This is a genomic window from Chryseobacterium metallicongregator (genome assembly GCF_031324065.1).
Classification (GTDB): domain Bacteria; phylum Bacteroidota; class Bacteroidia; order Flavobacteriales; family Weeksellaceae; genus Chryseobacterium; species Chryseobacterium metallicongregator.
Genome location: NZ_JAVIXS010000015.1, coordinates 57672 through 115342, shown reverse-complemented (window position 1 = coordinate 115342; position 57671 = coordinate 57672). Strand labels below are relative to the sequence as shown.

Sequence of the window (57671 nt, the reverse complement as noted above, 5' to 3'; positions counted from 1 at the left end):
CCATGTCCTCTGGAATAATATATGATCATTACAGACACCTGCATTAGTAGGTGTTTTTATTTAAAACATAAATAAAACATTGATTCATAGTAAAATATTTTCACTCGTAAATGAATAATATAGAAATATTTACTATTTTAGTCTGACATTAAATCCAAACTATAACGCTATGAAAAATCTAAAAAAACTCAGCAGAGAAGCCGCCAAACAAATCAATGGCGGTATAGGACCATTCAGATGCAGCATCACAAGACCTTGCTCTGTGGGATACTGCTGTAATGGAGAATGCCTTGATCATGACTGTCCGATAGAGCCTTAATCTTACTATATTTGATTACCATGAAAAATTCAAATCTTAAGAAGCTCAACAGGCTGGAACAAAAAAACATTAAAGGAAGCGGAATAAAAAAGTGTGGTGACAACTCAGATTGCGGCCCATATCAATGCTGTACAAACGCTGTCTGCATATACATTCCTACTTCAGAATGCGAACCAATATAAAGAATATTGGAATTTAAAATTTAATTTTTATACATCCGTTTCGGCGGGTGTTTTTTTTACCCTTATACTGAAGCACTAAACTTTAATTAATCCTTAATTTTGCCACTTTATTGCTCAGTCTTAAAAATTTGAATTATTTTTGCATATCCAAAAAATTTCACGTTTTGAATTCTAGAGACGAACTTATCTTCAACCCTGCCGATATTGCCGAAACTCTCAGCGAACTTCCTGCTGACGAGAGGCTGCTCGCGTTTCTGAAGGTTCCGAAAGAATACAAAGCAGAAGTTTTTTCGCACCTTGACCCTGATTTTCAAGAGGATACCATCAGAAGTATCGGAAGCGATGAAGTTTCCGAAATTCTGAATGCCATGACTCCGGATGACAGAACTGCTCTTTTCGAGGATTTTCCGGATGAGCTGATTAAGTATTCCATCAACCACCTTAATCCGCAGGAAAGAAGAATCGCTTTAAAACTTCTTGGATACAATTCGGATTCTATTGCCCGTCTGATGACGCCTTATTATATCCAGATCCGTAAGGAATGGACGGTAAAAAGATGTCTTCAACAGATCAAAAAGGTAGGAAAAAGAGTGGAAACCATGAACTACCTGTATGTGGTGGATGAAAGAAACCGCTTAATTGATGACCTTGCCATTGGAACTTTACTGCTGGAAGAGGAAGATACTTTGGTTTCCGACATCACAGATAATCATTTCGTGGCGATTACGACAACTACGTCCAAAGAAGACGCGGTAACCTATTTCGAAAAATATGACCGTGGCGCTCTTCCTATTATTACGGAAGCCGGTGTTCTGGTAGGAATCGTAACTATTGATGATATTCTCGATCAGATTGAACAGCAGAACACGGAAGATATTCAGAAGTTCGGGGGATTGGAAGCATTAGATCTTCCTTACATCCAAACTTCATGGACAGAGATGATCAAAAAAAGGGCGACCTGGCTGATCATTCTATTTGTTTCGGAAATGCTGACAGCTTCTGCGATGGGATATTTCGATAAAGAAATTGAAAAAGCAGTTGTTCTCGCACTATTTGTTCCATTGATTATTTCCAGTGGAGGAAATTCCGGATCACAGGCAGCAACATTGATTATCCGTGCAATGGCTCTTCAGGAAATCAGTCTGAAAGATTGGTGGTATGTCATGAAAAAAGAAATTATTTCCGGATTATGTCTGGGGGCAATCTTAGGAGTCATCGGATTTATACGAATTATGCTTTGGCAGCAGATTGGTCTTTTTGATTATGGCCAATATTGGGTATATGTCGGATTAAGTGTTTCGGTCTCTTTAATTGCCATTGTATTATGGGGAACGTTATCTGGTTCTATGATTCCGTTTGTTTTAAAGAAATTAAACCTTGACCCTGCTACCTCTTCTGCTCCATTTGTAGCAACATTGGTGGATGTTACGGGACTTATTATCTATTTTACCGTAGCCGGACTTTTCTTAACCGGAAAACTTTTGTAATTTTAGGCATCATCTAACATGCCAATATGAAAATCGTTTCACTTGTCCCCTCTATTACTGAGGCTTTATTTGACCTTGGACTGACCGAAAATGAAGTCGTAGGAAGAACAAAATTCTGTATTCATCCTCAGGACAAAATAAAAAATGTAGCCATAATCGGAGGAACTAAGAATATCAATATTGAGAAGATTAAAGCATTACAGCCGGATCTTATTCTTGCCAACAAAGAAGAGAACGTAAAAGATCAGGTAGAAGCTTTGATGAATGACTTTAAAGTAACAGTAACCAATATTGATACGATTGAGGATAATTATTACCTGCTTAAAAATCTCGGAAAACTTTTCGGAAAGGAAGACAGAGCACAGCTTTTCAATCTTAAAATTTATGATGTTCTGAATCAGGCCAAACTGGAAGCACCGGTAAAAGCCGCTTATCTTATCTGGAAAAATCCTTATATGACCATTGGTTCAGACACTTTCATTCACAGGATTCTGTCAGAAATTGGTTTTGAAAATATTTTCAAGGACAAAACCCGTTATCCACAAATTATCACTGAAGATCTGGCTGATGCCGATGTCATTATGCTTTCCTCTGAACCTTTTCCGTTTAAAGAGAAACATATTGAGGAACTCCAGGTTTTCTATCCTGACAAAAAGATAATGATTGTAGATGGTGAAGCCTTTTCCTGGTATGGAACTCATATTGCCAAATGCGAGAATTATTTTAAAGAACTTCTCACAGAAATTCATTCAATGCAGCAAAGTTAGTTTTTATCATCATCTTTAAACTTTAAATATTCAATTCACATGTCTGGTACAGTTATATTATCTGAAGGAGAAGAATTCAATCACGTTATACATGAGGTGTCAAAATACATTAATCTGTATGTAATGGCGTTTGAAAAAGATGAAAGAACCATTACACGTGTAGACAAACGCGAAAATATGTATGGTGGAAACGGAAAAGTATACATGATACAGATGTTTGAGCAGGAAGAGCTTGCCAATAACCGTCTGGCCGCGTATATGGTTTTACTGAATAAAGGCGACGAATCCGGCTTTCATACGCACAATCTGAGAAATGAGCAGGAACTGTATGTTGTTGTACATGGGACCGGAGAATATAGAGAAAGAACCGGAACAGAAGGAACAATACGTAAGAAAACACTTCAAAAAGGAGATATTACAGCCATCAACTCTATAGGGTATCATTCTGTTGAAAATACCGGAAACGAACCTTTAATTATGTTTGTTATTACCACAAATAACCCATAAAAAACTCCGGCTGAAATGTCCGGAGTTTTTATTTTTTTATAGTAAGTTTCGATTACAAAATCTTAGAAACTTCATTACAAAGCCATTCTAATAATTCACGATCTTCCTTCGTGAAAGGATCGATAGTGTGAGAATCAATATCGATCTGGCCAATGTTTTTTCCTTCTTTAAAAATCGGAACTACAATTTCTGCTTTTGTATCAATGGAACAGCTTAAATAATTGCTTTCTTCATGTACATCAGGAACTACAAATGTTTCATTGGAAACGGCAACCTGTCCGCAAATCCCTTTACCGTAAGGAATAATGGTATGATCTGTTGGTGCTCCTACATAAGGGCCTAAAATCAATTCTTCCTTATCTCCGTTTTTGAAATAGAAGCCAGTCCAGTTGAAGTAAGGGATTTCCTGATCCAACAGGTGGCAAACTTTTTCAAGTTTTTCTTCTGTATTATGTTTAGGACTTTCAAGAATTGAGGAAAGTCTTTTCTTTAATTCTGACATTGTATTTATATTTTAAGAGAATTGTTTTAGGGAAAGTTCTTCTTTATATCCGAACATTCCACGCTCTTTAATCATTTCTGCTACGCCTTCCGGAACCTGAGTTTCCCAGCCTTTCACACAACATGCAATTTTTCTCAATATTTCTCTGGAATAAATTTCCAAAAACTCCGGATTATAATTGGTAATATCAACAATACGGTTGTTGTGTTTGAAATATTTATATAATTCTTTCAGGTTTTCCTCTACTTTCAGGTTGGAAGAATCCAACAGCTGATGAGTTTCCGGATCTTTATAAGGATACAGATATACTCTCATTCCGTTTCTGAAAAACTTACCGAAGGCTTCTAGAATTCCTCCTGAAAGATTTTTATAATATTTCTCATCGAATACCATCAACATATTATTTACTCCCATTGCTACCCCGATGTCTCCACTTGTGTAAGATGCAAAGTAATCAATCAGTCTGTAATATTCAGAGAAGTTTGAAATAATAACGGTATACCCCAGTTTTCCAAGAATGTCTACTCTATCCAGGAAATCTCTTTCATCGATATCTCCGTCTGCTCTCAGATTGGAAATGGTGATTTCAATAAGAACTTCTGTTTCTTCGTGAGTACAGGTGGCATCTTTGAAGAACATATCCATACCGTTTTTAAGCATATCAATGTTCACTTTCGTCACGGGTCTGAAACTTCCTCTTACCGCGAAAATATTTTTCTTGTACAAAACATCTGCCGGAAGCATGTTGTTTCCCTGAGAATTGAAAATCACAGCATCCGTCATTCCATTCTTGACCAATTGAAGAGACATCAGTCTGTTATCAACATAGGCAAAAGCAGGTCCGCTAAAGTCAATCATATCAATTTCCAGATTATCTTTTGCAATATCATCATAAAGAGATTCTACCAAAGTTCTTGGATTATCAAAATAATGAAAGGCCCCGAAAATAAGGTTTACTCCCAGATTCCCTAAGGTTTCCTGCTGAAGTGTAGCATCATTTTCTTTGAATTTTACGTGGATAACGATCTCATTATAATCTTCATTTTCTTTGGTTTGAAAACGAATTCCTACCCAGCCGTGGCCTTTTACAGTTTTGTCAAAATTGATAGTAGTTACCGTATTGGCGTAAGAAAAGAATTTTCTATCAGGATTATTATCTCTTGAAATTCTCTCTTCAATCAAAGCTACTTCATATCGAAGCATTTTGCGAAGCCTGTTTTGGGTAACGTACCTGTTTTTTACTTCCTTTCCGTAGATGGCATCACTAAAATCTTTGTCATAAGCAGACATTGCCTTAGCAATCGTACCGGAAGCTCCCCCTGCTCTAAAAAAGTGGCGAACAGTCTCCTGCCCTGCTCCAATTTCTGCGAAAGTACCATAAATAGTAGGATCTAGATTAATTGTTAATGCTTTTTGTTTAGGAGTTAGTTTCTGATACATTAGGACATGAAATTTTTTGTAAATTTACCAAAATTAAACCAACCTCAAAACAAAATGAAGTTGAAATTTTTAGGAACTGGTACTTCTCAAGGTGTACCCGTTATAGGCTGTACATGTGAAGTGTGTACTTCAGAAAATCCAAAAGACAAACGTTTACGTTCTTCCGTGATGATCACTACGGAGGAAAATAAAAAAATACTGATCGACTGTGGTCCGGATTTCAGGCAGCAAATGCTTACCAATCATGAACATAATGTAGACATTGCGCTGATTACCCATGAACATAATGACCATGTGATTGGGTTGGATGATATGCGTCCTTTGATTTTTAAAAATGGAAAAGATGTTCCGTTGTACTGCTACTCAAGAGTGGCTCATGAAATAAAAAACAGATTCCCTTACGCTTTTGCAGATGTAAGATATCCCGGTGCACCCGCTTTTGAACTTCACGAAATTGAAAATAAACCTTTTCAGGTACTGGATACGGAAATCACTCCTGTGGAAGTGATTCACTATAAAATTACTGTGTTCGGATATAAGTTTAAAAAACTGGCTTACATTACAGATGCAGGATTTATTTCTGAAACGGAGAAAGAAAAATTGAAGGATCTGGACATTCTGATCTTAAACTGTATCAGAAAATTTGATCCCCATCCTGCCCATTTTATCCTTCCCGATGTCATTAAGTTGTTTGAAGAGCTAAAACCTAAGCAATTATTTTTAACACACATCAGCCATCACTTAGGCCTGCATGATATTGAAGATAAGGAGCTTCCATCCGGAATACACCTTGCCTACGATGGTTTGGAACTTAATTTTTAAAAAAAATTATTCAAAAAGCTTTTGAACATTGAAAAAAGTTCCTATATTTGCACACCAATTTGAAACAAACATCACGTTTGAAATCAACATCAAGCCCAGGTGGCGGAATTGGTAGACGCGCTGGTCTCAAACACCAGTTCTTAGGAGTACCGGTTCGATCCCGGTCCTGGGTACAAGACCGGAAAGAGGTGATAATTCACTTTCTTTCCGGTTTTTTTTCGTGCCTAACTCATTGTTTATCTGGTATATATAAGAGATCAAAACATTGGATCGGGTGGTTCGATAATGATTTTCTGAAAATTGCAATTTTTCAGGAAATATCGAACCAATTATTCTACGTTTTACCTCGATATCCCCATCAGTATAGACTTTCGCAAGGTCTACTAGGTTCGATAATGCTTGGTCTAGTAGTTTTTGAAAATCTATTTTCTTATTATCCTTTCCTTTAGTTAATTTAGCTTCGAGCTTTTCAATTTGTGCTTTACAGTCGGTCTTAATTTCAAGATAATCCTCATCATCAATGACTTCCTCCATCAGTTTATTTCTTGCCTGTTTCAATTTAATGTTTAAACGATCTATTTCTAATAGAATTGCTTTCCTTTCTCTTTGGGGATTATTGATTAATTTTTCAAAATTTTGCCTCAGTACTTTTTTCAAATAATTTTTTATAGATATGCGCATTTCCAATGACTGCAATATCTCTAAAAATTTAGAATTAATAATCTCAGATTTGTAACGGTATGAACACGGGGACTGGCAATGATAGTAATAATATTTATTTCCAGAACGTCCCGTAGAGGCACTGCCTGTAATCAAATGACCACATTCCGGACACACAAGGAAACCTCTTAATGGCAAATTATCGTCAGACAGTACTTTTACATTAGGTCTGGCTGGATTCACATTTCCATCCATTATACATTGAACTTTTTCGAATAGTTCTTCACTGATCAAAGGTTCATGAATACTTTTAACAAAATGAGCCTTCTCTTCATTGAATTGCTCCACGTAAATTTTCCCACAATATGCGGTATTCCGTAAACTTGCAAGAAAGGCACTTATCTTAACTGACTTTCCTTCTTTTCTGTTCATCATATCCATGATTTGGCTCGCTGAATAAACGCCTTTGGACATTTCATTAAATGCCCATTTCATATTGGAAGCTTCCGGTTCCTTCGGAATTACATACTTTTTCCCGTTTTCCGTTATTCTGTTAGCGTAGCCATAAGGTGCCCTTCCCATTAATCTGCCTTCTTTTTTAGCACGGCGCATTCCATAATAAGTATTCAGAGCGCGCCTGTCGTTTTCAACTTCCGGTGCAGCAAGATATATAGCCAGCATCATTTTATTTTCAGGAATTGAAAGATCTAAAGGTTGCTCAATGGCCTGCGGTTCAACGTTAATTTTCCTAAGTATGTTAATCATTTGATACGCATCGCCAGCGTTCCTGCTGAAGCGATCCCATTTTGTAAAAAGCAGCAGATCCGTTTTTGAGCTTTTTTTCTTTAGCGTATCCAGTAATTTAATCCACTCTGGCCTGATAAAAGTCTTGGCTGAGTAATCTTCATAAATGATTTGACCTACTTTAATGTTATTGTTTTCACAATAACGTTTTAATCGTTCCTCCTGATCTCTTTGCGAGTATCCCTTATCTGCCTGCTCATCAGTTGACACACGGATATATAAATCGGCTTTTTTCATATATAAATCTTAGAAAATATTATTGTTCTAAAAAACTCTTAATGGTAATTTTTAAGAGCATCGTCAGAAAGCTTAAAATATTTTTCGCCTCCTCAATGCTCAATTCAATTCCCTCCTCTTCTTTAAAAATCTTGATAATCTCCTCTATGGTAATGTTACTAATTTCAACTTTCTTCTCCATACCAATACATTTTTAATAAAAGTATTGGACAACTGTTCTGAAATTAAACCCAGACACTTATGCGATGTATTTGGCTTTTAAATATAAATGTCTAACGCTTGAAACATGTAAAATCAAACGAAACACTTAACTTCAACCATCAGGCGGAAAAAATTTTTATTTATAAAAGATGTGATTACGTTTAAATTTATTTTTTAGGTGCAACAAGAGAAAATTGATGCAAAGAAATTCATCATTCTTAGATTCAACTAAAATACAAATAAAATCAACATTGTTAATTTAAACATTCATTTCATATACAAAAACAGGTTATTGACTGTTATTACACGAAACATTTCCCAAAATAAACCGGTAAAAAGGCAGCTAAGGTATTGTTGCCAGCCGTCATGCTAATCCAACCAAAAGACTACGGCATAAACGGTTTCCTCCCTAAAGGTACCCTCCAATTAATCCGTTTCCTTTTGTTTTTTTTCATTGTCAACACTTCATATCTGCTTTCTTTTTTCCGGTTTTCTTTTGAAAAATATTCAGCGAAGCCTGAAAGGCTTTTAAGAAATAGAACGGAGAAGAGATTGAAAAGGCTTTTGATCCAGAAAAGATACATAACATTTCAAAGATGTTTTAAATAGTGTTTTAAATAATGTTTTAAATAAATGCTTTTTTAACTTAAGTACGGGAAACAAAAGGCTCTGCCGTACTCAGAGCAATAACAATGAAATATAATATCGTAAATGAGATCAAATTGATCTACACAAGGAAAGGAAATACTGAAAAAAAGGTACTGAACTCTCAGGATGCTACAGATATTTTCCGGGAACATTTTGATGCAGAGCAGATCGACTACAGGGAGTCATTTTACTCGATGTATATGAATCAGGCTAACAAGGTCTTAGGAATACAAAAAATATCAGAATCTGGAATTACCTCTTCTCTTGTTGACATCAGAATTATCATGCAGGGGGCCTTATTATGTAATGCCGTATCAATTATTATAGCCCATAACCATCCTTCCGGCAACCTGACGCCTTCTCGTGAAGACATAAACATTACACAAAAAATAAAGGAGGCTGGACAATTATTAAATATTAATCTGCTTGATCATTGTATAATAACTTCAACCGACTCTTTCTCTTTCTCCGATGAAGGTATTTTATAAGGAACTTAAATTTCTAAAAATAAGAAATCCAGAGCCGGTTCCCGGTCTGGATTCTTGTGGCGTCGCGGAAAGATGCTTGTCCTTTAGGAGGCCAACCATCTTTCAGCAAATACTAAACAATTTTTCTCAAATTAGATTGTTTTATTTGAAGTGGAAATATATATTTGTAAGCTAAAGAAATAGTATTTATCCGTTTAGCTTTTTGTTGTTGAATTGAAATTCAATTTTCTCCTCATTTCCAAAACTGTCTGAGAGCCATACCGTAAATGATTGTGAAACTTCAGAGGTTGAAGTATAATACAATCTGAACTCTTTCTCATAAAGAGGATAAATATCATTAGGAAAGTAGGGTTGAGTATTATAATACTGCAGCTTTCCTGCTCCCTCAAACTGAAAATATCGAAGATAATATTTGGTGTCAGCAAAATTACCTTCAGGAAGAATTTTGACACGAATCTCCACATACTCATCTTTAGCGATATCCTTAGGAACAGGCATAACCGACACCTTAAAAGGATAATTCTGCTGAATTTCCAAATTATCTTTCTCACATGATTGTACAAATACTCCGATTACAAATAGTAGCAAGAAACACTTTAATTGTATTTTAGCTGTATTAATTATATTTTTCATTTTTCATTATTTTTAGAAATTATATCTTATTCCAACCCCCAGCAGAGAGTGAAAATTAGCCATTTGGCTATTTTTCAAAAAGCGAAGTTGTCCGTTGACCAAGAAAACTAAATGCTCGGTCAGATAGCTTTCAATAGATAGCTTACCATTTGATCCGTAAATAAAATTATCCGTTGCTGTTAACATTGAACCGTCATATAGCAATTCATTGCCTCTATTAACCTGTTCATAGCCAACAAGAACTCCAATTCCCAGATTAAGATTGACATTTCGCATGAAGTCTCCCCATAGATAAAAACTGTAACCACCACTCAGCAGGAATGTATCTATCGGAATATCGCAGCTAGTGTATTTATAATATTTTCTGCTAAATTCTGTTAGTCCAAAGAAGTAATTACCATTCTTCGAGTAAGAAACAAGCCCCGTACTAAACATATAATTTTGGTTTTCTGGAGATTTTGGAAATACCGAATAGGTAAATTCAACACCAATTTGCTTAGGAATCATCTGTTGAGCAAATATTTTGCTACCCATTATCATCATGAAGATGACCATTAAAAATATTTTGTGCATCTTACTCCGTTTTAATGGTTAAATTATTTATCAATCTTGCATGAACAAGATCTTCATTTTCAAGCTGTACTTTCAAATGCCTTCCCCCATTCTTTTCCAGAATTTCAATTTCCAAAACCTGATCTTTTAAGAGCGTAAACTGATCAAGCATATAAATCCCTTTACTGTCTGAATGATCAGCTATTATCCTTTCCGGGAAATAGGTACGAACCTTCTCTAAAATCTTATCCTGAACAACCGTTCGCTTTAAGTTCTTTTTATCGACAATTTTAAAATTGACCCATTCAATAGCATACCCTACATTACTTTGATTCTTAACCTGCAGTGTGAAATAAAATTTGCTGTCATTCACATGCAGCGCCCTGACTGAAAACTCAATTCCATAGCTTTTTGAAACAATATGTTTAATAGTCCTGTTGCTTTTATTGTAAAGACTTTCCATAATGAGCCAGGTGAGAGAAGTTGAGCTTCCTTTAAGATCTTCAAATAATACATCAGCATACTGTCGCTCCATACCTCTCTGAAGTTTTACTAAATCATAGCTGAGTATTTCCGGATAAGAACTGTAGGATGCTTCAAAACTGTAAAATTTTCCATCTTCAGTAATAACCGAAAAATTAGTTTCCTCTTCAAAATCCCTGACAGCTGACTTAACCCGAAGAACGTTTCCTATAGGCTCTGCCTTATTGGCAACCAAGAAGTCACTTCCCAGGTCAACATATCGTATTGATGTAGGAAATATCAGATGGCTGGTTTTATTGTAGGTAACTTGTATCCTGAAAGGCTCTAATTTTGCCTGTTCCAAGGAAATATAAGTTGTCACAGAATCCTGCCCAAATGCCTTGCTTACTAATAGAAGTAATAGCATAATGAGAATATAATGACTCTTTTGTGTATTCATTTTTATTTTTTTTGATTAGTTATTTTTGGGTAAGAGGAAGACTTGATGGCCTGCTTTTACAGTTACTTTCAATTGTCTGACTCGCTTCTGAAAATAACCCGACAGTCCCTGTACTACTCCCCTGCTCAGATCAGCTGCAATCTGCTGCCCTGCTGATTGAGTCATCATAATATTAGTGCCTGAAGTCTGGCTCATATTAGCTACAATATCGCTTACCGCATTCTGCTCCGCTGAATAAGGAACATACAATCCCATCTGACCGTCAGTGTCATAAACATTGATTTCTACAGGATAGATATTATCTTGAGATTGAATGGAAGATATTTTTAACTGAAGCCTCTCTCCCTGAAATTTGCTTACTGCAATCAGTAAGCTCCCCGCTGGAATTTCAGCTCGTCCGACTTTCATCGCTTCTGAAAGCCTTATAGATAATGTACTTTCGTTTACCAAAGTCTTAGTTTCATAGACCACTCCTTTTATTGCGTTTTTTGTCTGAACTGCGTTTTCTGAATCATTTTGACTGCCATAAAATCTATTATGATTCAAACCTGCAATAAAGGCACTATCCGATTGCTGTCTATATAATGAAGAAACAACATTGGAACGTACCGGTATTGCTGAAGTCAGTTTAACCTTCTTTTCCGTTGACTTTTCGATTTCTTCTTTTCCTGCTGGTTTTTCCTGCTTTGGCATCGTTGGAAGATACTTAGCAGCCATTTGATACGATTTTTCCATGAGCTCTTATTCGGACTTGCATAATCCCGGAAACAAATGTAACTATATATACTATTACGATACCTGTTGAGAAAACTTCTAAGTTGGGTTTTATTACTGGTAGGGCTTTGAAAATGCCACGCTCTGAATGAAGGCCGTCCCATTATATTCTGTCCCTTTTCTTTTGTTATAATAATTGCACATCCGTTCATTGCTCCCGTGAAAGCATAATGGGGTTCATTACTATCTGGATTAACTAATATCTCAACATTACCAATACTCTGTATATCAAGAGGCTTCGATGTCTTATATGGGAAATAATAAGAGGATCCTATTGGATTATATTTATATTTTGGTTCATGTGAAAAAAGATGTTTGCGCTTAAAATTTTTTTCAGGTAATAAACAACTGAACGGCTGGCCTTTATTTGTAATATCTATAATACAAAGCCTCCTTATTTTCTAAGCTTGATATTTGATTTTCAAGTGCCAATCTGGAACCTTCCACAAAATCCAAAGATATAGGTAAATAATGATTCCATATAACATCTTCTTTTTGGTCTAAATCTTGCAAAAGCAGGTTTCTATCCATTATTAAATAATTTATTGGTTTAAAAAAATTGTTGTGTTATAACTGAATTACTTTTCATATTTGTTTAAAAAATTCAATTTTAAGGTAAAATCATTAAAATTTACACTAATCCATTTTAACATTTCTCTTCCAAAATGATAAAATAAGATATTCTATTACATTAGTGTTGATCACAGCTGAGTAATAGGTCCGGATCCCGTAGTTCCAGTACTAATAAATTTTACAGTGGTATTAGCTGTATTAGCAATCCTAAATGAGTACTTATGAGAAGCCGTCATAGAAATGGAAGTTTACAGTGTATAGATTTGTAAATTTAAAGTTAGAGCTGTAAAGTAATCATTGACCCTTGCAACCCACTTATTGGTAATATCATCCCAAATTCCGATAACAGGACTCGTTCCATTGGTTGTTGATAACAGCGCATTCATAGTAACCTGATAGATTCCATCCGCAGCTACGGTAAAAGAGTTAGCCGTCGCATTTCCAAAATAACGACTTTCATTATCGATAATCTCATTAGACAGGTTTCCGATCGGAAATGCTGTTGCACCACCCATTGTATAATCAGCAGTTAACTGTGCAACGATTTCCTGAGCGACTATAAATTCTCCGTTCACTACAATTACAGTTCCCTTAGAATTAGGTACACCGGCAATATTCTGCCAGGTGGGGGCTTCGCCCGGTCCACTGGACGTAAGTACCTGATCCGCAATACCCGCTGAACCACCTGTAGAAGATGTTCCCCCTACATTTAATTCATTCACAACTTGTAGTGATCCATTATCATGAAAAGCTTTCTGATGGGTTCCTGTATTAATTCCCACTTGCGAGTAAACGTTTGTAAAAGTTAGCCCTATGGCTAATAATATAAGAGTTCTGATTGTTCTCATTGATTTGTGTTTTTAATTATTCACTACAAGTTGAAAAAAAAAGAGAACTTTTACCTAAAATCATGATACGTATTATATACGTAAGTTGACTTGCTTACAATAAAAAGCTGAATATTAAGACACAATAAACGACCTCCTACGTTTGTAAAAGAATACATCTTGTTTTTAAATTCGGTCAACCAAATAATTTATTAGTTGGGATGAATTCTAACGATCGCAAATTGGCATTAAATGAGATAAAATCAATTTCAGAAAATGAAAAGGTATTGGAGCATCAAGAAGGAATGGAAAACGATTCTTTCAATGAGTACGCCGCTGAAATAGAAGTCTTTGAGAACGGAGATTCACTGAAACGGCTTTTGGGACTTTTAGAAAGATCATAATAAATCATTACAGGGATATCCAGAATTATTTCGATCAAAGAAGTACCAATGCAGCAGCAGAATCTTTCAATTCAAAAATCAAAAACTTTAGGATTCAGCTCAGTGGAGTGAAAAACAGAACATCACAAACCATGTACAGACTTCCCTTCTTTTCTAAAGTATTTTTAAAATTTATAATTTGAATTCCAGCTTCACATTAAAGAAACGTCCTGTAAGACGTACCGGAACAGGATACATATAATTGGTATTGTAATCTGTAATCCATTGATTGGCTACCGTATTGTTAATATTAAATGCGTTGAAAACCTGAACGCCTAATGTAAGCTCTTCAAAATTACCCCAGAAACCGGATCTCTTATTTTTTTCTTTCGGATCAATAAATACCTTTGTCAATCCTAAATCTACCCTTTTATAAGAAGGAAGAGTCTGCTGATAATTATATGCTGAACCAAAGTCCGGCTGTCCGTTGCTGTTGAACATGACAGGCGCCCCTGTAGGTAATCCCATCGCATAAACTAAGGTAAGATTCACACGCATAGACGGGAAACTTGGCATATAATCCTGATAGAACATGGCAAACCTCAACCTTTGGTCTGTAGGTCTTGGAATATCTCCTCTTTCATCAATATTTTCATACACTCTAGCATAACTTGCAGACAACCATGAATCTACACCAGGAACAAATTCTCCGAATAGTCTTGTATCAATACCATAAGCATAACCTTTGGAATTGTTCTGTCCGGAATAACGAATCCTTACGTTATCCATATAATACGGGATCAGATTATCCAGTTTCTTGTAATAAAGTTCCGTAGTCAGTTTAAATGGTCTGTCATACATCTGGAACTCATAATCATTGGCAAGAATAACCTGGATGGAACGCTGCGATTTTATGTTAGAGTTAAAATTACCGTCTAAATCCTTGATCTCTTTATAGAAAGGAGCCTGATAATAAATTCCCCCTGAAATTTTAAACAACATATCACTGTCCCAGTCAGGCTTAATCGCAAACTGAGCTCTTGGAGAGAATATTGTTTCTTTATTGAAACTCCAGTTGGCAACACGTACTCCGGCATTCACAAATACTTTACTGGCTCCCCAATAGAATTTCTGCGAATACTGTGCATATACCGAAAGTCTTGTAGGCTCAATATTGTTTTGCCCGGCAATATAATACGCAAGCTTAAGATCTCCGGTCAGTCCTGTTCTCGGATCAATAACTTCAGGTCTTGGCAGGCTGTACCCAGCAGAATCTACAACATTCCATTCATTGGTAAGATCTTTCAGGTTTTCTTTTTCATATTTAAATCCAACCTCAAAGTCGGTATTTACATTGGGCGAAAATTTGGCCCTGAACTGGGTTCCATAGGTTCTTACAAACAGGTCATTTCTTGCATGTTCTATTTGTTTTCCCCCATCAAAGGATCTCACAGGCTGCTGTGTCACAGGATCAAAGGTCTGCAATTCATATCCTGAATTGATCGTATAATATTCTCTTTCTCTGTTCTGACAGGCAAAAGCATCCAATGTAAGCTTCCATTTGTCGGCTGGCTTATAGTTCATGGAAAATGTACCCATCATGTTTTTATACTGGTCATTTTCTTTACCCGCATATCCTATATTCACAGTGATAGGCTGTTGAAGGCTTCCGAATGTAACACTTTTTGCTCTGGGAATCATCTCATAATCATTTTTGGAATAATACCCAATGAATGACATAGAAAATTTATCACTGACATGATAATTCAGATAAGACTGGAAATCCCAATAGGTCGGGTTAAAGTCCGTATCTTCCTTCAGAGTGTTAAGAACAAGATTGGTATTTCTGTATCTTCCGGAAAATAAGGCTGTAAATTTTTTATTCTTGGAAGCTAAACCTGTTGTCAGTCTTCCTCCAATTAAACTGGCCTCTCCTGAGACTTCAAATTTTTCAGGCTCACGATAATAGATATTTAAAGCAGAAGACATTTTATCTCCATATTTAGCTTCAAATCCTCCTGCAGAGAAATTCACTGTAGAAACCATATCGGGATTGATGATACTCATCCCTTCCTGTTGCGAGTTTCTGATCAGGAAAGGTCTGTAAATCTCAATATCATTAATGTAGATCAGGTTTTCATCATAGTTTCCGCCACGAACCATATATTGGGAAGACAGCTCGGTATTGGAGTTTACAGAAGGTAGTGTTTTAAGTAATCCTTCAATTCCACCGTTAATAGAAGCTACTGATTTGGCTTCTTTCGCTGAAATTCTTACGTTGGTAAGGTCATTGGTTCTTCCTGTTGCTTTTTTCCGGAAGACAACTTCCTCTATATCGGTCACTTTAGTGGTCGCTGTATCTTTTTTTCTTTGTTGGGAGAAAATCAGAAACGGGACCATAAGGCTTAGCGGTAAAACTAGTTTTTTCAAAAGAAATGTTTTAGAATTTCTTATTAATATTATTAATAAACTTTATAAAAAATAACGCTACAATATTATGATTATTTTGACTCAGCGATAATAATCATTCCTACACCCCAATTTTGATTTTAAATCAGAGTCTTATGGCTTGTATAAGATATGTTGTATTATCCTTCTTCGTTGTATAAATTAAGTTCTATAATATAAAAAAATTGCTACAGGGTTATCTGCTGACTATAGGATAAATTAATTTAGAGAATAACCTACTTAAATTTTTCCATCTTCAATCCGAAACAAATCATAAAACGAAGTTGGTCTGCCTCCAAACGACCCCTCACTAATTGTTAGTACAAAATTCCCTTCGCCTAAAATTTTATGTATTTTGTCATATTTCATAATAATACTTTGCAAAGCCATATATTCTAAAGCTTTCTCTAAACCAGATAGCCCGTCTCCAATTTGAGGGTTGTGCTGTATGTAATTGTTGTCATCAATATACCCTGAAAGTTTTTCCATTTTTCCGTTTACCACAATATCATTCACAAAATTTCCGGACAATATTTTGTTGATTTCAGTTTTGTCAAGATCTTTAACTTCAGTTTCACCGTCCGTCATTGTATGTCCGCTTGGATTGGGTCCAGAAGTTTCTTGTAAATTATCCCAGTGCTCTACAATTTTTCCATCTTCAAAAAGGAAAATATCAAACCCTATTTTTGGCCAAAAAAAATGTAATCAATATGTGAAAAAATATAGTTACCATCTTCAAAAATACGCACAGTATTTACTTTTGCAGAGTTTAGGGGAAGCATCTGTAATATTTCACAAAAGCCCGCTAATCCGTAACCAAAAGCTAAATTATGTTGTTTGTATTTATCGCCATTAATGTATGAAATTGGCTCTGCGGCATCCGCTTCGATTGATTTTAGTAATTCTGCTACTTTTTGTTTATTGTTCATTTTTTATCATTTGTTAATGATTAAATTTCCTATATCTTACCTAGTAAGGACAATGTTCCTTTTAAATTCAGAAAATTATGAAGGACTGATAGTATTACGATATAACAAGCCCATTTCAAAATTTACCAAGTGGGTTACTGTGCCCCTCGATTTTTTCTTCCAATACATCATATAGACATTTGGAAGAGTCTCAATTTTTTGCCATTTATACTGTTTCCCACACACCGAATCCTTTATTGGTTAAAGCTTTCCATGTTAATTGTCTTTCACTTTCAAAATTTAGTTCAAAGGAGGAATTTCTTACAATCCTGAGCCAAGCATTTTTATCCATATATTTTTATATACAGGATTTGCAATCCCTTCAGTATGAAATGGATTATTGCCCTTTTTTGCTTTCTGGAGGGGCTCATCCAAGGCAAAAACATTGTCTGAAGGTATATTTAATGTTTTGCATATTTCAGCCAGCTGTACAGCTGCCAATTCTTGTACATGATAAGTTGCAAAAAAATTCTCAGGAGGTGTAATCGACTTTTGAGAATACCATCCGGCGATCTTTTTCAATTTTGAATTGCTATAGTCCCACCCTCCGGAAAAGCTAAGCACTCTCGCCACTGATTCATGCTGAGCAATAAATTCAGCCATTCCACCCCCTTGCGATTGTCCTGCTATAGCTATTTTAGTCCATACCGGTTTATCTGTATTCTGATCTAAATATTGCGACCATTCCCCTTCTTTATCGTTTTTCGACAGATACTGTAGGAGCTTTATTAAACGAGGTATAATGGCATCCTGATATTGATCCGGAATAGATGAGAAAACATCATCACCATAAATTCGTTTTCTACGAAACTCAGCCGCACAGTTGACATCTTCATTCAGCTTGTTTCCCACACATACCTGTGAAACACCAGGTGTACTTATAAAAGAAAGGGCTATAATTCTATATCCCTGATCTAATGCTGTTTTAAAAAAACTTTGAGGAATACGATTCGTTGAACCATTTGTACCTGTAAGCCATAACAATATCTTATTATTTTTAATGGCTTGATCATAGTACACCACATGCACACTATCCCAATTTCGTACATTGGGATCAGCTTCGCTGGGTTTTATTCTGAGTATTTGATAAATGTCCGAATCAATTTTGCTGTTTTGTGCGGTCATTCTGATAACCGGGCTTATCATAAACATCAATAAAACCAACGGATAAATAGCGGCAAATAAAATCTTTTTCTTCATTATTATTTGAATATTAAAATTAACATAGTAAACCCTTAAAATACTATAACGTTAGTACTAAAGTCCAAGTATAAAGTCTGCTCCCATGTGAGCATGCATTAATGTTGTATTGAATATCGGAATTTCCAAATCATTTTGCTTTATAATAAGTGGAAATTCTGTACATCCGAGTATTATACCTTCTGCTCCCTTTTTTTCCAGTAGCATAATCTGGTCCAGTATATATTTTTTTGTTTCAGGGTTTATAATCCCATGAGATAATTCTTTTTGTATTATTGTATGCAGTCTTTTCCTATTCTCTTCTTTTTCGGGAACTATCACCGTAATATTATAATCATCTTTCAATATTTTTGTAATAAACGATTCTTCCATCGTAAATATCGTCCCAATTAGCCCGACCTTATACAATCCTCTTTTCTTAATGTTCATTCCTATCGCATGAGCAATATGTAGTATAGGAATGGCACTATGCTGTTGTACCTCATCATATACCTTATGGGGGGTATTGGCACGAAAAATAATCGAAGAAGCTCCCGCTTGCTGCAATTTATTACAAGCTTCAATCAGCGTTTTGGCTATTGCATTCCATCTGCCCAACCGTTGTAAAGAATGTATATCATGCTGATCAAGATTGACTAATATAAGAGGAGGGTTTGTATTATTATTAAAATAATTATTGACTATCTGATTGAGGTAACTATAATATTCTACAGTTGAATGCTACGAGATTCCCCCAATCACACCTAATTTTTTTAACGCGGTATGCCTAATGCCTGGATCATTATTTTTAGAAGAAACGAATGATTTGATCATATCAGCCATATATTTCTATTTTCTATTAAAGCTGTTTAACTATTTATTATTTTTTTCACAACTAATTGAACATTTTCCGAAATCAAGAATTACCGGTTTATTAAAAAAAATCTTCTTCCATTTACTTACCGTATTTCTACTCAGATTAAACTTTATTGCAATTTCAGTATTATTCAACCGATGTATTTTTTGATAATCCAATATTTGAAGTATTGTTATTTTATCATATGAACGTAATCTTTGATTTGATGTACTAGGTTCATTATTGACAGTACCAAAGATGATGTTATTCAATCTGATGATATCCAGCACAGACAGCTCATTCTTATTAAGGATATTGTCACATTTGGATTTTTTATCAGGATATTTTTTAGCTATAATATCCTGATAAATTAACTTATAATTAGGTTGTAAATTATTCATGTTATTTTTTATAGGTTGTTTATAACTACCAAAAAATTTCATCCCGTTACAAAAACCAACGACCCAGATGAAGTAAATGGCAGACAAATTGACTTTAATAATTTATTTTTATTCTTCTATCTCCTTTTTATTATACTTCATAATCCACTTATAAAGGGTGGTTTTAGGAATTCTATACTCATCAATGATCTGCCTTTTTGTTTTCTGGTGTGAATTGACAAGTTCTAAAATAAAATCAATAACTTCTCTAGTATAAATATTCTTTCTAAATTGAGGCAGCTGAGTGCTTTTCTTTTCTATTTCACTGTCATTTTGTTTTGCTGGTGGTGAGAATAAAATCAGGTGTTGTGAATATGGCCTAAAAAAATCATACTCTAATAATTTACTCCAACTCAACAAGATATTGGTAGGTAAATCTTCCTGCAGAAACATTGTTTCAACTTCATCAGCAGTGCACTTAAAGAAATTACAAATACGCGAAATATCCATGTCCAGCTCAATGGTCCTTTGCTTAACCATCGAACCAATATGTATATTTTTAAAATTAATACTCATACTTTAAAATTTTATCTTAAATTCTCAAATATTTAGTGATCTGTGGTCATACAAAATCAAACAGATAAATTCTAAATTTCAATTTTTTTCTGTTTTTCATTCGCATACTATTACTTACAAACAATAAAATAACAATAATTTCTTCGTTCTTAAACAGGTTACAATCTCCCAATTAAACACTAATAAAAATTACCACAAATTTTCATTTCAAACAAAACCATGATACGTATAAGGTACGTATTTACCATATTCTACGAGAATAAGTCAATGATTTATGAAACTACAGTTTTGTTATCGCCAGTGTATAGGTAGGTGCTCCGAACCCGGCTCCCAAACTTATAGCACTTACTGTTGATCCTTGTAATGTATTGGATGCTTTAGTTCTATAAAACTTAATTCTCAGCCTGTCACCGGCAGCTAATTGTACTGTTACGGAAGGAATGGTAAATACGTAGTTTCTCATTACACCTGGATCCACCCTTGTAAAAATGGGCCTCCCTCCTGATACAGATGACCATAATCCTCCTCCGGTGGAACTGACTTCAATATTAACAGCCATGTAAATAAATCCATTACCATCATTGTTGATCGTCAGCTGCGGAGTAATTGACCCTGAAAGCATATATGTTCCCGTTTGATTAATTATGATATTTCCACCCGCTGAAAGTACAGTTCCTAATGTATTCAAAGATGCATGAGAAGACTGTATAGGTACAATCTGCTCCTCCCCGGAATTATAGCTTGATTTAGGAAATGAAAATTCATCACTCGATGTATAAAAAGCTATCTGAGACTGTGGTAAAAGATTAGCTTTTCCTATAACTCCATTTTCGTCAGCATGCAACGGGTAAACTGTAGAACTTGCCAGCGTTTGCAGATTACGAATTTTCACCTTTCCATTAACATCCAAAGCTTCAGTGGGATTTGCCATATTGATACCCACCTGTCCATATACAACTGAAGGAATAATTGCTGTAACAATAGCAACCCGAATTTTTAATTTTCTCATGTCTGTGATTTATTTGACGTAAACTACGTGAAAATTACTTTAGAAGTCAAAAAAAAAAAAAAAACATACGTATAATCTACTTAAGCCGATATGAATTAAAAAATAAATCAGCGCAGTAGATATAGGGTAACCGGTATTCAATAAAACTTGTGCTGTTAATTTTTTGCCAACATTTCCTACACCACTTCAGCATAATCCTATATTTTTTGTATCAGGAGCTACAATACTATCAGAGTATTCTTTATAAGTTATTTCTTATCGGATTGATTATAACAATTTATAAGAGCGCTAATTCTATATATCCGTCAGCAGTGGAAATAAATAAGACAAGACCGACAAAACCCAGCATTATAATGTTTAGAGTTAAAGATCATCATCTATCACACCTGCTATATTCTATTCATTCGTTTCGCATTATTGATGATCTGAAAAGATAGCCGGTTGCATAAACCAATTAAAAAAGAAAATCAGCAGGGAAACTGATTTTCTTTGGATAACCACTACATAATATCTTTCTTCATCACTTGTTAAATTTTAGAATGTTTTTCTGATAATTCTTATTTCAATCGTTTTAAAGACATCTGAGTAACAGGACCTGAACCTGTGGCGCCTGAACTTAAATACTTGATTGTCACATCCCTTGTATTATACAATCTAAAAGAATAGGTATGAGAAGCCAACATGGGAATAGAAGTTATCAAAGTATAAGTTTGCAAACGAACACCATCAAATGTTACTTTTGACGAATAAACGTCATTAACACGTGCTACCCAATTACCATTTGTATCATCCCAAATTCCCAACACTGGAGCTGTAGCTGTAATTACACCATTAGTATCAGGTGGATTATCTGTTGTTATTAACTGTCCGTTCATGATTATCTGATATACTCCATCTGCAGAAACTTTAAATAAATTAGTTGACGGTGACCCCGTATACAGATTTTCATTATCTACAATTTCATTATTTAAACTTCCTATAGCAACCGGAACACCTCCATTAGAACCAGCTATAACCGTAAAATCAGAAGTCAGTTGTACAATAATTTCCTGGGCCACCAGAAATTGTCCATTTACTGCAATCACCGTTCCTGTAGAACTGGGAACTCCTGCAAGGTTTTGCCATGTGGGAGCAGCTCCCGGCCCGTTGGACTTGAGCACCTGCCCGGCAATTCCTGACGACCCAGGAGTAGAAGCATCTCCGCCAACATTCAGCTCATTGGTTACTTGTAAACTTCCGTTGACATGCAATGTCTTTTGAGGAGTTGATGTCCTAATACCAAAATTACCGGCTGAAGTAATGGTAGCTTGATTTGTATTATTAGTCACTAAATATAGATCATTTGGAGTAGTCGTACCGAAATAAGCTTTTCCTCCCCCAATATAGGATTTCAAACTAATGGTTCCATTGGTATGGCTAAACCCAAAATTATTATCAGGTGTTTGTACTGTTAGTGGGGTATCAGGTGTACTGGTGCCTATCCCTATTCTATGATTGGCAGCATCCACGGATAAGGTATTTCCATCAACGGAAAATGCGTTAACCTGATTTCCTGTAAATGCCAGGGTATTAGCTCCCTGTGATACCGTTCGGTTACTCGTAAGGCTACCGTTTGTATTATAGATATTAACACTTGCCGTACCTACAGCTCCTCCATCCGTAGACCTCCATCCTGAATTGCTGTATACAAATTCCAGGGCTTTTCCATTGGGAATGGTAACCCCGTTCAGTGTAGCTCCAAAACCACCTGTTGTATTGTTGAAGATAACAAGACGCTGCCCTGCATTGGGTGCAGCTGGCGCGGTAATCGTTACTGTGGCAGTGGCCGCTCCCGTAAGCTGTACCTGGCTTACATTAGCTGGTACTGTGACAGCATTGCTGGCGACTGCTACAGCAGTTTCTCTATTCGTAATTGCTCCGTTTACATCAAGTGTTGTCCCGGGAGTTGTGGTATTAATCCCTACATTTCCTGCCTGAGCAAAAAGACCTGTGTTTACAGAGAGTAAACCGATTATAATTACTTTTTTTGAAATCATAATAAATAAATTTTATTTTTTGTGTTATTTAAATAAATTGACATTGTTGCAGACTATTCAGCTCTTTCACATTTGGCTGAGTAAAACCTTTTTTCATATCCGAAATTCCCCTTCCCTATTTATGCTTACATGTAAAAAATAACAAGAAAAGTTATCATTACTAAAATATCATTAACTTGGATCGTTCATCAAATACTCCACAAAGAAAAGGAAATAAAAAATCAACTTTAAAAACAACGATACTTATTAAATACGTATTGTTAAAATGTTATATATCAAATAATTACGAGAAAAAAAAATCAATTGAAGTGTAAATGCAGTAGATGCCAGATAAGAAAAGAGAAACTATAAGCTTCCAAAACTTATTATTTTTGATATAGAAAAACAAAAATGACTAATATTTTTAACCGCTCAGCTTAAGATGTGACAATTAACAAAAGAAGAACTGCCTTGTATCGGAATAATTTTCCTGAGCATTTGTTATATTTTTAGAAACGTTTTTGATACAATTTTAAAGTATTTTATATTTTTATCATAGCTTTATATAAAGGCAATAATCCTTAGCATTTTCTAGTTTATTTTATAATGGCGTATAAACAATATGCATGAAAGCGGTATTTTGCCTATAACTTGGGCCACCAGCATTTGTTTGTGAATAACAATAAATTACATCCCCCGCTGCAAGCAATTTTACATAAGTCCCTGCAAAAACCATAAGACTCCCCGTTTGACGGAGACCTGCAAAAGGCCAATTAGTGGAGCCAGCTTTAATATATAGACCATAATTTGAATTAGTATCTACATTTCCAAGTTGAACACCAGCAATAATCTGATATATACCCGCCTTAGCAACAGTGTAGGTATTATTTGCTGCATTCCAGGTACCTCCTCCAGCCGCATTGATATTAACCGTTCCAAATACCACTGTATTTTCAGTCAGGTTTCCTGGTAAATTTGTTGAAATGTTTGTAGTTTGTTCGGCATTAAAAATATTGCTTGGTATTTTCAGGGATCCTACAAAATCATTGGTAGAAATCTGTGACACAGCCCCCCCTCCATCGGCAAGTAATATCCCTGAATTAGCAGCACTGGTGACAGATGCAACTGAACGGAATCTCACATTGCCATTCACATCCAAAGTGTGATCAGGAGTTGATGTCCTAATACCAAAATTACCGGCTGAAGTAATGGTAGCTTGATTTGTATTATTAGTCACTAAATATAGATCATTTGGAGTAGTCGTACCAAAAAAACCTTTTCCGCCTCCAATATAGGATTTCAAACTAATGGTTCCATTGGTATGGTTAAACCCGAAATTATTATCAGGTGTTTGTACTGTTAGTGGGGTATCAGGTGTACTGGTGCCTATCCCTATTCTATGATTGGCAGCATCTACAGATAAGGTATTTCCATCAACGGAAAATGCATTGACCTGATTTCCTGTAAAAGTAAGGGTATTAGCTCCCTGTGATACAGTTCGGTTACCGTTAAGGCTGCCATCGGTATTATAAATATTAACACCTGCTGTTCCTACAGCCCCTCCATCTGTAGCCCTCCATCCTGAATTGCTGTATACAAATTCCAGGGCTTTTCCATTGGGAATGGTAACCCCGTTCAATGTAGCTCCAAAACCACCTGTTGTATTGTTGAAGATAACAAGACGCTGCCCTGCATTGGGTGCAGCTGGCGCGGTAATCGTTACTGTGGCAGTGGCCGCTCCCGTAAGCTGCACCTGACTTACATTAGCTGGTACTGTGACAGCATTGCTGGCGACTGCTACAGCCGTTTCTCTATTCGTGATTGCTCCGTTGACATCAAGCGTTGTCCCGGGAGTTGTGGTATTAATCCCTACATTCCCTGCCTGAGCAAAAAGGCCTGTGTTTACAGAGAGTAAACCGATTATAATTACTTTTTTTGAAATCATAATAAATACATTTTATTTTTTGTGTTATTTAGAATAAATTTATATTGTTACAGTCTACACGACCAATTCAAATTTTGTTGGGGGGTCAAAGTGTTAATAAAAATTCCTTATCCCTATTTGCGATTTCATAAAAAACTAAGAATTAATAACAAGAGAAAGTTAATAACTTATCACCCGCTACTGACAGAATTAATTCAATTTTATATCATTCAGTAAATCTTTTGCAAAGAAACAATAAATAAAAAAATAAACCCTAAAATTTAAATACTTACTAAATACGTATATTTTAGAATACTAAATATCAAATGATTACAAAAAAAAATCCCTCTTGCAGTGCAAATGCAGTAGATGCTAGGTGAAAAAGCTCAGCTAATTGGTAAAAATAAGAGGCATAAGTTGATAAAAACTTATTATTTTTCTGCCTATTCTTTGCATATATAATCTACCACAGATATCCAAATTCTGTCACAAATTTTTAGTTTTTCCAAATCATAAATGCGGAACATAGCTGCACCGCATTCTTCATTCTATCTATAGCTTAAAATTTTTATTTTTAAAAAAATATCAGCAGTAAAAATAATATTCTTTAAATCCTATTCATTCTCATTATTTATCTGGTCTTTAGAATCTTTTGTTATGGTATTGGTGTATACATGACAGAAATATGACCTCCTGCTTCCCTGTAACTCCCGGCTTTAGCCATCATTGTTACCAAACGAAAGGTATCTCCGGCATTTAATTTAAGTGTTGTAGATATAAAAGTATACCCTCCTGAATCCAGCCATCTGCCTCCATTAAAGTTTATGGAAACATTTCCCGCAACTAACCCCATTCCTACACCTTTATCTGCAGATATGTAATCTGCTAATTGTTGGAACATATTTACGTAAACCTGTGATATACCTGACGAATTTACATTAATCCCTCTCTTAGGAATATCTGAAAAATTCTCCCTAACATCAAAGGTATACAAACCCGCCTTATTTACCATAAATTTACCCGGATCTACAATGGTGATATATTCATTATTGATATGATCCGTTTCTGTAAACCAGAGTGGGTTCTTTGTATTGTTTCCGGTCTTCCACGAGGTAGAAATTGATCTGGCATACAAAACGTTTGAAGGAATCTTAAGATCGTATACAATTGATTTAACATCTGTAAGCAAGCGCACCCATTTACCATTACTTACCGTTCCGGAAGCAGCAGGATTGGAAAAATAGTAAAATCCGGGAGTTACAGCTACCTGTTGTCCTTCATTTAGCACGGTATTTCCATTACCATAGTTATATAGCATCATTCCATCAAAATCTGATAATATCTGAACATTATCTATTACTGAACGGTCAAATTTAAACTTTGTAAGGTCCGCTTTGGGAAAGCCTAAACCCTTTCCTATGCTATTTCCAAAGTCGTTAAATTTACTCGCATCCATAAAAAAATTGGAGTTTGACAATGTATTCTCAACATTCTGATTGGTTCCTATTTGTGCCTGTACAAAATAACATGGAATTGTAAGTACAAGAAATGATATTAATTTTTTCATTTTAAAATTTGTTTTTTTAGTTAAAATCCTGCTAGCTGATACCATCTTACTCCGTCACTATGAAACACGATGGATCTCGTTGTCAATAATGAAATTGCTATCTGATTGGTATTATAGGATTCCTGAAAAGTAAATCCAAATGCTGCACCTGCACTATTTCTTATTGAAATGGTCCTGTCCTTATATGTATTTGCCGGAGGCATCACCAGGTTACCATTCGAAACAATGAATTCAAAAAAAGTAACCCCTTGCTGACTGTTATTGGCGGACATATTAAAAGTGCCTGAAGAAAGGTTGGTCATTGCAATAAATGGTTGCTGTGTAACACTTGTACTACTTTCTCCATTTAATTTTATCCATTTACCCAGATTTTCGTCGAAATAGTAGAACCCTACCGAATCAACATTAGAAGCCTGCCCCGTTGCAGTACCTGTACTTATATTATCAACATAAATAAGGGTAGAAGCCCTAACAGGAGACATGTTCATAGCTCTTTCCCTGTCTACTGCGGGGATTAATAATCCATCTACAGTAGCCATAGATCCGGTAGGATTCTTCGCTTTAATATCTAAAGTAGCATTGGGAGCCTCTGTATTGACCCCTACCTGAGAGTAAACGGTCGCGGAGAAAACCCCCGCAGCCATTAAAAATAATTTTTTCATTATATTTTGTTTTTTAATCCCCACAAAGAGAATAAAAAAATATTATGTATCAACTAATAATAATACGTATTATGTACGTATCATTAAAAACGTATCAAATCTGCAAATAAATATTAAAGAAAATCCTCGTAACGGAGCTACAAAATATAAAAAACACATTTTTCTCAACTTTACAAGATAAAATCTACAATAGAAAAAAACCAGTAAGTGGCTTGATAACTTCCAAGAAGCTATTCTGTTTAAATCTGAACCTTTACATACAACTTGAGACTCTACATTATCTGGCTTTTTCTATCTTATTTCTCAGGAAAATAAAAGTTTAAACAACTTTAATAATGAATTGAACCTGCAAAAATTAGTTCTGCAGGTTCTTTTGTAAATATGAAAACAATTTTATTATAGTGATTGAGTCCTAGATTCTTTTTGGCTTTTTTATACATTGTTGGTTTATCTTCATTCATCACTCAATACCATTCATCCACCTCCTCATCTGGACTCTATGAGCAGGAGTCTCTTCAACTCCTCCTGCAAGAATATCCATTACTTTGTCCCAAAGATTCTTTTTCTTAGATTGAGATGCTTTTAATTCATGGTAAGCCTCCAAATACTCCTTTTCATACTCACCAGCCTCTTCATCAGAATAATGTAGCGGAATATGTTGAATAATATCCATAGTTAAAGCATCTACTTCTCCGGGTTCTAATGTTTCCATCATTCTGAGCTTTAACCTATAGGTTTCCGCTATTGATACAATATTATCCAATGCTTTAAAAACTTCCGCCCAAGAATGATTCCATTTTTGTAAGTTTTCACCCACAAAAATTACATCTCCAGCCTTCTTTAACTGATCCATACTGGCCATAATTAAACCTTTATAATAATCGGTCATTTCCCAGTCTTCCACCAGGTTGACAGCATCTCTGTTTTTAAACTTTTCTTCAATTCTTTCTAGGATTTTAAGCTGATGATCCGAATTTTCCAATAACCGGGCTTTCTCTCTTGTCCACAAATTGATCACCATACTGTTGCCAGTGGACGCAATTAACTTTCCGCATTCGCCAATATTTGTCCTTATTTGATCATCACTGGCACGAATCTCCTGATTCGTTGATTTGATTTCAACAGCCAGCTTTCTTAAACTCTGAACTGCTTTTATTACAGGATTAAATTCCTTTTCCATCTTTTGTTTATTTTAATTATGAGATTTTTCTTTATTCTTACATACATAATATAACTATACCCCCCAACAAAAAATTAATAATTGAAAAAAAATGGAAGGTATAGTAGTATGCTTCCTTTGATTAAACTCGTCATCAATAATCTTCCAACGAGAACAATCATTTTATTTTCCGGCAAATCTCCAATAAAAACAACAAATCATCAAGGACCAGGATACGTATTATCTACGTATAAAAATTCACCGAATGAGCCTATAAAAATAGCTTAAATGTATAGAAGTATTAAAAATATGAGTCGTCTGCTTTTCTCTATCGATAAGTAATATCATTATCAAAATATAATTATACGTATCCGATACGCATATTGGTTTTATAGCACTATGATCCTTTTATTTTATCTTCACCTCGCATTCAAAAATCTAAGCAAATGTTTGGAATAGTATTATCTCTGTATTGAAAAGTAATTTCATACCATTTTAGAGGTCAAAAACAATTAATTTAAAACTTTACAATTTATAACATTAACTATTTATGGGTATTAACAGTCAAATAATTGAAGACAACAGAACTTTGTATGATAGTATTGGCAATACTTATCCTGCAGCGGAAGGTGTAACTATAACAACTGAAATAATCAACAATATTACATGCTATTGGTTTGAGCCCGAAAATTCTAAATCCAATGAATTAGTGTTTTACATTCATGGCGGCGGGTATGCTATCGGCTCATTTCAGTCGCACAAAGCAATGGTTTCCCATTTTGCTAAAGGATTAGATAGAACCATTCTTTTTATATCGTATGCTTTAGCCCCGGAAAAGCCCTATCCAAATGGATTGAATGATATTCTGAGTGTTTATGAATATGCCGTTCAAAAATTTCCAATGCATCATTTTTATCTCTTTGGCGACAGTGCGGGAGGAGGATTGGCTATTGCATCTGTCAATGAAATCAATAAGAAAAACTGGAAAACGCCAAAAGCAGTATCGGTAATTTCTCCCTGGTATAACTTGGAAAGCAATAATCCTTCTTTTGACAGCCGCCAGCACTTAGACCAGATTTTAAATAAAGAAATGGTAAAAAGCTTTGCTTATGCCTATGCAGGAACCCAGCTATCCGCTGCTGACCCGAGTCAATTGAGTTTTACAACTTTTCCGCCAGTATTTATAGGCGTTGGTACAAATGAAATAATGTTTGATGATGCTATGAATTTTTTCGACATGGTATACCAGATCCAACCCAATTCCCAATTAAAAATTTATGGCGGAGAAGGACATGTGCTGACACAGTTAAATATTTCCAGTCCTGCTGCACAGGATTTAATCATGAACATTGCTTACTTTTTTAACAATACTGATCGTGAATAGAATTTAGATTAGTATTCTATTTCTTACTTTTACTTCTTTTTACAACATTCTTTGGTAATAACAGTGGCAAATGTATTACGTCTTTTATTGTGAAAGGAAAAAGGATTATTCCTTTATATTTACTATGAAATATGGGCTGTTTTAATATTAAAACAGCCCATATTCATCCTTATAGAATTCCTGCAAACCCTACTTCACCCCATTAAAGTCCTCTTTTATGCAAAAGGTTTACTACAGTATTATGAATGAATTTCTCCTGTGGAGTGTCCACATCACTCCCTGTAATATTGACCTTAAAAGCGGCAGAATCCCAATAAAAGATAGCCCGTCCCCCATTATTACCCATGATCCAAACAGCAGGATCTGTTCCCATGGTAGAAAGAATCGTACTGTTCGGAGGTAATTGGGCCGCAGTTACTCTTCCATAAGATCCCCCGGTCCCTGAAACAGTGATATTTCTTGCATCTCCAAAAATACCATTATTAACCATGTCACTTGTAGAAGTTGTGTTTACAACACCGGAGGCTATACTTCCCGTTCCTCCCAACATATTGAATATAGTAGTGCCTACATTACTTCTTAGTGTTATTATAGCAACTCCTCCCATCTCTATATACTGCTTAATCTTTGCAGCCTCAGTAGCTGACATCTCAACAGACCCTGTAAATATCAGATCATATGTCTGAAATAATTGGGTGGCACTAAGAGTAGATAAAGCAGATGTAATATCTGTAAAGGTGAACCCTGTATTACTTACAAATGTACCATTAGGACCATAATTTACTTGATTAGTGAGCTGAGATCGTAAGGCCGTCGATAAATCACTGGTATTCCAGCTGCCAAAACGAAAATTTCTCAGAATTGGGGTAGTATGAGAACACTGTAAAGAAAGTTTGCTCCAAGTTCCTGTAAGGTACCTGTACTGACCGGAGTTCCTGTAAGAGTATAGGTAACAATCTGAGTTTGTCCTGCCGTCAATGTAACACTCGCAGGTGAAACAGAGGACACCGTTATCCCGCTGCTTATTCCTCTCAACACCAAATCGCTGGTTTGAAGCGCAAACGTTGCTGTAGAAAAGGAGTTATTGGTAAGAGTCACTGTAAACTTTGTACCGCTCAGAGCCACCCCATTTAAATATGTTCCTTCAAACCCATTTTCCGCACAATCTGCCAGTAGTGTAGGAGTTGTTGTTCCACTGCATTGATCACATAAACACTCTGACCACACTGTTCCGTTATAAAATCTCGGGCATTTCCTAGTAGAGTCATACATAATCGTCCCTTCGGCAACACTCCCTCCCTGTGGGTTAATCAGGTTTGTAGGGTTTGTATTGGCAGGAAGCACCAATCCCATATTATAAGTCTTGGTCTTGTTAATGTCCAGTGCTCCCCTGGGAGTACTTGTACCTATTCCCACCTGCCCTGAAATGCTTAGACTCATCACACCTAAAAAAAGAAAGAGCAATTGATGTAAAATTTTTTTTTCATATGTTCATTTTAAATTCCTTACAAAGGAACACCTATAATTGACAAAGTCAATAATATTACGATACATATTACCTACGCACTTAAGTAAAATATATATTATTTTTTCAAAATAACATCATATTATAACGCACATTGGGAAGCTAATTACATTTTCATAATCCTGAAAATTTGGAATGAGTTTTCTATTTTAAATCTCAATGTTGAAAATTCAATACTTATGGAAGAAAATAAATTGTGTGGCTTTATCTATATCATTCTTATCACTGATATAATTTTTAGAAATTGATAAAATTTACCACAAACCATCTGAATTCTAAAATAGAACGGACTAAAGATAATTGTACATTTCTATTAAAAATAACCAGGCATTCATGTATTAAACAAGATCACATTAACTGATAAACAGTCAAATAAAGTATTTTTTTACATTTAAAGACGAATTTCAGATAATGCAGTATAAATGCAGTGCGTTTTTTTTTCATTTACAAAGCAATTACTATATTTTTATAGTACCAAACAATAGTATCTAATATTATTGTTTGGTTGAGATCTTAATTTTATTGATTAATATACATTTAAAATGAAAAAAAATTTATTACTCACAGCAATCCTTTTATATGGATTATGTACAGCCCAAGTAGGAATAAATACTTCTACTCCTCAAAAAATGCTTCACGTCAATGGATCTTTGCAGGTCGTAAATGAGCTGAATGTAGGAGGAAATGCTACTACATCTGGGTCACCGGGCACAAATGGACAATTTTTAATCTCTAAGGGCCCTGGAATTGCTCCGCAATGGACGTCAGTCAGCATACCTGTATTGGATCCAGGTGCCTACAAATTAAAAGGGGTTTATAATTTTAATTTAAATGATGTTTTTACAAATACGAATAGTAACTTTTTAACACTGGGAAATTTTAACAATATCACCGTAGGGTCTTCTACTAATTTTATAGTCGTAGAATTTCAATCTACAGCCTCTGTTCTTACTTTATCCAGTGGAGAGGCAATGTCCTATAAATACAGATTATCCGGAAATAACGGCATTGTGACTTCTGAATCTCCTTTCTTTTATATAGCTACCAGTGGGTTCGATCCTGTGAATAATCTTATATCTTTTAAATTTTTTTTAACCAATATAACCCCCAATACCTATAATTTAATATTGGAAGCATACAGAAGTAACACAGCAGGAGCCGCCACACCTTCAAAATTTTTACATTTTAACAGAACCTATACTAACTCAACCAGCTTCATTAGTGATGGGAAAGCTATTGTTTATGTTTATGAACAGTAATTTTTTTTTGCCTATCTCTTACTTAAAGGTCATTTCCTGATAAATTCAGTTATTATCTTTTATTAATATCAGAGATTAAAGGGATAGTTCAATACATTAAAAGACGAAACTTTTCTTTTACTATTAGAACCATAACAGACATCCCGGCATCTGTGAAGTAAAAATAAGCCTTATTTCAAATAAAAGCTTCCCATCTTAAAAATATGATATAGAAACCGTTTCAACTTTTACATTGATTATTTTTAACCATGAAAAGCACAAAAGTTTAAACACCTAAGCTTTTTAGAGCCAAGCTTTATACATAATAAATGCACCTGAATTTTGCGGAAATCTTTGCCTATTGAGCGAAGTCGAAATGTTCTTCTTATGTGAACTTTTCTCCGGAATCATTTTCTAAACTTACTTAAGTGAACTCAAGTGTTTTTAAAATGAAGCTCTTATCACTTCCTCTGCATTATAAAGTTTAAACAACTTTATACTATACACAGCAGACAATATGCCCTGAAGCAAAAAAGCCGGAAATAAACTATTCCGGCAATACGCTTAACAAGCTGAATGATTATCATCTGTATCTTTTATCACGAGCCGTTACTGCCCCAGGTAAACAAAAACATTAAGGTTAAGATGTTTAGGATCAATGGATACAGGCATATTTGTTCCCCCCGTATTTACCGTAAAGGAATGGTAATGGTTTCCTGCATTGCTGGTAGTATATTTTCCGCTAGTATCATCAGCATTATCATTGCCGAGGCCTCCGGCATTGACAGAAGTATTTCCTCTATCTGTTATAAAATGGTAGTGATTACCCGCCGAAAGAGCAGTACCGTAAAAGGTCATCGCAGGCAGATTAGCCTGTACAAGGGTAACTGCAGCATTACCTCCTGTAGCTCCCAGGGCTTCCGTTCCGGTCTTTGCTTTCAAATATCTGTTCGTGGCATCCGGAATTGCAGCAGCAAAGCCAAGAGACCGCGCATTAGCCTGTGCAACTGCCGGTAAAGAAGAAACGGTTCTTCCATTCAGCAGGTACCAGCCGTTGTGATCATTTGTTACCACACTGTATTTTACATGTCCGAAAGGCATATCTTCTATGGACAAGCGAAACCATTGGATTCCGTTATTGACATAAAGTCCTTCATTTACACTGGCATTATTTACCGTATTATAGACAATCATTCCTTTAACATGCTGGGAAAGCGGAGATGCACTGGTGATATTGACCAGTGATACCCGGGGAGGTAACAATCCTTTATTGCTGGTATACATTTCCAGTATTGCATTCCGATCCGGTGCAGGCGTATTGATTCCCACTTGTCCGCTTACCCTATGATCATTACAAATAATCATCATTAAAACTATTATAAATTTTAAATTTTTCATCGCTTATTAACTTCCTAAATAAATAAAAACATTCGTCACCAAATAACTAGGGGTGATATTGATGGGTTGAGAACTCCCTCCGGAGCTGAATGACAGGCTATGGGTATGAACTCCGGCATCCGCTGTTTTATAAGTATCCGAAGTATTATCTGCTACAGGATTATTGGCTCCGCTTCCACTATTTACAGAGGCGCCTGCTCCCCTGTCTGAATAAGTATGGGTATGGGCACCATCTGTTGATGTACTCCCTGTAAAAAAAACATTTGGAAGATTAGCCTGCACAAGGGTTACTGTAGCATTTCCTGACAGAGAGCCCAGGGTTTCTGCAGCATCTTTTGTTTTAATGAATCTGTCATTTGCATTGGGCAGACTGACTGTAAATCCAAGACTCGCTGCTCTTGCCTGTACATTTGCGGGAAGCGAAGAAACAGCTCTTCCATCCAATAAATACCATCCCTTATGATCTGCTGCGGCAAAACTATTTGAAATTGTACCGTAAGGATAATCATGAGAAACAGCAGACCAGCTGCTGCCATTATTTTCATATATTCCTTCAGAAACATTGTTAGTGCTGGCAAGATTATAGGTGATCATTCCTTTTACATGGGCCGATAAAGGTATGGGAGATCCTGTATTGCTCAGGTTGTTTCTCGTAAGCAGCAGACCCTTATTGGATGATGTAACGTCTAAAACAGAATTGGAACTGGGGCTCCCCGTCCCTATCCCGATTTGTCCATGAACAATAATGTTGCCAAGAACAGGGATAATATAAAATAATTTCATTTTCATCATGTATTTTTTCACTAATAACCTAAATAAATAAAAGCATTGGCAGCCAGATTCTTGGGTTCCATATCAATCGCAGCGTTGGATCCACCTGAACTTACCTGCACCGTATGAGAATGATTCCCTGCCGACCCTGTATTCTGATTGTTCAGCTGGGTTCTGTTGGCAAGCTGAACTCTCCCGTCACCATGATGCCAGGGTTTATCACCTCTATCGATATATTGGTGACTGTGTGCCCCGCTGCTGGTAGTTGTACCGGTATAATTAATATTGGGTAAGTTCCGCTGTGCCAGGGTAACTGTTTGCGCACCGCCTGTGCTTAACAGTGCAGAAGATCCTTTTTGTTTCAAATACCGGTCTGTGGCATCAGGAAGTGATGCAGTCAGTCCGATTTTAGCTGCATTGGCCTGAGCTCCTGCGGATAATGAGGTTACATTTCTTCCGTTCAGCATATACCATCCCTGATGGTCCGCTGCTGCAAAGCTGTAATACACATCACCAATATTTGGCTGGCTGGTGTACAGTCTGTTCCATTTTGTTCCGTCATTATAATAAATACCTTCCACAACATCATTTACAACAGCCGTATTATATATTGTCATTCCTTTTTCATGAGCTGAAAGAGGAGATGCTGATGAAGTGCTTATTAAAGATATACGGGGTAGCAGCAATCCTTTTGAAGCGGAGGATAATTCTAATGCTGAATTTACGTTAGGACTCCCCGTTCCTATGCCGACTTGAGCCATGTTTGTACCCGGCATGCACAGTAAAATCACAAATAATACCATTGCATTTACATAATTTTTTTTCATTAAATAAGTGTCTTTTTGTTGTATATATTGATGTTAAATCCAATTGATTAAACCTTATATTATTATCAGATTATTTAACCCTCCAAAGATAGTGCGCCACATTTTTTCCCAGAGTTTTCCAAGCCATTGATCTCTTTACAGTGATAGATCGATGCATTATCCGGACTAATAACGTCCTTGGGTGATATGTGATTGTTCAGCAATTGCTTTATCAAATCAGCCATTATATTTCCCATATGATGACAGTGAAAAAAAAATCATTAACCTTCGCAATAATTCGCAAAAAAATAATCTTTTACGGTTTCTGTTGGAAACTCAATTCCTAATCTGCCAATACATTAATGAGAGTGCTAATAAAAACATGTTAAAACTTAATACATTTTTCCCTTTTCAAAATTTTTGCAAAAAAACTAATAAATTGATATAATCTTAAAAAACAACATACGTATAAGATGCGTATAATATATATCCTGTGGCAGTGGGCTTTTATAGAATTCGCAGTGGAAATAGAGTATGCACATTTTATTTAATTATATTATTCTAAAAAATCAAAGGGGTTGATTTTTTAGAATATTCTGTACTATTATCCTGAGAATGCCTCTAATAAGGTTTTATTCTACATGACCAATGCCACAGAATCTCATTTTAATTGGGAAGAGCATATTTGCCCTAACTGTATTCTATAAATAAAACACATGAAAGAGAGCGCCATAATACCAATATCTTTGTGCGTTGCTCTGCCCTTTCTCGCTTCAGTGGTATATTTTCAAACACTCAGGTAGCATTATTTAATAAAATAAATTGTATGACTTAAACGTTCTTAATTGCTTTATATAGTAAGCAACATGTTTGTGTCAATACACCCAATTATTCCTAAACTTTAGGTCTGATCGGAAATACAGGAATGAGAGCAGCCTCCTTTTATGGTATTTGAAAAAATATAATAATCATATCGATTATATTTACACTTCTATTTTTCTAAAACGCGGGGATTTTTCATTCAATTTTTAAATCTGTTATTGTAAGTAATCAGAAAAATGTTGAAAAAGCGTTATAGACATTTAGAAACGAAGAAAAATTGAGAAGAGAACTTCCTGCTTTTCCTCCGTAAATAAAGAAAACCTGCAGGGAAACAGGTTTTCAAATGTCAGAGAACTTATGGATGACCATTCTTTCTCATCATTTATTAATTTTTAGAGAAATCTTATTTTAGCGTGATTTGATTTTTATGATCGTACTCACTGAAATACAACACCTTCAGCATCATCAGTGATATCAAGTTGTAAATTGACTGATCCTGATAGCATATAAATCCCTGGCTGATTTATCATAATCCTTCCAGACGTTCCAATTGTTGCTCCAATAGTATTCAATACAGCATGCCCGGAAGTGATTGGTATTGTTTGGGGGGCTCCTGTATTATAGTTTGAAGCTGAAAATGGAAATGCATTGGTAGAAGTATTAAAAGCAACCTGGCTTTGAGGAGCGATTGTAGCCTTCCCCAAAACCCCATTTTCATCACTAAATAACGGAGAGACAGTAGAACTGGTAAGAGTTGGCAGATTCCTTATTCTTGCATCTCCATTGACATCAAGGGTTTTAGTGGGGGCAGTTGTATTAATTCCTACCTGTAAATAAATCACTCAGCAAGAAATACATTCAAAAGTAATACAAGTTTTTTCATTTTTTTTGTTTTTAAAATCTTCCCCAAAGAAACAGATAAATTGGGGCAATTAAGTAAAAACACAATACGTATAAAGTACATATGCTTCAATATAATAATACTATTTAGATTGCAGTGTAAATGAGGTGTATTACTTTTTTTGAAAATTTACCAACCAGGCCAATATTTTTAGAAAAACAGAAATGTATTATGGATACATTTTAAATTTTATACAACACGCCTTATTATTTTAAGGAAATTATCAATCAACAAATAAAAAAAAGAAAATCAGTAATTCTACTGGTTTTCTCCTATTAGCAACTATTTAAATTTCTATCATCATGATGATCTTAGAAACAATTTTCATGCAACTTAGAGTTATAAAGGAGCATTATGTATTGTATAGCTAAAACAGCAGATTACAATATTTTATAGAAATACGAGCCTTTTATATTTGGTACATTATTTCTCAAATAACTGGAAGGATACATCTGTTACTACTATATTTAGCAAATGATTGTTACCTGTTGCATAATAACCATTTGCTGTTCCTGCATTAATTTTTATAATAGAAAGAGTGGGTTTAATCCTGACCTGCAGTTTATTGTTAGTATTTAAAAGAGTAGTTCCTGTGAGATTTGCGGTAAATAGCTTGGATAAACTCACAATGAGGGATGCTCCTGCCGCAATATTAATTATATTATTAAAAGTCTTAATAACTGTTCCATTCAAAATAATCTCTATATCGTACCGTACATAATGGGAATTCGCTGGAACAATATCACCTATACTTGTAAACTGAAATTGATAATCGAAAGACAGTAAAAAATATTTATCCGTATTCACACTTTTCTTATCAAAGGTAATGGTATAGACCGGGTTAAAAACAGTGGTGGAAGGAGGATTACATCTAGTGTCGCCGTAGGGACAATTATTCCCTACCATCTGGTCATAAGTATAAGAACCATTAGAGGTATTTGAAGCGTCATATCCCTGCATCGCAGACAGTACATAAGTGTTAAATGTCGGGATATCATTCACACTGGCCATTCTAAACCAGCTTGGAGCGGCCGGTGTTCCGTTATTATAATAAAGTCCTAAACCTCCGGTAATGGCAGGATTGGTATTGTAAACCACCAGCCCGTTGGCAGGAGAGGGAACAGTAGTACCATCAGTAAGATTCTGCAAGCTCAATCTTGGCAATAGAAAGCCTTTCTTGGAAGAAGCGAGATCCAGTACGGCAGACGCATCAGGAGAAACCGTACCTACTCCTACACTTCCAGTTGGGGTGACTACAAAATCATTAGCCTGCTGCAATGCAGTGGGTACTCCTGTTGCAGGATTATCCTTACTTCCATCAATATGGAATATTCCCTGTGGGTTAGCGGTATTAATTCCTACCTGCGAATATAGCCATGAAACAAGAAAGACATTTAAAAGCAAGATAAGTTTTTCATTTTTTTTTGTTTTTAAAATTTACCACAAAGAAACAGATAAATTGGGGGATTACGTAGAAACAGCATACGTATAAAGTACGTATGCTTCAATACAACGACACCAATGAGATCGCAGTGTAAATAAAGTGTCTGGTTTTAATGAAAACTTACTCATCAACAATATATTCAGAAAAACAAAAATGCATTCCTTATATATTTTAAATGTATCCAGGTCATGTTAAGGAAATTATTAATCGACAATTAAAAAAGAAAATCAGTAATTCTACTAGTTTTCTCCTATTAGCAACTATTTAAATTTCTATCATCATGATGATCTTAGAAACAATTTTCATGCAACTTTTACGTGTGCCGTCAAAAATTAACTGCAGATATACCGCGCTTTATTAATACTATGCAATAAAAATGCATCCGTAATGACCTGATCCATTACTGGAGTGGATCAGCAAACCACACTCTCTGAAAAACCTCACACCAGATTCCGGCAGGCCCATCAAATGCAGCCCCTTTAGTATCGACAAACCCTCTACAAGAGAGTAAATTTAACTTCTGAGATTGCTAATGTATAAAAATTGTTAAAGGCAATACATCTTTTATGTCTGATCTACGATCTAATTATTGAATAAAGAAACAAAAAAACCAGGAGATTACCTCCAAAGATGATATGTATAAGATACGTAAATTAGCAGTAATAAAAAGCAGCAGAGCGTACTTTATTCTCTGACAATATTCTGAATCCATATATACAGATCTTCATCAGTAGGAATATTAAATTTTTTACGAATATTATATTTGCGGGTCTGAACAGTCCGGGGAGATGTAAAAGTAAATTCTGCAATATCCTTAGTAGAAAAATTAAGAAATAAATAAGCACAAAAAGTAAGTTCACTTGTTTTTGAGCGGGGAGATATTTCCAATAATTTATTCCTGAACTCAGGATATACTTCATTAAAACGGGTAAAAAATTCCGGGGAATTTTCTTTAGCCAGCTGAACAACTTCAAAAAAAGATCCATCAAGTTTTTGCTGAAGAATTGCTTTTTCTTTTTCTTTCATTAACAAAGCATTTTCTTTTTGCAACAGTGTCTGAACTTTTTCTGAAATCAACTTTTTACTTCTTCTGTACATACGAAGATAAACCAAAACTACCCCCAATAATATAACAAAGAAAAATATGGAAACCACAATTACAACTGTATAATTCTTCTCAGAAGATTTCTTAATATGATCTTTGAGGATTTCATTAGAAATGTATTCTATTGATCGCTTATTTTCTAAATTTAACCTATTTTCTAACAGCAACGCCTTTTGATTATATTCTTTTGATGCTGAATTGTTCCCGCTCTTTGAATAGGCTGATGCTATCAGAGAATATAGCTCAATTTCCTCAAACTTAAATTTATTTTTCTTTACATTGTCTAAGGCTAGAAAAAAATGTCTTAATGCAGCTTCCGGATTATTCCTGCTCATCTCCATAAGTCCCCTTCCCTTTTCGTTGGCAGCTGTATAAGGAAAATTGTACTTCTTCATCAGATGGTCCGCTTTAGCAAAAGAATATGCTGCAGAGTCATACTTACTTTTATAGGTATAATACTGTCCCAGTGCAGAATAAAAATTAATGGCATTCGCAAAAACACTTTCTTCATTGGAATTATTTAAAACATTTTCTTCCTTTTTTAAATACACATACATTGAATCAAAATTTTTAGCTTCCTCATAAGAGTCAGCTAAATTTTGAAAAGCCAGAGACAAAGCCTGATTTCGTTTATCCTCATGTTTTATTTTATCAATGTAGCCAATTCCTTCCTTGAATATTTGAATTGCTCTATTCTTAAACTGCATATTATTATATATCCTACCTTTGATCCTGCATATTTCCGAAAGCTCTACAAAATCAGATTGTGCAAATTTTTCCTTTTCTGCAATAGAAAGATATCTGAGGGCTTTTTGATAATCCCCTAATTCATACAATCCACTCGCAATAAATACACAGGAAACAGCTTTGCCTTTTGAATATCCAATTTGCTCGCTTTTAGAAAGTGCTGTTTTTGAGTTTGATATAAGTTTTACAATATTAAGATTGAATTGTTCATTATAGGCCGCCAGTAGAAGGCTGTCTATTTCTTTTTGAGTGGGAAGCTGGGCAGCAAAAAAAAGAGGAAAGAAGAAGAGTGTCAATAATTTTTTTTTAATCATAGATGAATTTTTTTTCTGTTGTATTCTTTAACAAAATGTATTCATAAATCTCAACGCAAACAATGGAACTTTACTCTGACATTTATTCTTACCAACCAATTCCTATTTGAGCGCAAATGTGAAAAAAAAATACCACACAATCCTTGAGTCTGTCACATTAGTCAATTCGCATCAATTTGCGATGAGTTATCACACATCATTGTCATCTTATAATAATTCCTCACAGTATTATTATTGCAGTAAATTTACAATTATCCTGTAAAAAAAATCTTACTGCATTTGCACTCAAAAACACAAAGCCTTGTTTTACAAAACACTGTACCCGTTCGCAGTATAAATGCAGTAAGGTAAAAATCACATCCCTTCTTTGTTAGAGCATTAAGATCCATTGGTTAAAATCAATATCACCCGCAACCCCAAGCTTTTTTCTAAGTCTGTATTTCTGAGATTCAACAGTACGGATAGATATATGGTTATACTGGGCTATTTCTTTATTTGAAAAATTAAGCCTTACTAATGCACAAAGTTTGATTTCTTTAGGAGTAATGTTAGGACATTGCAGTAACAAACTATTATAAAATTGAGGGTAGGCCTCTTCAAATTTCCCCAGGAATACAGGATTATTATGGATAGCCAGTTGAACCAATTCATCAATGGATGAAGACAATTTCTTCTTAAGAATTTCCGTTTCCCTTTCTTTTTCCTTAATGAGGATATCCTTTTGCTTCTCTCTACTTTCGCTGCTTTTGCGTAGAAATGCCAATAATATGATGCTTAGCAAAACGACACCAGCGAATATATAGTAAAAAATATATTTTTCCTGTTTTTCACTCTCAATATTTTCATTGATAATTTTCCTTATCGGAATATCTAAGATATTTCTCTCCACACTATTAAGACTATCACTTAATATAGTATATTTTTCCAAATATATATTTGCTCTTTCGATATCATTCTGTTTCTTGTAGACTTCATAAATGTGTTGGTAAATTACTCTCTCAGACTTTTTCAATCCAATTTTCCTAACTAGTTCTAAAGACTGGAAATAGTATTTCAATGCTTCCTCATATTCTTTCTTTTCAAAATAAAGTTCTCCATAAGACAACAATATTCTGGATTTGCTTTCGGCAGGTACCTGATTGAAAAAAGAATTAGCTTTATTCAGATAGTACTCTGCTGAATCTAGCTTTTTGCGCTTAAGATTTCTTTCAGCACGAGAAACGAATAATTCAGAATTCACAGGTAATTTGCGTTCCATGGCATACACAGAATCCATTATACCTTTTTCCTGGAAAGCAATCATTTTCTGATTATAAATATAATTGAGTCTTCGGTTTCTATCTTCTTTATCGGAAATTCTATAGGCAAGACGAATAGCCTTATTAAAACTTAAAAGTGACTCCTTATACAGACCTATTGCATGATAGTTTTTACCATAAATAATATTCAGTCTTGTTGTCAACACTGCATCATTGAATTTTTTCAACTTTTCATCAGCCATTGTAAGGAAGTAAAAACTTTCTTTATTCTTGTTTAATCCACATAAAAAATTGGCTAAATTAATATATGCTCGTATCTCTCCCTTAGTATAATTTAATTCCTGAGACCTCTTAAGCAATTTTTTTTCCATTGTAACAACTCCATTGTAATCTCCAATTCCCAGCAGTCTCTTAGATTCTATTGTCTGTAAACTGTCTATATCAGAAACAGAATATATCTGTCCATTTATTTTTATTATAAAAATAAAAAACAAAAAGGTCAATGTAATAACTCGGTAATAGTTTAAAATCATAACCTAAATCTAAATATTTAATACTCTCTAAAAATACTATTAAAATTTCACATTTAAGCTTTTAATTTATTAACCTAAATTTAATAAATAAGCAGAAAACAAGCATAACCCCATTGATATATATTCGTAATATAAAATAAGGTAACTATTACAAGAGTACCCCCCAACCATTCCTATATTGTAAACCCTTTATCAGCAAATGAAAAGTTGTAAGTCTTAAAACATCCATATTCTGTAAGTGCCATTGCAATGGAGAATTCTAGGATAATCAAATTGGAAAATTGGGCTTTGATTTAATGCTAAAAGATAATCCCAAAATACTGTTAAATTTATACAAATATACCTCAGAAAATATGCATTATACCTACCTGATGAAAGGATTTGCATCAGAAAGCCCGTCAGAAAAAATAACGAATCTATTCAACTACTTAAAAAAATCAAAACCTCCGACTGATTCTTATCAAGTATTTCTCATCAGACAGCAAATTGCATCGCTAACAGGATTACGAGTGGAAACTGTTATAAGAACAATTAAAAAATAGTAGTAATATATAGACTAATAAAATATTTTGCGATTGATAACCAAACAATACATAACATATTTGAGAAAACAAATCAATACAGCGCCCTCTGTCAATTTACCTTACAACAAATAGAGCAGAAACACCACCTACTTTTAAACACCTGAATAAGCTTGTCAATATCAAATAGAGGATTATCTAATTCTATTATCCTTTCTAAATTCCCACCAAATTTTTCGAGATCTCTTCGTTTATAGGTTCAAGAACGAAACAGCTAAATAAACAGTTATTATTCCAACAGTAATTAATAGTTAGCTTTCAGCAGATTAAGACTTTCATTACAAAAGTGCTGATTTCAAAGAACTCATAATTCTACGATAAAACATATAATAACTGAAAATCAATTAATTAAAATTACAAACCATAGAGATTTGAAAATTTAGGATTCGATGACCTAGCAGGATACGAACATCAAAATTTAGAGAGAAAGCAGATTTCTATTCCTTTAAATTGTATGATTTATACAAAAATAAATAAGAAGTAAGTGTATCGCAACTAGATGATGTGGGTTAAGAATCGTTTAAACGAAAACCCTTCCTGATAGAGATACAGAAAAATTTCATAAAAAAGACCGTTTTCACGAGTTGTGAGACGGCCTCTAAAATTTCTAAGAACGACGAAAAATGCCGGGTACTAAGCAAGATATTTATTAAAAAACGGAACTATCTCTTCCAATGCTCTTTTCGCAGCTTCTTCTCCATCATATAAATCATAATGGCTTGCTCCCTGAATAACCTGAATGCTCTTTTGCTTTGATGCCGACTTTTTAAACAGCTCAAAACCATCCCTGTATGAACCAAAAGCGCCTACTTTATCGCCAATCACTATGTGAAGTGGCTGTGTAAGCAATAAGTTTGCTAAATGGAAAGCATCAAAAGCCATTGCTTTGTCCAAACTATCCACACGTAAATGATTGGGAGAGTTCGGATGCTGTCCTCTTGGTGTCTGATAGTAGTCTACAGCTTCAATGATGTCAACATCGTTCATTCCTGCGGCTATTCTGTCTTCCTGTGAATTTGGTCTGTAGACTGTAATAGCAGGTTCAGCTCCTCTTGCCTGAGCGGTGCGTTGCCTTGCAATTCCCTCCAGGGTTTTGATAGCTGCATCAGCTGTAAAATCTCCCTCACGAAGCAAGCGCCCATAGTTCGCACCCACAACCGTTACTACGGCTTTAAAGCGTCTTTCCGTCATTGCAGCATTAACAGCATATCCGCCTCCGCCACAAACTCCCAAAACACCTATTTTTTTTTCATCTACATAATCCAATGTAGTCAGAAAGTCTGCAGCACAACGAAAATCTTCTACACGGGTAGCGGGGTCTTCTAAAAACCTTACTTCGCCACCGCTTTCTCCCTGGTTAGAGGCATCAAAAGCCAGCGTAATAAAACCTGCTTCTGCCAATGCTTTTCCATAAATGTTTCCGGCTGTCTGCTCTTTACAACTGCTGATAGGATGCGCACAAACAATCGCCGGATATTTTTTAGTTTCATCAAAGTCTTTAGGGAATTGCAGGATACCTGCTACATCCCAATTTCTGTTTTTGAATTTTACTGCTTTCATTAGAATTTATCTTTAATAAGTTATTGAACAGTACAAAGATATTCTGACTTAGAAGCTCCGTCCTTAAAGTAATTACGGGAAGACTTTAACTATTTACTGATTTCGGAAAACACTTGGAGAAATACCTGTTTCCTTTTTGAAAAACGTAGCGAAATAGGAAGGATATTCAAACCCTAAACTAAAAGCTATCTCGCTGATGCTTAATGAGGTTGTCCGTAATTTGTTCTTCGCAATCTGTATGAGCAGCTGATGTATATGTTCCTGTGGCGAGCGACCTGTGTAGTGCTTAATGAGGTCGCCAAAATAGTTAGAAGATAGATTAGCTATATCTGAAAAGTAGGAAACTGAGGGCATTTTCAGGGCATTCTGTTCATTGTCATAATATGCTTCGAGATTTTTGTAAAAATCAGATACAGTAGTGTTGTATAATTCCTCTCGTGTATCAAACTGCCTGCTGTAAAATTTTTGGATATAGGAAAGAATAAGCGAAGCATAAGAAATTACAATATCCTTTGAAAAATTCTCATTGCCCTCAAACTCTTTCAGTGCCTTTCCAAAAAGGTCGGTAATGGTTTTCTCTTCTTCTTTCGTGATAAAAAGTCCTTCGTGATTGCCGTAATAAGTAAAACTGTATTCTTTGGCAATCTTCCTGAATAGTCCAGCATCAATCAAAATATGATACCCTGAAATTTGATGCTCTATATCCCATTGCAAAAAATCTCCGGGTTGGTCGAGATAGACAAAGGCATCCGCCTGGTCGAATATTGTCTGACCAAAGTTCTTGTCTTTATCAAAGTTTAACTTGATTGCCAAAAAATAGAAGTCAAGCTCAATAGGAGCCGATTTTCTACGCATCTCCTTTTGCTTATGATATTCAACCAAATGGATGTGATTGTTCTTAAAACCGCTGATATTGGTATATTCAAGAAACTCTTTTATATTGTACCTTTTCTTCAAATGATTATCAATTGTAAAATACAAATTTAAAAATTAAGTGAGTTACAGACTTTAAACTTTTACTGAAATATTTTTGATTTTTACAGATACATACAAATATTCAATGTGTAATAAAACAAGACTTTTCAACGTTGGCTAAAGCACAAATGTACTTTCTGTTCTATTTTAAACTTCTTTCGGTTATATTCCGTATTACTTCCAGCCTTTTTTAACAGCCATTATTAAGAGCTTAGCGAATTGACTTTGAAAATCCCTCTTGAACGTCGCCGAGTTATAAATCAGGGACATTATGATTTTTGTAATCCTTGTTTAATTTGGCTCAGTCGAACCAAATCATCAATAAAAGTGTTTGAAGATACGCTCGTCTTGGTCACTTAAAGAGACAACTATCAAATAGTTGTCTCTCTTTTTTTACACATAAAATCTCTATATCAAACTTTTACAGCCTGATATTTTATGGTTTGAATTTTTTGATGTGAAATCCCTGGTCCATCTGAAACAGACAGTCTAAAAGTGGATTTCATCGATATTTAAGCTTGGTTTGAAATCCCATTAAGGTTCTAGCATTTCTTTCTCTTTTGGCTTATTGTAATTTTTCGATACTAAATATAGCAATTCCAATATAATTTTAGCTTCTTTCTCATTTGCCTGAATTCCATTCTTGGCAAGAAAAAGCTTTAAGGTTTTGCGAAAATAAATGGGCAATCAACGGGCCCATTATTTTGTACAATGTTTTTACATTTTTTTTGCCCTTTCGTGCCTTTCATTATAGCAGGGCGAAAATTGTACTGATCTTTGAAAGGAAGCTTCATCAAGGCGTTTTCTGTGCGGCCTTTTACCCTTGCCCACATTACTTTTCCTTTTTCGGTGCTGTCGGTGCGGTTGCCAGACACATAAATAAATGTCATTGCCGTATTGATTGATAATAGTGAAGTAGCAAACGGAACAACAAAATCATACGTTTTTTTAGTAAAACCTTCCTCGCTTTCGCCCACCAAACTTACACCTGCACAAAAGAAACAACTGTCATAGTCCTTCAATATTTCTGAATGATTTTCAATATTTACCGGGGAGTTTACACAACACACTGATGGTATTTAATAATGTATTTTGTTCGGTCTAAAAAAGAGAAAATCTTTCGGTACTTTCCTTCAACAAGCTCACTATAAGCTTAGCTCAGTGCAGGCTTTTAATGTTTACAATGAGAAAAGGATATAAGAACTATCCTTGAAACGGTATTTTTCTCTTGAAAAAACAGGTTTACAAGAAGCTGCGCGATTGCTTACCATCATAGAACTGTGGAAATGTACATTTTTCAGAGCTGTTTTTTCATCAAAAACGAAAATAGTACATATCAGCCTTCATTTTGGGAGAAATGGAAGATTTTAGGAGTATTTTAAATGATAAAACTACATCAATTTAGTTAAATATTTACTTTTTAAATTGTTTATCAAATGGCCGTATAATTTATCTTTACGTCACATAAAACTCCCAACATGGTGTTTTAATATTAAACAAATTTAAAGAAATGAAAAAACAACAAACAACAACCAAAACTTCAGATTTTAATGTTTTATTTATTAATTAAAAAAAATATTATTGATAATTTATGTTAAAATTCAAAAAACATACATATTTAATGCAATATAAAACATATTATATGAGAAAACTATCATTATTCTTTTTTTTGTTATGTGGACTCCATGGGTTTTCACAATTAATTCCAGCTCCTGTGAATTCGATTACCTCTTCGCAACCAGCACAACCAGGGACTGAAGTTACCCAGTTGATTGATGGCAATAATGCTACCATTTATCATACTAATTGGTCGGTGAACGGTATTCCGGATGAGTTGAAATTTTATTTTAATCCTAATGTCACCAATATTAAAAAACTGATTTACACCCCAAGACAAGCTTCAGGTACAAACGGGATTTGGACTAATGTAAGTATTTCCTACAGTACACAGACGGCTCCCGATACTTTCATCCCGGTAAGCAATAATTTAATTTGGGCTCTCAGTGATGCGGATAAGGAATTTATTTTCCCTACCGCTATTCAAAACCCTTATATCATTAAGATAACCGTAAATGCAGGCTCTGGAAACTTCTCCAGTGGTGCAGAAATGAAATTCTTTTCTGAACTACAGCTCGTTCCGGCTTCTGTGAATTCGGTTACCTCTTCGCAACCAGCACAACCAGGGACTGAAGTTACCAAGTTGATTGATGGCAATAATGCTACCATTTATCATACTAATTGGTCGGTGAACGGAATTCCGGATGAGTTGAAATTTTATTTTAATCCTAATGTTCCCAATATCAGAAAACTGATTTACACCCCAAGACAAGCTTCAGGTACAAACGGAATTTGGACTAATGTAAGTATTTCCTACAGTACACAGGCGGAACCCAATACTTTCATCCCGGTAAGCAATAATTTAATTTGGGCTCTCAGTGATGCGGATAAGGAATTTATTTTCCCTAGCTCTATCCAAGACCCATATATCATTAAGATAACCGTAAATGCAGGCTCTGGAAACTTCTCAAGCGGTGGAGAGGTGAGATTCTTTTCTCAACAACAACCTGCGATTGTTGACGGTATAGACTGCCCCATCAATACATCCGAATTAAGTATAAGCGGGAGCAATGATGTGAAGGCTACCATCACCGCTTCAGGAACGACTGCGTCATCTTATCAGCCTGGAGAAGATATAAATAAAACTTATGATAATGATGCGAGTACGTTGTATCACTCTGCATATGGCGGTACTGCTTTTCCGGTGGTGTTAAATTACAGATTAGATGGTGCTACCCCTATCGATTATCTAAAATATACGCCTAGGACCAGTGGAGACAACGGGCTGTTTGGAAGTGTGAGTATCAGTTATAATACGAGCACAAACAGCACATATGTTCCGTTAATGACATTTGATTTTCAGTATTCTTCTGCTCCTGTGAAGGTTTACTTTCCAAATCAGATTACTCCTTTGAATGTAAGAATTACAGTAAACAATGGGAAGAACAGTTTTGCAAGCTGTGCTGAAATGGGCTTTTATAAATCAGGCGCTTCAGTGGTTAATAATCCTTACAGCAATATTTTTACAGACAATCTTTATTCAGCATTGAAGTCTTCTGTTACTCAGGCGGATATAAATAATATGACATCGCCATTCTATAAAGGGTTAGCGCAATGTCTATTTAACGGAACTTATGTAAAAAAATACAGGGTTCAGAATTATAGTGTTTACCCTCCTGTTTCTGTTACTACAGGTAATTTAAAGGTGGGAAGTGGCTATAGCACTTTTGAGAATCCTACAGGTATTGTGTTTGCACAGGGGGAAAAAGTAGCTTTGTTTGCTCAGAATATCCCAGCAGGAGCAATTGTTTCTCTGAAGGTGAAAGATTTTTCTACCTCTTTATATGGCACTGACTCCTATTATGAGATTCATAATGGTTTAAATGTATTTCCTGTAACCAACAGTGGCTTGGGATATATCAATTATTATAATACCAATGCGGCATTACCTGATATCAAAATCAATATTGTTTCCGGTAAGGTTAATGGTCTTTATCATTATCAAAAATCTACACAAAGTGATTGGGAGGCAGATCTTACGAATTCGGCTTATAATATGATTGATGTTGTGGGACAGCATGTCCATATGGTTTATAAAAAAAGCACGCTGAAAGCATATGCTCTTCATAATCAGGTAGCGCTTGTTTCAAAACTCGATCTTATGGTAAAAAATGAGTGGCTTGTGATGGGCTTGTATAAATATAATTTAGTTCCCAAAAACCGTATGTTCGGCTATAGTAATGACGGCGGAGGCTGGCATGCAGGCGGGCTGGGTATTAATATGGATGCTAACGGAAATGATAACTATGTTGCTGATATTAATCAATTGTCTGTATGGGGATTTGCACATGAATTTGGGCATATTAATCAGATAAGCCCGGATCTTAAATGGATTGGCACTACAGAAGTTACCAATAATATATACAGTGCATGGGTGGATTATAATATGAGTACAGAACAAGATGGACTGACCAGTGTGGAAAGATTTGATGAATCACCAGCAGCAGGAATGGCCAGCGTGGCAGGAGGAAGAATAAATGGAGGTATTCTGAATACAACCGTCAATAAGCAACCTTTACAAGATAGTGTAAATTCGGATAATTTTAAAGTATTAATCCCTTTCTGGCAGCTTGAGCTGTATTATCAGCTGGCCGGAGCTTCACGAAATGCGCCGGTTCTTTCCTTTAATTATCCAACTAACTATACAGGAGTAGATTATGCGCACTGGTTTGCAACGGTTGCCAACAAGGCAAGAAACACCAATTCTTCCGGGGTCTCAAATGGTGATTTGCTTCTGAATTTTGTGAAAAATACCTGTGATGCAGTGCAGGAAGATTTAACAGAATTCTTTACAATAACCGGATTTTTAAGGCCGATAAACAGGAATATTGATGATTACGGTTTTGGTCAGCTTACCATTACGCAGGCTCAGATTGATGCTACGATTGCATCCATAAAGTCTAAGAACTATCAGAAACCGGTTTCTCCTGTAATGAATTATATTTCAGCACGTAGCGTTGCAGCTTTCCGTGACCTTCTTCCGGTGAGCGGACAAACAGGCCAGGGAGTTACTTTAAATAATAATTATCTTACTGTACAGCACAGTGTTTGGAGAAATGCAGTTGCCTATGAAACATTCGATGCCAATAATAAATTGATTTATGTATCTGTTATGGGGACTGGTGATGTTAGTAACAATACTACAAAAGTGTATTACCCTTCCAGTGCTAGAGCTGTTTATGCAGTGGGTTACAATGGACAGAAAATTTTGGTTTATCCTGTTTCAACTACTTTAGCAGGCAAAGGGAAAAAAAATAATTCAGAATTAAAAGATAATGTAGAATTAAGAAATAATTCAGAATTCATTGTGTACCCTAATCCTGTGGAGCAAAACGGATTAATTCATATTAAATTAGAAAATGCATCAGGAAATTACAGTGTAAATATTTTTAGTGCAGATGGAAGAATGCTTTTCAGTTCAACAGGAAATATTGAAGCCATTGAAACGAAAATAAATACAGAGTTTGTTAAATATCCTTCGGGAACTTACTCACTTTCTTTGAAAGATGAAAAAGGGAATGCCTTTAAAAGCGTTAAGGTTATTAAAAAATAATTTTAGCCTATGTTTCTCACGATTAGAATGTAAGAGATAAGTTTTGCAAAGTTCTATAATACATTATTATAAGGACTAGAATATAAGTGATTTACAATCAGTATGTACGGTTATTCGTGCATACTGATTTTTTTTAAGTGGAAATACATTATTAAATACATTTCAGGAAAAAATGTGTTTTTGTTCGATCAAAAAAAAAGATATTTCGACTGAAGCGAATATACAGACTATGAAGTTATTGGTAGAAGATGCAGTTCACATTAATAATACCAAAAGACCACATTGGTCGTGTTATATGAAAACACCTGAGCAGATGCACAAACAAAATAGTGTAAAAATAAGAACGTATAAAAACAAATATAGTTGTCGGGATAACCCAACAACTATATAATAAATATTAGTATTTTTATCCTATTAATATGTAACGCTTATTTAGGACTAGTCATCGCAGAATACAATCATTTACTATTGCTCTGTAAATTATTTTTTTAGGTCGAAGGATGAGCCTTATGGAAGGATTATTTGTTATAAATAATCTTAGCCAATCCAGAGCTAAACGGAGTTTATTCCGAAAACCCACTAAGGGAATAATATGAATAAACAGCCAGGTCAACCACGCTGTAACTCCCTTAAATGAAAATCCTGGAAGATCTACCACTGCATTGAATTTTGAAATGATAGCCATAGTTCCTTTATCTTTATATATAAATGGTGATAAGATTTTCTCATCTTCAATTCTTTTAAAGTTTTTACCTAAATTCTTACCTTGTTGAATAGCCACTTGTGCTAACTGAGGATGGCCATTGGGATATTTTTCTTCCGTTGTCTGCAAGCATATATCTCCCAAAGCATATATATGATCTGTTGCTTTAACTCTATTATATTCATCTACTAAAATCCTTCTCCCTTTTCCTATACTTTCTTGGGGCAGCCCCTTTACTTCCCGGCCAATGACTCCTGAAGTCCAGATCAATGTTTCTGTTTCAATAGATTTTCCGTCTGCCAGTATGACTTTTGATTCAACATAATCTTTTACTGCAACATTTAAAATAATTTTAACACCAAGCTTCTCCAATTTATGATAAGCTGCCTCCTGAGCCATTTTACTCATGGGGGAAAGTAAAGAAGGAAGCGCGTCGATAAGGTAAATATGAGAAAAACCACGATTAATTTCAGGATATTCTTTCTCTGCTATGTATTGTCCCATTTCAGCAATCATTCCCGCCAGTTCTACACCAGTAGGACCGCCTCCTGCAATCACAATATTCTGCAACTTCGGTGAGTCTTTTACTTTTTTATTTCTTGCAGCTTCTTCCATTGTCAAAAGCATATAATTCCTTACATAAATTGCTTCATCAATAGTTTTCATAGGGAGGGCGAATTTCTGTACATTCTCCATTCCAAAGAAGTTGGATTCAGTACCCATTGCTAAAACAAGCTCATCATATTGAAGTTCTCCATTCTCCGTTTCTATAGTTTTTGTTTCAGGAATCACCCTCACTAAACTCCCCATGTAAAACCGTACGTTTTTATAGTTTGAAAATAGCTTTCTGAATGGATAACTAATATTCGAAGCTTCAATAAAAGAAGTAGCAACCTGGTAGATAAGTGGCGGAAAAAAATGGTAATTGTTTTTATCTACCAACGTTATTATAAATCTGTTATCGTTTACCAAAGATTTTATAAGGTTAATTCCTGCGAATCCTCCACCTACAATGACAATATGTTTTTTCATATCTAATCGAAGTTAAAGTTAAAATACATTTTATTGATAAAAGGCAAATGAAAACAGCACTATTTGTTAACTTATTAGTTTATGCGTTTAGAAATACTCTTATCTGTTAAACCTTTCATAATCGTTATATATTTCCTAATCTATTTATAGCTTTTAAAAGATCAATTCCTTTTCCTAAAATCGATTTGAAGAGATCTCCCTTTTCCTGTAAGCGTTCTGCCATATTATGGATTGTAAAATTGGTAGGATGAAGACCTTTTTTCACTTCATTCCATTCTAATGGTGTAGAAACAGGGGCTCCGGGTTTTGGACGTACGCTATATACACTTGCCAATGTCTGTGCTCGTCTGTTCTGTAAATAATCCAGATAAATTTTATTTTTATCTCTTTTTTGGAGACTCCTTTCCAGTGTAGTAAGTTCCGGAAGTTCCTGATGAACCAATTGCATAAGCACATGTCCAAAATCTTTCACCTGATCATACGTATACTTCGCTCCCATAGGAATATATACATGAATACCAGAACTTCCTGATGTTTTCGGATAGCCTATAATACCTGCTTTATCCAGAACTTCTTTAACAGCCAATGCTGTTTCTATCACATCTTCAAATGTATTTTTTTCTGAAGGATCAAGATCAAGCACCAAATAATCGGGAAAATCTACCTTCGGTGTATGACTTGTCCAGATATTCAGTTCAATACACCCCAAATTATTCAGATATGCCAAGGTTTCCTTATCATTACAAATGATATAATTGATGTATTTATCATTACTTTCAGAGAATATTTTTTGCAAAGTCACCCAACCCGGTGTATGTTCATCAGCATCTTTCTGATAAAAGCTCAACCCTTCGATCCCATTCGGAAAACGGTTGAGTGATTGTGGACGGTTTTTCAAATGAGGTAAAATAAATTTAGAAATACTCTGATAATACTCTATAATGTCACCTTTTGTAATTCCGTCCGCGGGAAAATACAGTTTATTCTGATTGGTAAGTGTGACCTGCTGTTTTCCGATTTTCTTGACTATATCTGTGGTAGTTGTTTTTTTTGATGTTGCTTTAGCTTTCATTTCAGGCTGTTTTTGAGGTGAATTCGTATCAAATTTTACATCCGTATCATCAATATCTTCTCTTAGTCTTAAAAAAACCGGATGCCGGTAGATATGGTCTTTTGTAAGTTCTGTATATTTTATCTCAGCTACCAATTCAGGTTTAAGCCATGTTGCTTTGGAATTGGTTTTGGGAGTTATTTTAAATGCTGATTCCTTCACTACCAGAGGTTGTAATTTCTGGTGAATCTCTTTAAGACTTTGCTCTGTAAATCCTGTCCCTGTATGTCCACAAAATATGAGCTCCCCATTCAGATATTTCCCTAAAATAAGTGATCCGAAATGTTTTCTTGCTCCTTTCGGAGCAGTGAAACCACAGATTACTGCTTCATCACTTTGATGGATCTTTATTTTCAGCCATTCGGAGCTTCTGATGTTTTCTTTGTATTCACTGTCTGCTTTTTTGGCTATAATTCCTTCCAATCCCATATTTTCGGCAGCCTGAAAGAAATCTTTTCCGTTTTGAAGAATATGATCATGATACTTGATAATGTCATTTTCAATTAAAGCTTCTTTCAGCAGTTCTTTTCGCTGTAAATAAGAAAGGTTTTCTGTGGAATGTCCGTTCAGCCATAGTAAATCGAATACCTGATAGATGAGGACCAGGTCTGTATTTTGTTCTGCAATTCTCTGCAGCCATTGGAAATTAGGTTTTCCTTTATCATCATATGCAACGACTTCACCGTCCAGAACCATTTCGTGGTTCTGAATTTTGAGTGCATCGGAAACTTTTCTAAATGATTTTGAAAAATCCAGTCCGTTTCTGGAATACAACCGGATTTCACCATCTCTTATATCGGCAATCGCTCTATATCCATCCCACTTTATTTCAAAAGCCCAATCTTTGTTATCAAACGGTTTTTCGCTTGTTTTACAGAGCATGGGTCTGATAAAATCGGGAAGTTTTTTTTCTCCGGAAAGTGCCGACGCATAATTTTTGTAATGTTTTAAGCTTTCGGCGGTATTATTTTTTTTTTTACTGCTTTTCTCCTGAAGGTAAGCTGTAACTTTAGAGTTTTTTGGGGTTTGCTCTTCAGCATCATAGTCTTCTGCAACAGCATAGCGGTCTTTATGTTTGATAAGAAGCCATGCATTTTCCTCTGTTGAATTTTTAATTTTCACCAAAGCAAACTCACCTTTCAGTTTTTTACCATGCAAAATAAACTTAAGGGATTGCTTATGCAGTTCCGAACGCATAACCAGATCATCACTTTTTCCATCTATTTTTTCCAAAGGTTCATAGGTTCCTTCGTCCCAGATTTCAACTTCACCGGCACCATAATTTCCTTTGGGAATGCTTCCTTCAAATGTGCGGTATTCATAAGGATGATCTTCTACCATCATCGCCAGTCTTTTATCAGAAGGATTAAGGGAAGGTCCTTTCGGAACTGCCCAGCTTTTAAGAACACCCTCCATTTCAAGTCGAAAATCATAATGCAGACGTGTTGCTGCGTGACGCTGAATCACAAATCTCAGTTTTGCTGTACTTTCCTTTTCTTTGCCTTCCGGTTCGGAAGTTACCTTAAAATCTCTCTTTTTATGATATTCTTCTAATGGCATTTTACAAAAATTTAAAGTTAAACGAAAAATGATTATCTGATTAAAGTCTTATCCTGCTTTTCTTTTTCCTGACTCAAGGCTGGCCTTCAGCATTGCCATAAGGTCAGTCGCTTTTCCCGCAGGCTCTTTTGTTTCCTTAACTTTTGCTCTTTTACCTTTTGCTTTCTGCTTTATAATTTTCAAAAGATCTTCATTATATGTATCTCTGTACTTCGAAGGATCGAAAGTCTCTGCTAAAGATTTAATTAATGTTTCTGCCATTTTGAGTTCCTCAGCTTTCGGTGCTTTTCCTGAAGGTATTTTCAGATCTTCATACGTTCTCATTTCTTCCGGATACCTCATCCTGTTTACCATAAGAATTTCATCTTGATAAGGGCGGATCATGCACAGAATTTCCCTTTCTCTTAAAATAAAAGAGCCTATCCCCGCCATTTTTGTTTTCATTAAGGCTTTCAACAATAATTTGTAGGCTGCTTCTCCATTTTTTTGAGGTTCTAAAAAATAGGGGGTTTCGAAAAGTGCAGGATCCACTTCTTCTTCTTTTACAAACTGTAAAATACTGAGAATTTTTGATTTCTCAGGACTTACCGCCTGAAAATCCTCATCTTCTAATACAATGTATTTATCTTCTATTTTATAGCCCTTTACGATATTTTCCCATGCTACTTCTTTGTTAGTATTTTCATTTACCCTTTTGTATTTGATATTGCTGAGATCTTTTTTATCCAGCATATCCAGATCTAATGTACTCGATTCACTGGCCGAGTACAACTTGATCGGTATATTTACCAATCCAAAACCTATTGCTCCATTCCAGATTGCTCTCATATTTTTTGTTTTAAACTGTTAGAGTACAAAACCTTTTCCAAATTAATGTAAATGCTATTTATTTAGATGTATTTATAAGTTATTTAACACCTTTATTTTCAAACAGTTAGAAATTCAGCAAACCATTTACCAGTGTTTTCCACTCAATTTTTGAAACACCGATCATTCCCCCCGCTGCGATCAAGAGGTTTCTGGCTTTGTCTAAAAACTCAGCGTCCATATTAGGTAATTCATTTCGTCCATATATTCCTACCTGAATAAAGTCTCTTCCTTTAAAAATTCCAAATGTAGAGGTAGCTTGATCAGAATAAAAATGTAATATGTGTTCCGATGTTTTATCCTGAGGATTTTTTGAAGGTCTGCAAGTCATCATCACAAAATCAAGACAAATACCATGGGTCTGCTCTTCAAACAGATCCACAATTTCAACCCAGTCGAAACCCTTGGCTTCTACGGCTCCCGGACCCGGAATATCTATCCTGATATAATCACCAATCAAAGGGTATCTATTAATCATTTTACCCTCTGAATCAAAAAGTTTAAAATCTGCAAACCCTTCGCCACAGTACCTTTTCCAATTGTTGATCAACATGAATCTTTCTCTAAGTGTATTGAAAACTTCCTCAACACGCTCAGGGGCAATATCGTTTTTCTTAGATTCTGTATCGTGGTATCCCCCTTTCTTCTGAATGGGAACTCCGAAAATTTCTTTAGGTTTCATAGGTATCATTATTAATTTTCGCTGTGAGGCATATCAACAGGCATGGGAGACTTTTACAAAATCTTTGTGTTTCAGTGTTTCTATAATTTGTTGACAGTCCATATATTTTGATTTCAAGATTAAAATAAGCCATATAGAACAAGCTACATGGCTTATTGCATAGTTTAGTCTTCTTGTTCTGCATCGAAATTAATGGATGTCTCCGCGATATCTGTAAGATACGAATCCGTATCTTCCTCTTCCTGTAATGTTCTTTCAAGAAGATCCGCAGCTTTATCATGTCCCATGGTTATGGCTAGCTGTGCCAGCCCGCCATAAGTGGCAATTTCGTAATGTTCTACTTTCTGTGCAGCAATAATTAATGCTACATCTCTTGTTGCTGAGCCATCTTCTGTTGATTTGATGACTTCTTCGCCTTCTTCGATGATTCCTTTAATAGCCTTGCATTCTTTTTTTTCAGGCTTTTCGTCAATGAGCTGGAATACCTTTTCCAGTCTTTTAACGTGTTTTTGAGTCTGAAGATGATGATCTTCAAACGCATCCTTTAGTTCTTCTGTTGTAGCAGCTTCCTGCATCTTTTCAAGCGCTCCTAGAATTGCATTTTCTGCATAGTAAATATCTTTAAGAGCACTTACAAAGAACTTATGCAGAGGAGAACTTTTCATTTCATCCTTGTTGACTGTTTCTTTATCTGCCGTACCTTTCTTGGTAG

General features: G+C 35.2%; 52 protein-coding genes, 1 tRNA gene and 1 pseudogene (2 of these 54 cut by a window edge). 13 read left to right on the top strand and 41 right to left on the bottom strand.

Features of this window, described 5'->3' with window-relative positions; translation table 11 throughout:
* The 5 genes from REB14_RS15915 to REB14_RS15895 all read left to right on the top strand — a co-directional run.
* Nucleotides 1-18, top strand: the end of a protein-coding gene (locus tag REB14_RS15915; RefSeq protein WP_156106370.1) for a bacteriocin-like protein. 129 nt of this gene lie to the left of the window's left edge; 18 of the gene's 147 nt are visible here — the last part of the coding sequence; its start codon lies beyond the left edge, outside the window; the stop codon is at nt 16-18.
* 151 nt (nt 19-169) lie between these two features.
* Nucleotides 170-319, top strand: coding sequence for a bacteriocin-like protein (locus REB14_RS15910; RefSeq protein ID WP_158521347.1), 150 nt, complete (start codon nt 170-172; stop codon nt 317-319).
* A 346-nt stretch (nt 320-665) separates the two neighbouring features.
* Entirely contained in the window at nt 666-1988 is a 1323-nt protein-coding gene (gene mgtE, locus REB14_RS15905; RefSeq protein ID WP_034692244.1) for a magnesium transporter, read from the top strand.
* A gap of 26 nt (nt 1989-2014) precedes the next feature.
* The gene (locus REB14_RS15900) at nt 2015-2755 is read left to right on the top strand and encodes an ABC transporter substrate-binding protein (protein WP_309522653.1); all 741 of its coding nucleotides are present in this window, start codon (nt 2015-2017) and stop codon (nt 2753-2755) included.
* Between the two features lie 39 nt (nt 2756-2794).
* Nucleotides 2795-3262: a cupin domain-containing protein gene (locus tag REB14_RS15895; protein WP_309522652.1), complete on the top strand. Its 468-nt coding sequence runs from the start codon at nt 2795-2797 to the stop codon at nt 3260-3262.
* 52 nt (nt 3263-3314) lie between these two features.
* Here REB14_RS15895 and REB14_RS15890 read toward each other — a convergent pair whose 3' ends face one another.
* Both REB14_RS15890 and REB14_RS15885 read right to left on the bottom strand, forming a co-directional pair.
* A complete protein-coding gene (locus tag REB14_RS15890) occupies nt 3315-3764 on the bottom strand; it encodes a GAF domain-containing protein (RefSeq protein ID WP_309522651.1) in 450 nt (149 codons plus the stop codon).
* A gap of 12 nt (nt 3765-3776) precedes the next feature.
* Nucleotides 3777-5204: a hypothetical protein gene (locus REB14_RS15885; protein WP_034692241.1), complete on the bottom strand. Its 1428-nt coding sequence runs from the start codon at nt 5202-5204 to the stop codon at nt 3777-3779.
* Between the two features lie 54 nt (nt 5205-5258).
* On the opposite strand from REB14_RS15885, the gene REB14_RS15880 reads away from it, so the two are divergent.
* Both REB14_RS15880 and REB14_RS15875 read left to right on the top strand, forming a co-directional pair.
* Nucleotides 5259-6026, top strand: coding sequence for an MBL fold metallo-hydrolase (locus tag REB14_RS15880; RefSeq protein WP_079243865.1), 768 nt, complete (start codon nt 5259-5261; stop codon nt 6024-6026).
* A gap of 93 nt (nt 6027-6119) precedes the next feature.
* A tRNA-Leu gene (locus tag REB14_RS15875) sits at nt 6120-6199 on the top strand.
* Here REB14_RS15875 and REB14_RS15870 read toward each other — a convergent pair.
* Both REB14_RS15870 and REB14_RS15865 read right to left on the bottom strand, forming a co-directional pair.
* The gene (locus REB14_RS15870; RefSeq protein ID WP_309522739.1) at nt 6153-7727 is read right to left on the bottom strand and encodes a recombinase family protein; all 1575 of its coding nucleotides are present in this window, start codon (nt 7725-7727) and stop codon (nt 6153-6155) included. The two genes, REB14_RS15875 and REB14_RS15870, sit on opposite strands and share 47 nt — an antisense overlap.
* A gap of 19 nt (nt 7728-7746) precedes the next feature.
* Nucleotides 7747-7908: a hypothetical protein gene (locus REB14_RS15865; protein WP_167348773.1), complete on the bottom strand. Its 162-nt coding sequence runs from the start codon at nt 7906-7908 to the stop codon at nt 7747-7749.
* Nucleotides 7909-8620: 712 nt separating this feature from the next.
* Between REB14_RS15865 and REB14_RS15860 the strand changes: the two genes are divergently transcribed.
* On the top strand, nt 8621-9064 hold the full coding sequence (locus tag REB14_RS15860; RefSeq protein WP_309522650.1) for a JAB domain-containing protein: 444 nt from the start codon (nt 8621-8623) through the stop codon (nt 9062-9064).
* 186 nt (nt 9065-9250) lie between these two features.
* On the opposite strand, the gene REB14_RS15855 is transcribed toward REB14_RS15860, so the two are convergent.
* The 6 genes from REB14_RS15855 to REB14_RS15830 all read right to left on the bottom strand — a co-directional run bounded on the left by REB14_RS15855 (nt 9251) and on the right by REB14_RS15830 (nt 13366).
* Complete coding sequence (locus REB14_RS15855) at nt 9251-9697, bottom strand: DUF3872 domain-containing protein (protein WP_309522649.1); 447 nt, start codon at nt 9695-9697, stop codon at nt 9251-9253.
* A 12-nt stretch (nt 9698-9709) separates the two neighbouring features.
* Nucleotides 9710-10270 carry a conjugal transfer protein TraO gene (locus REB14_RS15850; RefSeq protein WP_309522648.1) on the bottom strand — a complete coding sequence of 187 codons (561 nt, stop codon included), beginning with the start codon at nt 10268-10270 and terminating at the stop codon, nt 9710-9712.
* Nucleotide 10271: 1 nt separating this feature from the next.
* Entirely contained in the window at nt 10272-11171 is a 900-nt protein-coding gene (gene traN, locus REB14_RS15845) for a conjugative transposon protein TraN (RefSeq protein WP_309522647.1), read from the bottom strand.
* A gap of 15 nt (nt 11172-11186) precedes the next feature.
* Nucleotides 11187-11906 (bottom strand): conjugative transposon protein TraM, encoded by a 720-nt coding sequence (gene traM / locus REB14_RS15840; RefSeq protein WP_309522646.1) that lies wholly within the window; start codon nt 11904-11906, stop codon nt 11187-11189.
* A 402-nt stretch (nt 11907-12308) separates the two neighbouring features.
* Nucleotides 12309-12476 carry a hypothetical protein gene (locus REB14_RS15835; RefSeq protein WP_309522645.1) on the bottom strand — a complete coding sequence of 56 codons (168 nt, stop codon included), beginning with the start codon at nt 12474-12476 and terminating at the stop codon, nt 12309-12311.
* A gap of 290 nt (nt 12477-12766) precedes the next feature.
* Nucleotides 12767-13366, bottom strand: a complete 600-nt coding sequence (locus REB14_RS15830; RefSeq protein WP_309522644.1) for a hypothetical protein — start codon at nt 13364-13366, stop codon at nt 12767-12769.
* Between the two features lie 200 nt (nt 13367-13566).
* On the opposite strand from REB14_RS15830, the gene REB14_RS15825 reads away from it, so the two are divergent.
* Complete coding sequence (locus REB14_RS15825) at nt 13567-13749, top strand: hypothetical protein (protein WP_309522643.1); 183 nt, start codon at nt 13567-13569, stop codon at nt 13747-13749.
* Nucleotides 13743-13931 (top strand): transposase, encoded by a 189-nt coding sequence (locus REB14_RS15820; protein ID WP_309522738.1) that lies wholly within the window; start codon nt 13743-13745, stop codon nt 13929-13931. Before REB14_RS15825 ends, REB14_RS15820 begins: the two co-directional genes overlap by 7 nt.
* Here REB14_RS15820 and REB14_RS15815 read toward each other — a convergent pair.
* The 14 genes and pseudogenes from REB14_RS15815 to REB14_RS15755 form a co-directional block, all read right to left on the bottom strand.
* Nucleotides 13921-16158 (bottom strand): TonB-dependent receptor plug domain-containing protein, encoded by a 2238-nt coding sequence (locus REB14_RS15815; protein WP_309522642.1) that lies wholly within the window; start codon nt 16156-16158, stop codon nt 13921-13923. The genes REB14_RS15820 and REB14_RS15815 overlap by 11 nt on opposite strands.
* A 258-nt stretch (nt 16159-16416) precedes the next feature.
* Nucleotides 16417-16764 (bottom strand): nuclear transport factor 2 family protein, encoded by a 348-nt coding sequence (locus REB14_RS15810; protein WP_309522641.1) that lies wholly within the window; start codon nt 16762-16764, stop codon nt 16417-16419.
* Nucleotides 16765-16856: 92 nt separating this feature from the next.
* On the bottom strand, nt 16857-17105 hold the full coding sequence (locus REB14_RS15805; RefSeq protein WP_309522640.1) for a hypothetical protein: 249 nt from the start codon (nt 17103-17105) through the stop codon (nt 16857-16859).
* Nucleotides 17106-17180: 75 nt separating this feature from the next.
* Nucleotides 17181-17330, bottom strand: coding sequence for a MoaF-related domain-containing protein (locus tag REB14_RS24225; protein WP_425248768.1), 150 nt, complete (start codon nt 17328-17330; stop codon nt 17181-17183).
* 75 nt (nt 17331-17405) lie between these two features.
* Nucleotides 17406-18344: a BPSS1187 family protein gene (locus REB14_RS15800; protein ID WP_309522639.1), complete on the bottom strand. Its 939-nt coding sequence runs from the start codon at nt 18342-18344 to the stop codon at nt 17406-17408.
* Between the two features lie 57 nt (nt 18345-18401).
* Nucleotides 18402-19049, bottom strand: a pseudogene (locus REB14_RS15795) (aspartate/glutamate racemase family protein); the annotation flags it as partial.
* Between the two features lie 147 nt (nt 19050-19196).
* Entirely contained in the window at nt 19197-19580 is a 384-nt protein-coding gene (locus REB14_RS15790) for a helix-turn-helix domain-containing protein (RefSeq protein ID WP_309522638.1), read from the bottom strand.
* A 108-nt stretch (nt 19581-19688) separates the two neighbouring features.
* Nucleotides 19689-20135 (bottom strand): transposase, encoded by a 447-nt coding sequence (locus tag REB14_RS15785; protein ID WP_309522637.1) that lies wholly within the window; start codon nt 20133-20135, stop codon nt 19689-19691.
* A 280-nt stretch (nt 20136-20415) separates the two neighbouring features.
* Nucleotides 20416-21144: a hypothetical protein gene (locus tag REB14_RS15780; RefSeq protein ID WP_309522636.1), complete on the bottom strand. Its 729-nt coding sequence runs from the start codon at nt 21142-21144 to the stop codon at nt 20416-20418.
* Nucleotides 21145-21701: 557 nt separating this feature from the next.
* The gene (locus REB14_RS15775) at nt 21702-23180 is read right to left on the bottom strand and encodes a hypothetical protein (RefSeq protein WP_309522635.1); all 1479 of its coding nucleotides are present in this window, start codon (nt 23178-23180) and stop codon (nt 21702-21704) included.
* Nucleotides 23181-23760: 580 nt separating this feature from the next.
* Nucleotides 23761-25104, bottom strand: a complete 1344-nt coding sequence (locus REB14_RS15770; RefSeq protein WP_309522634.1) for a hypothetical protein — start codon at nt 25102-25104, stop codon at nt 23761-23763.
* A gap of 634 nt (nt 25105-25738) precedes the next feature.
* Nucleotides 25739-26650 (bottom strand): hypothetical protein, encoded by a 912-nt coding sequence (locus REB14_RS15765; protein WP_309522633.1) that lies wholly within the window; start codon nt 26648-26650, stop codon nt 25739-25741.
* 20 nt (nt 26651-26670) lie between these two features.
* On the bottom strand, nt 26671-27312 hold the full coding sequence (locus REB14_RS15760; RefSeq protein ID WP_309522632.1) for a hypothetical protein: 642 nt from the start codon (nt 27310-27312) through the stop codon (nt 26671-26673).
* A 460-nt stretch (nt 27313-27772) separates the two neighbouring features.
* Entirely contained in the window at nt 27773-28492 is a 720-nt protein-coding gene (locus tag REB14_RS15755; RefSeq protein ID WP_309522631.1) for a hypothetical protein, read from the bottom strand.
* 529 nt (nt 28493-29021) lie between these two features.
* Here REB14_RS15755 and REB14_RS15750 point away from each other — a divergent pair.
* Nucleotides 29022-29855, top strand: coding sequence for an alpha/beta hydrolase fold domain-containing protein (locus tag REB14_RS15750; RefSeq protein ID WP_309522630.1), 834 nt, complete (start codon nt 29022-29024; stop codon nt 29853-29855).
* A 202-nt stretch (nt 29856-30057) separates the two neighbouring features.
* Here the strand turns inward: REB14_RS15750 and REB14_RS15745 are convergent, their stop codons facing one another.
* Both REB14_RS15745 and REB14_RS15740 read right to left on the bottom strand, forming a co-directional pair.
* Nucleotides 30058-30504 (bottom strand): hypothetical protein, encoded by a 447-nt coding sequence (locus tag REB14_RS15745; protein WP_309522629.1) that lies wholly within the window; start codon nt 30502-30504, stop codon nt 30058-30060.
* A 206-nt stretch (nt 30505-30710) separates the two neighbouring features.
* Nucleotides 30711-31295 carry a hypothetical protein gene (locus REB14_RS15740; protein WP_309522628.1) on the bottom strand — a complete coding sequence of 195 codons (585 nt, stop codon included), beginning with the start codon at nt 31293-31295 and terminating at the stop codon, nt 30711-30713.
* A 627-nt stretch (nt 31296-31922) separates the two neighbouring features.
* Between REB14_RS15740 and REB14_RS15735 the strand changes: the two genes are divergently transcribed.
* Nucleotides 31923-32639 (top strand): hypothetical protein, encoded by a 717-nt coding sequence (locus tag REB14_RS15735; RefSeq protein ID WP_309522627.1) that lies wholly within the window; start codon nt 31923-31925, stop codon nt 32637-32639.
* Nucleotides 32640-33227: 588 nt separating this feature from the next.
* On the opposite strand, the gene REB14_RS15730 is transcribed toward REB14_RS15735, so the two are convergent.
* The 10 genes from REB14_RS15730 to REB14_RS15685 form a co-directional block, all read right to left on the bottom strand.
* A complete protein-coding gene (locus REB14_RS15730) occupies nt 33228-33986 on the bottom strand; it encodes a hypothetical protein (protein WP_309522626.1) in 759 nt (252 codons plus the stop codon).
* A gap of 36 nt (nt 33987-34022) precedes the next feature.
* Nucleotides 34023-34799 carry a hypothetical protein gene (locus REB14_RS15725; protein ID WP_309522625.1) on the bottom strand — a complete coding sequence of 259 codons (777 nt, stop codon included), beginning with the start codon at nt 34797-34799 and terminating at the stop codon, nt 34023-34025.
* A 20-nt stretch (nt 34800-34819) separates the two neighbouring features.
* A complete protein-coding gene (locus tag REB14_RS15720; protein ID WP_309522624.1) occupies nt 34820-35614 on the bottom strand; it encodes a hypothetical protein in 795 nt (264 codons plus the stop codon).
* Nucleotides 35615-36852: 1238 nt separating this feature from the next.
* Nucleotides 36853-37257, bottom strand: a complete 405-nt coding sequence (locus REB14_RS15715) for a hypothetical protein (protein ID WP_309522623.1) — start codon at nt 37255-37257, stop codon at nt 36853-36855.
* Nucleotides 37258-37739: 482 nt separating this feature from the next.
* Entirely contained in the window at nt 37740-38720 is a 981-nt protein-coding gene (locus REB14_RS15710; protein ID WP_309522622.1) for a hypothetical protein, read from the bottom strand.
* 724 nt (nt 38721-39444) lie between these two features.
* The gene (locus REB14_RS15705) at nt 39445-40926 is read right to left on the bottom strand and encodes a tetratricopeptide repeat protein (RefSeq protein WP_309522621.1); all 1482 of its coding nucleotides are present in this window, start codon (nt 40924-40926) and stop codon (nt 39445-39447) included.
* A gap of 370 nt (nt 40927-41296) precedes the next feature.
* A complete protein-coding gene (locus REB14_RS15700) occupies nt 41297-42427 on the bottom strand; it encodes a tetratricopeptide repeat protein (protein ID WP_309522620.1) in 1131 nt (376 codons plus the stop codon).
* 1505 nt (nt 42428-43932) lie between these two features.
* Complete coding sequence (locus tag REB14_RS15695) at nt 43933-44859, bottom strand: alpha/beta hydrolase (RefSeq protein WP_309522619.1); 927 nt, start codon at nt 44857-44859, stop codon at nt 43933-43935.
* A 93-nt stretch (nt 44860-44952) separates the two neighbouring features.
* A complete protein-coding gene (locus REB14_RS15690) occupies nt 44953-45816 on the bottom strand; it encodes a helix-turn-helix domain-containing protein (RefSeq protein ID WP_309522618.1) in 864 nt (287 codons plus the stop codon).
* 677 nt (nt 45817-46493) lie between these two features.
* Nucleotides 46494-46856 (bottom strand): Rossmann-fold NAD(P)-binding domain-containing protein, encoded by a 363-nt coding sequence (locus REB14_RS15685; protein ID WP_309522617.1) that lies wholly within the window; start codon nt 46854-46856, stop codon nt 46494-46496.
* 620 nt (nt 46857-47476) lie between these two features.
* Here REB14_RS15685 and REB14_RS15680 point away from each other — a divergent pair.
* Nucleotides 47477-51004 (top strand): M60 family metallopeptidase, encoded by a 3528-nt coding sequence (locus REB14_RS15680; protein ID WP_309522616.1) that lies wholly within the window; start codon nt 47477-47479, stop codon nt 51002-51004.
* Between the two features lie 442 nt (nt 51005-51446).
* On the opposite strand, the gene REB14_RS15675 is transcribed toward REB14_RS15680, so the two are convergent.
* The 5 genes from REB14_RS15675 to REB14_RS15655 form a co-directional block, all read right to left on the bottom strand.
* A complete protein-coding gene (locus REB14_RS15675) occupies nt 51447-52739 on the bottom strand; it encodes an NAD(P)/FAD-dependent oxidoreductase (RefSeq protein ID WP_309522615.1) in 1293 nt (430 codons plus the stop codon).
* 124 nt (nt 52740-52863) lie between these two features.
* On the bottom strand, nt 52864-55410 hold the full coding sequence (gene ligD / locus REB14_RS15670; protein WP_309522614.1) for a DNA ligase D: 2547 nt from the start codon (nt 55408-55410) through the stop codon (nt 52864-52866).
* Between the two features lie 48 nt (nt 55411-55458).
* Complete coding sequence (ku, locus tag REB14_RS15665; RefSeq protein WP_309522613.1) at nt 55459-56238, bottom strand: non-homologous end joining protein Ku; 780 nt, start codon at nt 56236-56238, stop codon at nt 55459-55461.
* A gap of 106 nt (nt 56239-56344) precedes the next feature.
* The gene (locus REB14_RS15660; protein ID WP_309522612.1) at nt 56345-56959 is read right to left on the bottom strand and encodes a hypothetical protein; all 615 of its coding nucleotides are present in this window, start codon (nt 56957-56959) and stop codon (nt 56345-56347) included.
* 164 nt (nt 56960-57123) lie between these two features.
* Nucleotides 57124-57671, bottom strand: partial view of a ferritin-like domain-containing protein gene (locus REB14_RS15655; RefSeq protein WP_309522611.1) — the 3' portion only. 40 nt of this gene lie beyond the right edge of the window; 548 of the gene's 588 nt are visible here — the last part of the coding sequence; its start codon lies off the right edge, out of view; it ends in the stop codon at nt 57124-57126.

Bases quoted from the DNA above. Each gene is read 5' to 3' on its own strand.
- REB14_RS15910 (WP_158521347.1), top strand. From the start codon at position 170: ATGAAAAATCTAAAAAAACTCAGCAGAGAAGCCGCCAAACAAATCAAT.
- REB14_RS15760 (WP_309522632.1), bottom strand. From the start codon at position 27,312: ATGAAAAAATTATTTTTAATGGCTGCGGGGGTTTTCTCCGCGACCGTT.
- REB14_RS15765 (WP_309522633.1), bottom strand. From the start codon at position 26,650: ATGAAAAAATTAATATCATTTCTTGTACTTACAATTCCATGTTATTTT.
- REB14_RS15735 (WP_309522627.1), top strand. From the start codon at position 31,923: ATGAAAAAAAATTTATTACTCACAGCAATCCTTTTATATGGATTATGT.
- REB14_RS15775 (WP_309522635.1), bottom strand. From the start codon at position 23,180: ATGATTTCAAAAAAAGTAATTATAATCGGTTTACTCTCTGTAAACACA.
- REB14_RS15725 (WP_309522625.1), bottom strand. From the start codon at position 34,799: ATGAAATTATTTTATATTATCCCTGTTCTTGGCAACATTATTGTTCAT.
- REB14_RS15720 (WP_309522624.1), bottom strand. From the start codon at position 35,614: ATGAAAAAAAATTATGTAAATGCAATGGTATTATTTGTGATTTTACTG.
- ku (WP_309522613.1), bottom strand. From the start codon at position 56,238: ATGAGAGCAATCTGGAATGGAGCAATAGGTTTTGGATTGGTAAATATA.
- traM (WP_309522646.1), bottom strand. From the start codon at position 11,906: ATGGAAAAATCGTATCAAATGGCTGCTAAGTATCTTCCAACGATGCCA.
- REB14_RS15700 (WP_309522620.1), bottom strand. From the start codon at position 42,427: ATGGCTGATGAAAAGTTGAAAAAATTCAATGATGCAGTGTTGACAACA.
- REB14_RS15805 (WP_309522640.1), bottom strand. From the start codon at position 17,105: ATGAACAATAAACAAAAAGTAGCAGAATTACTAAAATCAATCGAAGCG.
- REB14_RS15750 (WP_309522630.1), top strand. From the start codon at position 29,022: ATGGGTATTAACAGTCAAATAATTGAAGACAACAGAACTTTGTATGAT.
- REB14_RS15880 (WP_079243865.1), top strand. From the start codon at position 5,259: ATGAAGTTGAAATTTTTAGGAACTGGTACTTCTCAAGGTGTACCCGTT.
- REB14_RS15865 (WP_167348773.1), bottom strand. From the start codon at position 7,908: ATGGAGAAGAAAGTTGAAATTAGTAACATTACCATAGAGGAGATTATC.
- REB14_RS15695 (WP_309522619.1), bottom strand. From the start codon at position 44,859: ATGAAAGCAGTAAAATTCAAAAACAGAAATTGGGATGTAGCAGGTATC.
- REB14_RS15745 (WP_309522629.1), bottom strand. From the start codon at position 30,504: ATGTCAGCTACTGAGGCTGCAAAGATTAAGCAGTATATAGAGATGGGA.
- REB14_RS15850 (WP_309522648.1), bottom strand. From the start codon at position 10,270: ATGCACAAAATATTTTTAATGGTCATCTTCATGATGATAATGGGTAGC.
- REB14_RS15890 (WP_309522651.1), bottom strand. From the start codon at position 3,764: ATGTCAGAATTAAAGAAAAGACTTTCCTCAATTCTTGAAAGTCCTAAA.
- ligD (WP_309522614.1), bottom strand. From the start codon at position 55,410: ATGCCATTAGAAGAATATCATAAAAAGAGAGATTTTAAGGTAACTTCC.
- REB14_RS15900 (WP_309522653.1), top strand. From the start codon at position 2,015: ATGAAAATCGTTTCACTTGTCCCCTCTATTACTGAGGCTTTATTTGAC.
- REB14_RS15835 (WP_309522645.1), bottom strand. From the start codon at position 12,476: ATGGATAGAAACCTGCTTTTGCAAGATTTAGACCAAAAAGAAGATGTT.
- REB14_RS15860 (WP_309522650.1), top strand. From the start codon at position 8,621: ATGAAATATAATATCGTAAATGAGATCAAATTGATCTACACAAGGAAA.
- REB14_RS15895 (WP_309522652.1), top strand. From the start codon at position 2,795: ATGTCTGGTACAGTTATATTATCTGAAGGAGAAGAATTCAATCACGTT.
- REB14_RS15680 (WP_309522616.1), top strand. From the start codon at position 47,477: ATGAGAAAACTATCATTATTCTTTTTTTTGTTATGTGGACTCCATGGG.
- REB14_RS15730 (WP_309522626.1), bottom strand. From the start codon at position 33,986: ATGATGATTATTTGTAATGATCATAGGGTAAGCGGACAAGTGGGAATC.
- REB14_RS15855 (WP_309522649.1), bottom strand. From the start codon at position 9,697: ATGAAAAATATAATTAATACAGCTAAAATACAATTAAAGTGTTTCTTG.
- REB14_RS15800 (WP_309522639.1), bottom strand. From the start codon at position 18,344: ATGAAGAAAAAGATTTTATTTGCCGCTATTTATCCGTTGGTTTTATTG.
- REB14_RS15810 (WP_309522641.1), bottom strand. From the start codon at position 16,764: ATGACGGACGGTGAAACTGAAGTTAAAGATCTTGACAAAACTGAAATC.
- REB14_RS15705 (WP_309522621.1), bottom strand. From the start codon at position 40,926: ATGATTAAAAAAAAATTATTGACACTCTTCTTCTTTCCTCTTTTTTTT.
- REB14_RS15740 (WP_309522628.1), bottom strand. From the start codon at position 31,295: ATGAGTCTAAGCATTTCAGGGCAGGTGGGAATAGGTACAAGTACTCCC.
- traN (WP_309522647.1), bottom strand. From the start codon at position 11,171: ATGAATACACAAAAGAGTCATTATATTCTCATTATGCTATTACTTCTA.
- REB14_RS15785 (WP_309522637.1), bottom strand. From the start codon at position 20,135: ATGAGTATTAATTTTAAAAATATACATATTGGTTCGATGGTTAAGCAA.
- REB14_RS15755 (WP_309522631.1), bottom strand. From the start codon at position 28,492: ATGGAAAAGGAATTTAATCCTGTAATAAAAGCAGTTCAGAGTTTAAGA.
- REB14_RS15780 (WP_309522636.1), bottom strand. From the start codon at position 21,144: ATGAGAAAATTAAAAATTCGGGTTGCTATTGTTACAGCAATTATTCCT.
- REB14_RS15675 (WP_309522615.1), bottom strand. From the start codon at position 52,739: ATGAAAAAACATATTGTCATTGTAGGTGGAGGATTCGCAGGAATTAAC.
- REB14_RS15870 (WP_309522739.1), bottom strand. From the start codon at position 7,727: ATGAAAAAAGCCGATTTATATATCCGTGTGTCAACTGATGAGCAGGCA.
- REB14_RS15790 (WP_309522638.1), bottom strand. From the start codon at position 19,580: ATGAATAATTTACAACCTAATTATAAGTTAATTTATCAGGATATTATA.
- REB14_RS15825 (WP_309522643.1), top strand. From the start codon at position 13,567: ATGAATTCTAACGATCGCAAATTGGCATTAAATGAGATAAAATCAATT.
- REB14_RS15885 (WP_034692241.1), bottom strand. From the start codon at position 5,204: ATGTATCAGAAACTAACTCCTAAACAAAAAGCATTAACAATTAATCTA.
- REB14_RS15770 (WP_309522634.1), bottom strand. From the start codon at position 25,104: ATGATTTCAAAAAAAGTAATTATAATCGGTTTACTCTCTGTAAACACA.
- REB14_RS15660 (WP_309522612.1), bottom strand. From the start codon at position 56,959: ATGAAACCTAAAGAAATTTTCGGAGTTCCCATTCAGAAGAAAGGGGGA.
- REB14_RS15830 (WP_309522644.1), bottom strand. From the start codon at position 13,366: ATGAGAACAATCAGAACTCTTATATTATTAGCCATAGGGCTAACTTTT.